This window comes from Citrobacter cronae (genome assembly GCF_016893685.1).
In the GTDB taxonomy this organism is placed as follows: Bacteria; Pseudomonadota; Gammaproteobacteria; order Enterobacterales; family Enterobacteriaceae; genus Citrobacter; species Citrobacter werkmanii.
Window position 1 is genome coordinate 4,675,056 of sequence record NZ_CP069763.1, and the last position, 57,671, is coordinate 4,732,726.

At 53.1% G+C, this 57,671-nt stretch carries 56 protein-coding genes (1 of these 56 only partly in view); 21 read left to right on the plus strand and 35 right to left on the minus strand.

Annotation, left to right across the window (positions count from 1 at the left end):
- Positions 1-502: Rpn family recombination-promoting nuclease/putative transposase (locus JSN25_RS20220; RefSeq protein ID WP_204525294.1), on the plus strand; the 502-nt coding region annotated here is incomplete at its 5' end.
- A gap of 38 nt (positions 503-540) precedes the next feature.
- On the opposite strand, the gene JSN25_RS20225 is transcribed toward JSN25_RS20220, so the two are convergent.
- Together JSN25_RS20225 and JSN25_RS20230 are read right to left on the minus strand one after the other, a co-directional pair.
- Complete coding sequence (locus JSN25_RS20225) at positions 541-1,737, minus strand: nicotinamide mononucleotide deamidase-related protein YfaY (protein WP_204525295.1); 1,197 nt, start codon at positions 1,735-1,737, stop codon at positions 541-543.
- A gap of 79 nt (positions 1,738-1,816) precedes the next feature.
- A complete protein-coding gene (locus JSN25_RS20230; protein ID WP_038642254.1) occupies positions 1,817-2,359 on the minus strand; it encodes a YfaZ family outer membrane protein in 543 nt (180 codons plus the stop codon).
- Positions 2,360-2,674: 315 nt separating this feature from the next.
- On the opposite strand from JSN25_RS20230, the gene nudI reads away from it, so the two are divergent.
- The 8 genes from nudI (at position 2,675) to arnF (ending at position 10,766) form a co-directional block, all read left to right on the plus strand.
- A complete protein-coding gene (gene nudI / locus JSN25_RS20235; protein WP_204525296.1) occupies positions 2,675-3,100 on the plus strand; it encodes a nucleoside triphosphatase NudI in 426 nt (141 codons plus the stop codon).
- A 292-nt stretch (positions 3,101-3,392) separates the two neighbouring features.
- Positions 3,393-4,532, plus strand: a complete 1,140-nt coding sequence (gene arnB, locus JSN25_RS20240) for a UDP-4-amino-4-deoxy-L-arabinose aminotransferase (protein WP_204525297.1) — start codon at positions 3,393-3,395, stop codon at positions 4,530-4,532.
- A 2-nt stretch (positions 4,533-4,534) separates the two neighbouring features.
- On the plus strand, positions 4,535-5,518 hold the full coding sequence (gene arnC / locus JSN25_RS20245; RefSeq protein ID WP_204525298.1) for an undecaprenyl-phosphate 4-deoxy-4-formamido-L-arabinose transferase: 984 nt from the start codon (positions 4,535-4,537) through the stop codon (positions 5,516-5,518).
- A complete protein-coding gene (gene arnA, locus JSN25_RS20250) occupies positions 5,515-7,497 on the plus strand; it encodes a bifunctional UDP-4-amino-4-deoxy-L-arabinose formyltransferase/UDP-glucuronic acid oxidase ArnA (protein WP_204525299.1) in 1,983 nt (660 codons plus the stop codon). Before arnC ends, arnA begins: the two co-directional genes overlap by 4 nt.
- Positions 7,494-8,396 (plus strand): 4-deoxy-4-formamido-L-arabinose-phosphoundecaprenol deformylase, encoded by a 903-nt coding sequence (arnD, locus tag JSN25_RS20255; protein WP_204525300.1) that lies wholly within the window; start codon positions 7,494-7,496, stop codon positions 8,394-8,396. Before arnA ends, arnD begins: the two co-directional genes overlap by 4 nt.
- Complete coding sequence (gene arnT, locus JSN25_RS20260; RefSeq protein ID WP_204525301.1) at positions 8,393-10,048, plus strand: lipid IV(A) 4-amino-4-deoxy-L-arabinosyltransferase; 1,656 nt, start codon at positions 8,393-8,395, stop codon at positions 10,046-10,048. Before arnD ends, arnT begins: the two co-directional genes overlap by 4 nt.
- Complete coding sequence (gene arnE, locus JSN25_RS20265; protein ID WP_087857367.1) at positions 10,045-10,380, plus strand: 4-amino-4-deoxy-L-arabinose-phosphoundecaprenol flippase subunit ArnE; 336 nt, start codon at positions 10,045-10,047, stop codon at positions 10,378-10,380. Before arnT ends, arnE begins: the two co-directional genes overlap by 4 nt.
- Positions 10,380-10,766: a 4-amino-4-deoxy-L-arabinose-phosphoundecaprenol flippase subunit ArnF gene (gene arnF, locus JSN25_RS20270; RefSeq protein WP_038642270.1), complete on the plus strand. Its 387-nt coding sequence runs from the start codon at positions 10,380-10,382 to the stop codon at positions 10,764-10,766. The genes arnE and arnF overlap by 1 nt, the downstream gene beginning before the upstream one ends.
- Before the next feature lie 2 nt (positions 10,767-10,768).
- Here the strand turns inward: arnF and pmrD are convergent, their stop codons facing one another.
- From pmrD to JSN25_RS20315, 9 genes are all read right to left on the minus strand, one after another.
- Positions 10,769-11,032: a signal transduction protein PmrD gene (pmrD, locus tag JSN25_RS20275; protein WP_087857366.1), complete on the minus strand. Its 264-nt coding sequence runs from the start codon at positions 11,030-11,032 to the stop codon at positions 10,769-10,771.
- A gap of 95 nt (positions 11,033-11,127) precedes the next feature.
- Entirely contained in the window at positions 11,128-12,540 is a 1,413-nt protein-coding gene (gene menE / locus JSN25_RS20280; protein WP_199978705.1) for an o-succinylbenzoate--CoA ligase, read from the minus strand.
- Positions 12,537-13,499, minus strand: a complete 963-nt coding sequence (menC, locus tag JSN25_RS20285; RefSeq protein ID WP_038642276.1) for an o-succinylbenzoate synthase — start codon at positions 13,497-13,499, stop codon at positions 12,537-12,539. The genes menE and menC overlap by 4 nt, the downstream gene beginning before the upstream one ends.
- Positions 13,499-14,356 (minus strand): 1,4-dihydroxy-2-naphthoyl-CoA synthase, encoded by an 858-nt coding sequence (gene menB, locus JSN25_RS20290; protein ID WP_038642278.1) that lies wholly within the window; start codon positions 14,354-14,356, stop codon positions 13,499-13,501. The genes menC and menB overlap by 1 nt, the downstream gene beginning before the upstream one ends.
- A 14-nt stretch (positions 14,357-14,370) precedes the next feature.
- Positions 14,371-15,129 (minus strand): 2-succinyl-6-hydroxy-2,4-cyclohexadiene-1-carboxylate synthase, encoded by a 759-nt coding sequence (gene menH, locus JSN25_RS20295; RefSeq protein ID WP_160955509.1) that lies wholly within the window; start codon positions 15,127-15,129, stop codon positions 14,371-14,373.
- Positions 15,126-16,796: a 2-succinyl-5-enolpyruvyl-6-hydroxy-3-cyclohexene-1-carboxylic-acid synthase gene (menD, locus tag JSN25_RS20300; RefSeq protein ID WP_204525302.1), complete on the minus strand. Its 1,671-nt coding sequence runs from the start codon at positions 16,794-16,796 to the stop codon at positions 15,126-15,128. Before menD ends, menH begins: the two co-directional genes overlap by 4 nt.
- Positions 16,797-16,883: 87 nt before the next feature.
- Positions 16,884-18,182 carry an isochorismate synthase MenF gene (gene menF / locus JSN25_RS20305; protein WP_087857364.1) on the minus strand — a complete coding sequence of 433 codons (1,299 nt, stop codon included), beginning with the start codon at positions 18,180-18,182 and terminating at the stop codon, positions 16,884-16,886.
- Positions 18,183-18,286: 104 nt separating this feature from the next.
- Positions 18,287-18,592 (minus strand): stress response protein ElaB, encoded by a 306-nt coding sequence (elaB, locus tag JSN25_RS20310; protein WP_006683669.1) that lies wholly within the window; start codon positions 18,590-18,592, stop codon positions 18,287-18,289.
- A 63-nt stretch (positions 18,593-18,655) separates the two neighbouring features.
- On the minus strand, positions 18,656-19,117 hold the full coding sequence (locus JSN25_RS20315) for a GNAT family N-acetyltransferase (protein WP_038642287.1): 462 nt from the start codon (positions 19,115-19,117) through the stop codon (positions 18,656-18,658).
- Positions 19,118-19,184: 67 nt separating this feature from the next.
- Here JSN25_RS20315 and rbn point away from each other — a divergent pair, with 67 nt between their 5' ends.
- The 3 genes from rbn (at position 19,185) to JSN25_RS20330 (ending at position 22,631) form a co-directional block, all read left to right on the plus strand.
- On the plus strand, positions 19,185-20,102 hold the full coding sequence (rbn, locus tag JSN25_RS20320) for a ribonuclease BN (protein WP_204525303.1): 918 nt from the start codon (positions 19,185-19,187) through the stop codon (positions 20,100-20,102).
- Positions 20,103-20,166: 64 nt separating this feature from the next.
- The gene (locus JSN25_RS20325; RefSeq protein ID WP_038642291.1) at positions 20,167-21,171 is read left to right on the plus strand and encodes a chemotaxis protein; all 1,005 of its coding nucleotides are present in this window, start codon (positions 20,167-20,169) and stop codon (positions 21,169-21,171) included.
- A 425-nt stretch (positions 21,172-21,596) separates the two neighbouring features.
- Positions 21,597-22,631 (plus strand): hypothetical protein, encoded by a 1,035-nt coding sequence (locus tag JSN25_RS20330; RefSeq protein WP_204525304.1) that lies wholly within the window; start codon positions 21,597-21,599, stop codon positions 22,629-22,631.
- A 228-nt stretch (positions 22,632-22,859) separates the two neighbouring features.
- Here the strand turns inward: JSN25_RS20330 and nuoN are convergent, their stop codons facing one another.
- From nuoN to lrhA, 14 genes are all read right to left on the minus strand, one after another.
- Complete coding sequence (gene nuoN / locus JSN25_RS20335; protein ID WP_038642295.1) at positions 22,860-24,317, minus strand: NADH-quinone oxidoreductase subunit NuoN; 1,458 nt, start codon at positions 24,315-24,317, stop codon at positions 22,860-22,862.
- A 6-nt stretch (positions 24,318-24,323) separates the two neighbouring features.
- Positions 24,324-25,853 carry an NADH-quinone oxidoreductase subunit M gene (gene nuoM / locus JSN25_RS20340; RefSeq protein ID WP_003027692.1) on the minus strand — a complete coding sequence of 510 codons (1,530 nt, stop codon included), beginning with the start codon at positions 25,851-25,853 and terminating at the stop codon, positions 24,324-24,326.
- 228 nt (positions 25,854-26,081) lie between these two features.
- Positions 26,082-27,923 (minus strand): NADH-quinone oxidoreductase subunit L, encoded by a 1,842-nt coding sequence (gene nuoL / locus JSN25_RS20345; RefSeq protein ID WP_150345245.1) that lies wholly within the window; start codon positions 27,921-27,923, stop codon positions 26,082-26,084.
- A complete protein-coding gene (gene nuoK / locus JSN25_RS20350) occupies positions 27,920-28,222 on the minus strand; it encodes an NADH-quinone oxidoreductase subunit NuoK (protein WP_006683663.1) in 303 nt (100 codons plus the stop codon). Before nuoK ends, nuoL begins: the two co-directional genes overlap by 4 nt.
- Entirely contained in the window at positions 28,219-28,773 is a 555-nt protein-coding gene (gene nuoJ / locus JSN25_RS20355) for an NADH-quinone oxidoreductase subunit J (RefSeq protein ID WP_003028059.1), read from the minus strand. Before nuoJ ends, nuoK begins: the two co-directional genes overlap by 4 nt.
- An 11-nt stretch (positions 28,774-28,784) precedes the next feature.
- Entirely contained in the window at positions 28,785-29,327 is a 543-nt protein-coding gene (gene nuoI, locus JSN25_RS20360; protein ID WP_003028062.1) for an NADH-quinone oxidoreductase subunit NuoI, read from the minus strand.
- A gap of 14 nt (positions 29,328-29,341) precedes the next feature.
- Positions 29,342-30,319 (minus strand): NADH-quinone oxidoreductase subunit NuoH, encoded by a 978-nt coding sequence (gene nuoH, locus JSN25_RS20365; RefSeq protein ID WP_003028063.1) that lies wholly within the window; start codon positions 30,317-30,319, stop codon positions 29,342-29,344.
- On the minus strand, positions 30,316-33,042 hold the full coding sequence (nuoG, locus tag JSN25_RS20370) for an NADH-quinone oxidoreductase subunit NuoG (RefSeq protein ID WP_110498804.1): 2,727 nt from the start codon (positions 33,040-33,042) through the stop codon (positions 30,316-30,318). Before nuoG ends, nuoH begins: the two co-directional genes overlap by 4 nt.
- 81 nt (positions 33,043-33,123) lie before the next feature.
- Positions 33,124-34,461 (minus strand): NADH-quinone oxidoreductase subunit NuoF, encoded by a 1,338-nt coding sequence (gene nuoF, locus JSN25_RS20375; protein WP_003839356.1) that lies wholly within the window; start codon positions 34,459-34,461, stop codon positions 33,124-33,126.
- On the minus strand, positions 34,458-34,958 hold the full coding sequence (nuoE, locus tag JSN25_RS20380) for an NADH-quinone oxidoreductase subunit NuoE (protein ID WP_006683660.1): 501 nt from the start codon (positions 34,956-34,958) through the stop codon (positions 34,458-34,460). Before nuoE ends, nuoF begins: the two co-directional genes overlap by 4 nt.
- Positions 34,959-34,960: 2 nt before the next feature.
- On the minus strand, positions 34,961-36,763 hold the full coding sequence (nuoC, locus tag JSN25_RS20385) for an NADH-quinone oxidoreductase subunit C/D (RefSeq protein ID WP_006683659.1): 1,803 nt from the start codon (positions 36,761-36,763) through the stop codon (positions 34,961-34,963).
- An 85-nt stretch (positions 36,764-36,848) separates the two neighbouring features.
- Positions 36,849-37,511 carry an NADH-quinone oxidoreductase subunit NuoB gene (gene nuoB / locus JSN25_RS20390; protein WP_003028075.1) on the minus strand — a complete coding sequence of 221 codons (663 nt, stop codon included), beginning with the start codon at positions 37,509-37,511 and terminating at the stop codon, positions 36,849-36,851.
- Positions 37,512-37,526: 15 nt separating this feature from the next.
- Entirely contained in the window at positions 37,527-37,970 is a 444-nt protein-coding gene (gene nuoA, locus JSN25_RS20395) for an NADH-quinone oxidoreductase subunit NuoA (RefSeq protein ID WP_003028077.1), read from the minus strand.
- A 627-nt stretch (positions 37,971-38,597) separates the two neighbouring features.
- Positions 38,598-39,536, minus strand: coding sequence for a transcriptional regulator LrhA (lrhA, locus tag JSN25_RS20400; RefSeq protein ID WP_038642304.1), 939 nt, complete (start codon positions 39,534-39,536; stop codon positions 38,598-38,600).
- A 927-nt stretch (positions 39,537-40,463) separates the two neighbouring features.
- Here lrhA and alaA point away from each other — a divergent pair.
- Together alaA and yfbR are read left to right on the plus strand one after the other, a co-directional pair.
- Positions 40,464-41,681: an alanine transaminase AlaA gene (alaA, locus tag JSN25_RS20405; protein ID WP_005129483.1), complete on the plus strand. Its 1,218-nt coding sequence runs from the start codon at positions 40,464-40,466 to the stop codon at positions 41,679-41,681.
- 97 nt (positions 41,682-41,778) lie between these two features.
- Entirely contained in the window at positions 41,779-42,378 is a 600-nt protein-coding gene (gene yfbR, locus JSN25_RS20410; protein WP_042307093.1) for a 5'-deoxynucleotidase, read from the plus strand.
- Positions 42,379-42,426: 48 nt separating this feature from the next.
- On the opposite strand, the gene JSN25_RS20415 is transcribed toward yfbR, so the two are convergent.
- From JSN25_RS20415 to yfbV, 4 genes are all read right to left on the minus strand, one after another.
- Complete coding sequence (locus tag JSN25_RS20415; protein ID WP_038642308.1) at positions 42,427-44,259, minus strand: SLC13 family permease; 1,833 nt, start codon at positions 44,257-44,259, stop codon at positions 42,427-42,429.
- 77 nt (positions 44,260-44,336) lie between these two features.
- Positions 44,337-45,014, minus strand: a complete 678-nt coding sequence (locus JSN25_RS20420) for a sugar phosphatase (RefSeq protein WP_087051296.1) — start codon at positions 45,012-45,014, stop codon at positions 44,337-44,339.
- The gene (locus JSN25_RS20425; protein WP_038642310.1) at positions 45,007-45,501 is read right to left on the minus strand and encodes a YfbU family protein; all 495 of its coding nucleotides are present in this window, start codon (positions 45,499-45,501) and stop codon (positions 45,007-45,009) included. The genes JSN25_RS20420 and JSN25_RS20425 overlap by 8 nt, the downstream gene beginning before the upstream one ends.
- A gap of 84 nt (positions 45,502-45,585) precedes the next feature.
- A complete protein-coding gene (gene yfbV, locus JSN25_RS20430; RefSeq protein WP_038642312.1) occupies positions 45,586-46,041 on the minus strand; it encodes a terminus macrodomain insulation protein YfbV in 456 nt (151 codons plus the stop codon).
- A gap of 339 nt (positions 46,042-46,380) precedes the next feature.
- On the opposite strand from yfbV, the gene ackA reads away from it, so the two are divergent.
- The 3 genes from ackA (at position 46,381) to yfcC (ending at position 51,525) form a co-directional block, all read left to right on the plus strand.
- The gene (gene ackA / locus JSN25_RS20435) at positions 46,381-47,583 is read left to right on the plus strand and encodes an acetate kinase (RefSeq protein WP_006683648.1); all 1,203 of its coding nucleotides are present in this window, start codon (positions 46,381-46,383) and stop codon (positions 47,581-47,583) included.
- Between the two features lie 76 nt (positions 47,584-47,659).
- The gene (pta, locus tag JSN25_RS20440; RefSeq protein ID WP_038642314.1) at positions 47,660-49,804 is read left to right on the plus strand and encodes a phosphate acetyltransferase; all 2,145 of its coding nucleotides are present in this window, start codon (positions 47,660-47,662) and stop codon (positions 49,802-49,804) included.
- Between the two features lie 200 nt (positions 49,805-50,004).
- Positions 50,005-51,525 carry a putative basic amino acid antiporter YfcC gene (gene yfcC, locus JSN25_RS20445; RefSeq protein WP_087857358.1) on the plus strand — a complete coding sequence of 507 codons (1,521 nt, stop codon included), beginning with the start codon at positions 50,005-50,007 and terminating at the stop codon, positions 51,523-51,525.
- 56 nt (positions 51,526-51,581) lie between these two features.
- Here the strand turns inward: yfcC and yfcD are convergent, their stop codons facing one another.
- The 3 genes from yfcD to yfcF are packed head-to-tail and all read right to left on the minus strand — an operon-like array spanning position 51,582 to position 53,444.
- Positions 51,582-52,136, minus strand: coding sequence for an NUDIX hydrolase YfcD (gene yfcD, locus JSN25_RS20450; protein ID WP_006683645.1), 555 nt, complete (start codon positions 52,134-52,136; stop codon positions 51,582-51,584).
- Positions 52,137-52,192: 56 nt separating this feature from the next.
- Positions 52,193-52,744, minus strand: coding sequence for a phosphodiesterase (yfcE, locus tag JSN25_RS20455; protein ID WP_085047812.1), 552 nt, complete (start codon positions 52,742-52,744; stop codon positions 52,193-52,195).
- A 55-nt stretch (positions 52,745-52,799) separates the two neighbouring features.
- Positions 52,800-53,444, minus strand: coding sequence for a glutathione transferase (gene yfcF, locus JSN25_RS20460; RefSeq protein WP_085047811.1), 645 nt, complete (start codon positions 53,442-53,444; stop codon positions 52,800-52,802).
- A gap of 134 nt (positions 53,445-53,578) precedes the next feature.
- On the opposite strand from yfcF, the gene yfcG reads away from it, so the two are divergent.
- From yfcG to JSN25_RS20480, 4 genes are all read left to right on the plus strand, one after another.
- On the plus strand, positions 53,579-54,214 hold the full coding sequence (gene yfcG / locus JSN25_RS20465; protein WP_069323632.1) for a GSH-dependent disulfide bond oxidoreductase: 636 nt from the start codon (positions 53,579-53,581) through the stop codon (positions 54,212-54,214).
- Between the two features lie 54 nt (positions 54,215-54,268).
- Positions 54,269-54,631, plus strand: coding sequence for a dihydroneopterin triphosphate 2'-epimerase (gene folX, locus JSN25_RS20470; protein WP_038642324.1), 363 nt, complete (start codon positions 54,269-54,271; stop codon positions 54,629-54,631).
- A 19-nt stretch (positions 54,632-54,650) separates the two neighbouring features.
- Positions 54,651-55,544, plus strand: coding sequence for a TIGR01777 family oxidoreductase (locus JSN25_RS20475; protein ID WP_199950621.1), 894 nt, complete (start codon positions 54,651-54,653; stop codon positions 55,542-55,544).
- A gap of 71 nt (positions 55,545-55,615) precedes the next feature.
- The gene (locus JSN25_RS20480; protein WP_074458484.1) at positions 55,616-56,131 is read left to right on the plus strand and encodes a GNAT family N-acetyltransferase; all 516 of its coding nucleotides are present in this window, start codon (positions 55,616-55,618) and stop codon (positions 56,129-56,131) included.
- Between the two features lie 33 nt (positions 56,132-56,164).
- On the opposite strand, the gene hisP is transcribed toward JSN25_RS20480, so the two are convergent.
- The 3 genes in view from hisP to JSN25_RS20495 are tightly spaced (at most 13 nt apart) and all read right to left on the minus strand, a layout consistent with a single transcriptional unit that may run on beyond the window.
- Positions 56,165-56,938 carry a histidine ABC transporter ATP-binding protein HisP gene (gene hisP, locus JSN25_RS20485; RefSeq protein ID WP_204525305.1) on the minus strand — a complete coding sequence of 258 codons (774 nt, stop codon included), beginning with the start codon at positions 56,936-56,938 and terminating at the stop codon, positions 56,165-56,167.
- Between the two features lie 13 nt (positions 56,939-56,951).
- Positions 56,952-57,659, minus strand: coding sequence for a histidine ABC transporter permease HisM (hisM, locus tag JSN25_RS20490; RefSeq protein ID WP_038642332.1), 708 nt, complete (start codon positions 57,657-57,659; stop codon positions 56,952-56,954).
- Positions 57,656-57,671 carry the end of a histidine ABC transporter permease HisQ gene (locus tag JSN25_RS20495; RefSeq protein ID WP_038642334.1) on the minus strand. It continues 671 nt past the right edge of the window, so only the last 16 of its 687 coding nucleotides appear in the window; its start codon lies beyond the right edge, outside the window; its stop codon occupies positions 57,656-57,658. The genes hisM and JSN25_RS20495 overlap by 4 nt, the downstream gene beginning before the upstream one ends.

Below are 57,671 nucleotides of genomic sequence, written 5' to 3' on the forward strand. Positions count from 1 at the left end.
GCAGCTGGCACGACAACTGTATTCAGAGGCTTTCCCGCTGGTGGACATCACCGTAATACCGGACGATGAGATTGCGCAGCATCGGCGCGTCGCGTTGCTTGAATTAATGCAAAAACATATTCGCGATCGTGATTTGATGGGGCTGGTGGACCGTCTGGTCTCGCTTTTAGTTACAAGCACCGCTAATGACAGCCAGCTGCAAACGCTATTAAATTACCTGCTACGATACGGCAATGTTTCTCACGTCAGCGCATTTATCCATGAGGTTGCCGAACGTTCCCCCCATCACAAGGAGAGGTTGATGACGATCGCAGAGAGGCTAAGACAAGAAGGCCACCACCATGGCCTACAAGAAGGGATACAGCAAGGATTAGAACAGGGAGTGCAAAAAGGTACGCAAGAAGAAGCCTTACGTATCGCTCGCATGATGCTGGAAAATGGAATTGATCATAATTTGGTTCAGTTAATTACCGGGCTATTGCCTGGCGAAGTTACAGAGTGAGTCAGGTTGGGAAGGTTTGTAGCCTTCCCAATCAATGTTTAAATCGTCAGCGATTCAACCACTTCTATCCAGCCGTGTTCGCTGGCGATATCCTGGCCGTTTAGCCAACGACGCAGCATATTCAGCGCCATCATCGCGCAAACTTCCTGACGAATCGGCAAACTGTAGCGATTAGCGCTAAGCCTTACGCGCAAGGCATGTGTCCCATCCGGGGTTGCCAGCGCAAAGTTAATATGTTCGCTTTCGAATGCCGATACTGCCAGCGCCAGCCCGGCATAATGTTTGGCGCGTCGCTCGGTAATCCAGTGCGCCGTTTGCGCCAGCGTTTCTTCCTGAGGTGGAACCACTTCACTCGCTAGCAGAGGAGCATTAGCGCGAGAGAGCTGGAGTGCAACTAAGCCACCGGTGAACTGTTCGCTCAGCGTCAGACTGTATTGTCGCTCCTGCAATGTGCGGGCGATTTGCGCAGGCAAACCTTCCGTACCTTCGAATATCATATTCTGCCCGGCAACCCGCTTCACTTCAGGCCACAGCGCCAGCATGGCGTCTCGTTGGGAATCAGGCCCGGTCAGCTTCAGCTCAATAATCGGCATCGACGAGCGGTAACCCATTGTCACTCCCGGCGGCAAAGGCAGCGGATCCAGACTCTGCGCCAGATCGCTTTCGGAACGGCCAAAGGTGGTTAATCGCAGGCAGAGAGGTGGTTGAGGCAGAGAAAAACGCTCACGCAAACGCGGCAGAATCTCATGCTCAACCATGACTTTAAATTCCGATGGCACGCCAGGCGTAAAGAACATCAGGCAGCGGTTTAGCTTCACGGCGAATCCACACGCGGTGCCGACAGGATTATTGATAAATTCAGCGCTGGCAGGAAGCTCAGCCTGTTTGCGGTTGCTCGACGCCATCACGCGGCCACGGTCGCGGAAATAACGCTCCATCTCGGCCAGCCAGGCTTCATGCAATACCAGCCCCTCGCCTTTTGCCGTTGCCGCCGCCTGCGCGCTTAAATCATCGCTGGTTGGCCCCAGACCGCCATTAACGATCAACACATCGGCGTGTTCGCTACGCTCACGTAGAATAGCGACCAAATCGTCAAGATTGTCCCCTACCGTATTGCGGCGGGTTAACGGTAATCCCTGATTAAAGAAAAAATCAGCCAGCCAGGCGGCATTGGTGTCGACGATTTGTCCGTGCAACACTTCATCCCCGGTGGATAGCATCTCCACGTTTAACATCGTGTTCTCCTGCTTTTATGATGAAAACACTATAGCGCATGGAGGGGGGAAGGCGCGACTGAACGCCGCGCCAGAAATGTCAGAAGCTGGCGTTAACCCCAACGTACGGACCATCAGCAATCGCGTTATCGCGGTTGCCATCTTTACCCGCCAGGTTCAGGTAGCGATAACCGGCTTCAATGCTCAGCGGGCGCATAATTGTCAGACGCGCACCGGCATTGGCTTCTTCATAGCTGTCGATACCGCTGGAAAGCGAATCAGGAGAGTAATAGTACTCGCCAAACAGGCGGAAACTATCGCCAATCGGCCACTGCAAACCGCCACCAACTGCCGCCGCGTAGCCTTCATCACCATCATTAGGGTTAGTATAAATACCTTTCCCTCCGACGGTTGCCAGCAACGGACCAAGTGGAATATTCAGACCCAGTCCCAGACCGGCTGCATCGCCGTCGTCATCGTTATGCATCCAGTTACCGCTGACCGCCAGTCCGGTAGATTCAGTCCCCATACCAAACCCAAGGTTGGTGTAATCTTCGCCCGCCTGGCCACTAATGCTAATTGCGCTCGCCGACGCGGAAACAAACAGCATTCCGGCAAAACCCAACATTAAACTTTTTTTCATTTTCTATCCTTTCCAGCAAGAATCAAAACATAGCCCCAAAACCGAGGAATTGTACTGCCAGATGACAAGGAATCAATGAGCTAAAAAAGCGATGCAATGGCATATTGTAACCAAATACTACTTACAAGTTTGAGTTAAGGTTAAATTCCAGGGCTATTTGCAGAATCGACATAGCAGGCCCCCGTTTTCAACAAACATCCCCTTCTCCCCTGATAAAGCAGGGTTAAACGTCACGGAAGCGTTTTTTCTGCCGCCAGCAAAAGGTAAGATGGGTACACAATGGAATTCTCAGCATCCCCTACAAGGACCCAACCTATGCGCCAAAGAACGATTGTTTGTCCATTAATTCAAAATAATGGCTGTTATTTACTGTGCAAAATGGCTGATGACCGTGGCGTTTTCCCCGGCCAGTGGGCGCTTTCTGGCGGCGGTGTTGAAGCGGGCGAACGCATTGAAGAGGCTTTGCGTCGGGAAGTAAGGGAAGAACTGGGCGAACAGCTCGTGTTGTCAGAAATTACCCCCTGGACCTTCAGTGATGATATTCGCACCAAAACCTATGCCAATGGCAGCCAGGAAGAGATTTACATGATTTACCTCATCTTTGATTGTGTCGCGGCGAATCGTGAAGTGAACATTAACGAAGAGTTTCAGGCATTCGCCTGGGTTAAACCGGAAGATCTCGGCACGTACGACTTAAATGTCGCTACGCGTAAAACGTTAACCCTGAAAGGATTACTGTAAATTATCATTCTAATAGCGGCATAAAATACCTTCCTGAATTGCGGCATTGCATTGACCTGGCTACAGCAACCAGCAATGCCGTTTACGCCACACCATTTCTGTAAAATTCATTTAATTTCAAAATAATAAATTAAAAACACCGTTATTTTCCTTTATATCTCGAACCTTAAACTCTTAAGGATAAATTAACCTTCAGTCATTAACCTTTGAAGCCTGATAAATAATTAACGACGCGCCTGTTTATCGCGAAAAATAAAACGTCGGTGGCGTTAAATGGCTCGAAGGAATAATGATGTCTGACTTTTTGCCTTTCTCTCGCCCGGCGATGGGAGCTGAAGAGCTTGCCGCAGTGAAGGCGGTTCTGGACTCGGGATGGATAACCACCGGCCCGCAAAATCAGCAGTTGGAACAAGCCTTCTGCCAGCTCACGGGAAATCAGCATGCCGTCGCCGTCTGCTCCGCCACCGCTGGAATGCACATCACGCTAATGGCGCTGGGCATCGGTGCGGGCGATGAGGTCATCACGCCATCGATGACGTGGGTTTCTACCCTCAATATGATTGTCCTGCTGGGTGCGACGCCGGTCATGGTCGACGTTGATCGTGATACGCTCATGGTCACGCCAGAGCAGATTGAAGCGGCCATCACACCACGAACCAAAGCGATTGTTCCGGTACATTACGCAGGCGCCCCGGCCGATCTTGACGCGATTTATGCCATTGGCGAGCGCTATGGCATTCCGATCATCGAAGATGCGGCGCACGCCGTAGGGACGTTATATAAGAATCGTCATGTCGGCGCGCACGGCACCGCTATTTTCTCGTTTCACGCCATCAAAAATATTACCTGTGCGGAAGGTGGGCTGATTGTTACCGACGACGGCCAGCTTGCCCAGCGGCTTCGCAGTCTGAAGTTTCACGGCCTGGGCGTTGATGCTTTTGATCGACAAACCTACGGCCGCGCGCCGCAGGCTGAAGTGTTGGCGCCAGGATACAAATACAACCTCACGGATATCAATGCCGCCATCGCGCTGGTCCAGTTGAATAAACTGGAGCAACTGAACTCACGCCGTGCACAAATTGCCCGGGAGTATCAACAGGCGCTGGCCGATACGCCATTTCAACCGTTGAGCCTGCCCCAGTGGTCTCACGTTCATGCCTGGCATCTGTTTATCATTCGTGTTGACGAAGCGCGCTGTGGCCTGAACAGAGATGCCTTAATGGAAGCGCTGAAGGCCAGAAATATCGGCACCGGTCTGCATTTTCGTGCGGCCCATACGCAAAAATATTATCGCGAACGCTTCACCACGCTTTCGCTGCCCAATACAGAGTGGAATAGCGCACGCATCTGCTCGCTGCCGTTGTTCCCCGATATGACCGCCACTGACACCCAGCGAGTTATTACGGCACTTCGCGAGATTGCAGGACAATAACCATGTTTGAAGCAACACCGATCAAAAAAGTCTCGGTGGTCATTCCCGTTTTTAATGAACAGGAAAGCCTGCCAGAGCTAATCAGACGTACCAGCGCCGCCTGCAAAAAATTGGGCAAAGAGTATGAAATCTTGCTGATCGATGACGGCAGCAGCGACCATTCCGCGCAACTGATGATGGACGCGTCTCAGGCGCCGAACAGCCATATTGTTTCTATTCTGCTGAACCGCAATTACGGCCAGCACTCGGCGATCATGGCCGGTTTCAGCCATGTCAGCGGTGACTTGATCATCACGCTGGATGCCGATTTACAAAACCCGCCGGAGGAGATCCCACGGTTGGTCGCCACCGCAGATGAAGGCTTCGATGTGGTCGGAACGGTACGCCAGAACCGACAGGACAGTGTATTTCGTAAGACCGCTTCGCGCATGATCAACCACCTGATTCAGCGTACTACCGGTAAAGCAATGGGCGACTACGGCTGCATGCTACGCGCCTATCGTCGCCATATTGTCGATGCCATGCTGCATTGTCAGGAGCGCAGCACCTTTATTCCGATTCTGGCCAATATTTTTGCCCGTCGCGCCACGGAGATCCCGGTACACCATGCAGAGCGTGAATTTGGTGATTCTAAATACAGCTTCATGCGTCTGATCAACCTGATGTATGACCTGGTGACCTGTCTGACCACCACGCCGTTACGTATGTTGAGCCTGCTCGGCAGCGTGATTGCCGCCACGGGCTTTACGTTGTCCGTTCTGCTTGTTGTGTTGCGCCTGACGCTCGGCCCGCAGTGGGCCGCGGAAGGGGTATTCATGCTGTTTGCCGTCCTGTTTACCTTTATCGGCGCACAGTTCATTGGCATGGGTTTACTCGGCGAATATATCGGTCGCATCTATAACGATGTCCGCGCCCGCCCCCGCTATTTTGTTCAACACGTTATCCGCCCACAAACCACGCAGTCAACCGAGGAAAACCGCGCATGAAAGCCGTCGTATTTGCCTATCACGATATGGGATGTCAGGGTGTCCAGGCCTTGTTGGATGCAGGTTATGAAATCGCCGCAATTTTTACGCACACCGACAACCCGGGTGAAAAAGCGTTTTTTGGCTCTGTTTCCCGCCTCGCCGCCAGCGCCGGTATTCCGGTTTACGCCCCGGACGAGGTTAATCATCCTTTGTGGATCGAGCGCATTAGCCAACTGGCACCCGATGTTATCTTCTCGTTCTACTATCGCCATTTACTGAGTGAGGAGATCCTCAGACTAGCGCCCAAGGGAGCATTTAATCTGCACGGCTCGCTGCTGCCGAAATATCGCGGCCGCGCGCCGCTGAACTGGGTATTGGTCAATGGCGAAACCGAAACCGGCGTCACGCTTCATCGCATGATCAAACGCGCGGATGCGGGCGCTATTATCGCCCAGCAGTCTGTCGCTATCTCTCCGGATGATGTGGCGTTAACGCTGCACCATAAATTGTGCCAGGCTGCGCGTCACCTGCTGGAACAGGCGCTGCCCGCGATTAAAACGGGGGATTACGCAGAACGCCCTCAACAGGAAGCAGAGGCTACCTGTTTTGGCCGCCGCACACCGGAAGATAGCTTCCTTGACTGGAACAAACCCGCCGCGGAGCTGCATAACCAGGTCCGCGCTGTCAGCGATCCGTGGCCGGGCGCATTTAGCTATGTCGGCACGCAAAAGTTCACCGTCTGGTCATCGCGTGTTTGCACAAATAGCCTTGCAGCCCAACCTGGCACCGTCATCTCCGTGTCGCCTTTGCTGATCGCCTGTGTCGATGGCGCACTGGAGATTATTACCGGGCAAGCTGGCGATGGTATTGCAATGCAGGGCTCACAGCTGGCGCAGGTTCTGGGCCTCGTACCCGGTTCTCGTCTGAACAGCCAGTCAGTTACCACCAGCAAACGTCGTACTCGCGTGCTGATCCTCGGCGTTAACGGCTTCATTGGTAACCATCTGACCGAGCGCCTGCTGCAAGAAGACAATTACGAAGTATATGGACTCGATATTGGTAGCGACGCCATTGGGCGTTTCCTGCAACATCCGCGTTTCCATTTCGTTGAAGGCGACATCAATATTCACTCCGAATGGATTGAATATCATGTGAAAAAATGCGACGTCGTATTGCCGCTGGTCGCGATCGCCACGCCAATCGAATATACCCGTAACCCACTGCGCGTGTTTGAGCTTGATTTTGAAGAGAACCTGAAAATCATTCGCTACTGCGTGAAGTACCGTAAGCGCATCATTTTCCCGTCAACGTCCGAAGTTTACGGCATGTGTACCGATAAAGTCTTCGATGAGGACAGCTCGAATCTGATCGTCGGTCCGGTGAATAAACCGCGTTGGATCTACTCCGTTTCCAAACAGTTGCTGGACCGCGTGATCTGGGCATACGGCGAAAAAGAGGGATTGCGCTTCACCCTGTTCCGTCCGTTTAACTGGATGGGACCGCGTCTGGACAGTCTGAATGCCGCGCGAATCGGCAGCTCACGCGCCATTACCCAATTGATTCTCAATCTGGTGGAAGGCTCACCGATTAAGCTGATTGAAGGCGGCAAGCAAAAACGCTGCTTTACCGACATTCGCGATGGTATCGAAGCCCTGTACCGCATTATTGAAAATGAAGGCGGACGTTGTGACGGCGAGATTATCAACATTGGTAACCCGGAGAACGAAGCGAGTATTCAGGAACTGGCAGAAATGCTGCTTTCCTGCTTTGAAAAACATCCATTACGTCAGCATTTTCCGCCGTTTGCCGGTTTCCGCGACGTCGAAAGCAGCAGCTACTATGGTAAAGGTTATCAGGACGTTGAGCATCGTAAGCCCAATATTCGCAACGCAAAACGTTGCCTGAACTGGGAACCCACCATTGAGATGCAGGAAACGGTAGAAGAGACGCTGGACTTCTTCTTACGCAGTGTGGATATCACGGAACACACATCATGACCAAAGTTGGCTTGCGCATTGATGTCGACACGTTCAGGGGGACGCGCGAAGGCGTGCCCCGCCTGCTGGAGACATTGAACCGACATAACGTTCGGGCAAGTTTTTTCTTTAGCGTGGGACCTGACAACATGGGACGCCATCTCTGGCGTCTTGTGAAGCCACAATTTCTGTGGAAGATGCTGCGCTCAAACGCAGCATCGCTCTACGGATGGGATATTTTGCTGGCGGGTACAGCATGGCCGGGAAAAGAGATCGGCCAGGCCAATGCGGCAATTATTGCGCAAACCGCCCTGCTTCATGAAACCGGTTTGCATGCCTGGGATCACCATGCCTGGCAGGCGCGAAGCGGAAACTGGAATGACAAAGAGCTGATTGACGATATTTCACGTGGCATTACCGCCCTTGAAGCTATCATCAATCAGCCCGTTACCTGCTCCGCCGTTGCGGGATGGCGTGCCGACGACCGCGTCGTCCATGCCAAAGAAACATTCCATCTGCGCTATAACAGCGACTGTCGGGGAACGTCGTTATTCCGTCCTGTGCTGGCGTCCGGGAAAGCAGGTACGCCGCAAATTCCTGTCACATTACCCACATGGGATGAAGTGGTGGGTCAGGAGGTTCAGGCGGTGGACTTTAACGCTTATATTCTCTCCCACATCCGGATGTGCAGAGAGACGCCGGTATACACCATTCATGCAGAAGTGGAAGGTATTGCCTTTCAGCAGAATTTTGACGAGCTGCTCACTCGCGCTGCCGACATGGGAATTACGTTTTGCCCGCTCGGGGATCTGCTACCGGACGATATCAGTACGCTGCCAACAGGGCGGATCGTGCGTGGGAAAATTCCCGGCAGAGAGGGATGGCTCGGCTGTCAGCAACCCGTGGATATGACACAATGAAATCGGTACGTAACGCCCTGGCATTTATCGCTTTTATCGCGCTGTATTTTATTTTACCTATTAATAGTCGTCTGCTGTGGCAGCCTGATGAAACGCGCTATGCCGAAATCAGCCGGGAGATGCTGACCTCTGGCGACTGGATCGTTCCGCACTTTTTAGGGCTGCGTTATTTTGAAAAACCGATTGCCGGATACTGGTTGAACAGCATCGGGCAATGGCTGTTTGGCGCCAATAATTTTGGCGTCAGAGCGGGCGCTATTTTTGCCACCTTGCTGACTGCGCTACTGGTAGCCTGGCTTACTATGCGAATATGGCAGGATAAGCGTACCGCAGTACTCTCTTCAGTCATCTTTTTAACCTTTTTTTCGGTCTATAGCATCGGTACCTACGCGGTACTTGATCCTATGATCGCACTCTGGCTGATGGCGGGCATGTGCTGCTTTTGGGAGGGGATGCAGGCCACGACCAGAACACGCAAAATCATCGCCTTTCTGCTGTTAGGGCTAACCTGCGGCATGGGCGTGATGACCAAGGGTTTCCTGGCGCTTGCCGTTCCTGTGCTCAGCGTACTGCCGTGGGTTTTCGTGCAAAAACGCTGGAAAGACCTGATCATCTACGGCCTGTTGGCAGTCGTCGGCTGCGTCGTGATTGTGCTGCCGTGGGGTGTAGCGATTGCTCAGCGTGAGCCGGACTTCTGGCATTATTTCTTTTGGGTCGAACACATTCAACGCTTCGCCCAGGATGATGCCCAACATAAGGCCCCTGTCTGGTACTACATTCCCGTCCTGGTGGCAGGCGCATTGCCGTGGCTCGGACTGCTTCCCGGCGCGCTACGTACGGGGTGGCGGGAGCGGGATGTTCCGCGCAGCGCGCTATACCTGCTAAGCTGGATTATCATGCCGATCCTGTTTTTCAGCATCGCAAAAGGAAAACTGCCGACCTATATTCTTTCCTGCTTCGCGCCGTTAGCGATATTAACGGCGCGGTTCGGCCTGCAGGCCGCACAAAAAGGTTCAGCCGCGCTGCGTGTGAATGGCTGGATCAACGTTCTGTTTGGTGTGGCGGGCATTATCGCCACGTTTATTGTTTCCACGCTGGGACCGTTGAAAACGCCTGTCTGGTCGCATATCGAAACCTATAAGGTTTTTTGTGCATGGGGTATTTTTCTCACCTGGACGCTCTTTGGCTGGTATACGTTAAATAACCGCGAGAAGAACTGGCAATTTGCCGCGTTTTGCCCATTAGGACTGGCGCTGTTGTTTGGCTTCTCCATTCCCGATCGGGTCATGGAATCTAAACAACCGCAGTTTTTTGTCGAGATGACCAAAGAGTCGCTGGAATCCAGCCGCTATATTCTCACCGACAGCGTTGGCGTCGCTGCGGGGCTGGCCTGGAGCCTGAAGCGTGACGACATCATGCTATACGGACAAACAGGCGAGTTGAAATACGGCCTCAACTATCCGGATGCCCAAGGGCGCTTTGTCAGTCGGACGGACTTTGTCGACTGGTTAGCCCAACACCGTCAGCAAGGAAATATTACCCTCGTGCTCTCGATTGATAAGAATGAAGATATTAATCAACTAGCCATTCCTCCCGCTGATTATATCGATAATCAGGGGCGCCTGGTCCTGATTCAGTATCGACCGAAATGATCTGGATAGTCTTAATTTTCGCCAGCCTGCTCAGCGTATGCGGACAGTTATGCCAGAAGCAGGCAACCCGTCCGGTACCATCAGGCAGGCGAAAACGCCATATTACGCAATGGATTGGGCTGGCCCTGGCAAGCCTCGGCCTGGCTATGCTGCTGTGGCTGGTGGTGTTGCAGAATATCCCTGTTGGCATCGCCTATCCCATGCTGAGCCTGAATTTTGTCTGGGTGACGCTGGCCGCCTGGAAAATCTGGCGCGAACCGGTCGCAACGCGCCACTGGCTGGGTGTGGGGCTGATAATCACTGGCATATTCATACTTGGGAGCGCGGTGTAATGGGTATTTTTTGGGGATTATGTAGCGTGATTATCACCTCGGCCGCCCAACTGAGTCTCGGCTTTGCGATGGATAACCTGCCGCCGATGCTGCAACCGTTGAAATTTCTATCCGCCGTATTCGCCCTCAACGCTGGCGCATTTGCTCTTTTTAGTGGGCTGGCGGGATATTTACTGTCGGTAATTTGCTGGCATAAGGCCCTGCATCAGCTCGCCCTGAGCAAGGCTTATGCCCTGCTCAGCCTCAGCTATGTTCTGGTTTGGATCGCATCCATGATCCTGCCCGGCTGGCAGGGCACATTTTCAGTGAAAGCGCTGGTTGGGGTACTGTGCATAATGGCGGGTTTAATGGCGATTTTTCTGCCTGCTGACCAGCATCGGCGCTGAGCTCATTTATCTGCCGACAGTCGTACCAGGCGCTCCCATTCGTCACAAATGTACTGTCTGGCATCGATTATTTTAATCACACGGGATGCATCACGATTAACACAATACTGGGCGTCTTTCAGCGGCGAAAGGAGATCGCCAGGTTTAACCTGCTCGGAAGATTGCGCCTCAGCAAGCATCTTAAGTGATCCACCGCTATCGCAAAGTACGATATAGAGCCTCCCTGCTTTCTTATGACAGCAAGACTTCTTCACATGCCATTCCATAGCGCACCTTTTGTTAATCAATTTCACATCAGGTTACACTTTAGCTGATAAACAAAACGACAATAGCGACGGAATGGCAAAAATGAGAAATGTAATTAATGTTTTCTTAATGTTAATGATGAAGCACTTACCCAATCCGCCAACGCGCGACGAGAGATTTTAATCCCTCCGGCTTTGAGCTCGGGCGGCAACGTCAGCCAACAAACCGGTTGCTGAAAACGGGCCAGCTTATCCTGAACCCACTCTGCAAGATTGGCGTCACCAGCATCGGTGTCATACTCAACGACCGCCACCGGACGATGACCAAACTCTTTATCTTCTAATGGGACAATAAAGGCCTGCAGAACCTGCGGATGCGCTGCAATCACGCGTTCCACTTCTTCTGGCTGTATGCCTTCCCCGCCGCTAAAAAACAGATTGTCCATGCGACCGATAATGGTTAATTTGCCGTCCTTTAACACCCCACGATCGCGGGTGGCAAACCAGCCTTCCGCGTTAACCAGAGGGGTAAGCTGCCCGTTGCGCCAGTAGCCTTGCGCCATGCTGGCCGCACGCAGCCAGACTTCGTCATCCACGATTCTGACTTCTCTGCCCGCTAAGGCTGAACCGACATCTGCCAGACCATCCGCCTCTTTCGCACAGACGGTGGAAGCGAATTCCGTCAGTCCATAACCGCACCAGCAGCGAATCCCCTGATCGCGCGCCTGCTCCGTCAACTCAACAGGAATAGCCGCGCCGCCCAGCAGCACCGCTTTGAGCGTGATCGGCGTTTTATTGACCAACAAGCGCCACAACTGAGTAGGGACCAACGAGGCATGGGTGCAGCCGACCAGCATTTGTTCCAGCGGCTGCTTGTCGCGCACGGTCATTCGCGCTCCGGCAAACAACCAGCGCCATAAAATACCCTGGCCGGAGACATGAAACAGCGGCAGTGAAAGAAGCCAGTCATCTTCAGCGCCAAACGGCATTAATGACAGCACCCCCTGCGCACTTGCCAGATGCGCCTGACAGGTGTGAACCGCCGCTTTCGGCAATCCGGTGGAACCTGAGGTTAACGTCATTGTGCTCAAGCGCTGAGGCAACCACGCGGCGGCATGTGCGCCAGGTAGCGCCTGCATCTGCAACGGATTCAGCCCCGGGAACGCGGTAGCCGCCTCCAGATCCAACGCAAAACGTAGCGTTAAGTCCGGAACCAGCGCGTCAAGCAACGACTGTGGCAACTGCGGGTTCACAGGTAAAACCCGCGCCCCACATTGCAGCAGCGCGAGCCAGGCCAGTAAGGCTCGCGGATGATTCCATGCGCGGAGCAGGACGCCATCGCCCTCTTCCACGCCCTGAGCGGCAAACCCGCAGGCCAGATGATCGACGCGCGTGCAAAGCTCACTCCAGCTTAATACTTCATCGTTGAGGCGCAGGGCTGACGCCTGCGCACGAACCTGTCGCCAGTCGCGCCAGGGCCAGTCAGTGCCCGCTAAGCTCGCGCTAGCAGGCGTTTCCCATGAGGTCATAGCAGGCGTTCCAGCGCATCAACGGCAATACACGGCAACGCGCTACCCGGCCAGGCGCGTACCTGCTGGCACTGCATCAGACTCAGCGTGTCCAGACCCGGAATGGTCTGCGGCGTCAGCCAGGCGGCAATTCTCGCCAGTTGGGTTAAGCCAAGACTCGACTCAATAGATGAACTGATAACGGCGGTGAGACCAAGCGCATGCGCTGCCGCAACCTGTTCACGCACTTTGTCGAGACTACCGGTCAGCGTCGGTTTGATAACCACAGCCTTGACGCCCTCTTCGGCTTCAAAGGTGAAATCCGCTTCGCGCAGACTTTCGTCCCAGGCGATGGCGATGCCGGTTTCACGCGCGAATGCGCGTGAGTCATCGCGGGTTTTACAAGGCTCTTCAAGGAAGGCGATGCGTCCACGATATTCTGGATTGACGTATTTCGCGAACTGTTGGGCTTTCAACGGCGTCCAGGCACGGTTGGCGTCAAGTCGCAGATGCAGCTCCGGAATCGCCTCCAGCAGCAGATTGGCTACCATCCCGTCGCGAACCGCTTCATACAGCCCAACCTTGATCTTGGCAACTTTTTCGCCCGGCATATCCGCCAGTTGCAGCACCAGATCGTCAGGATCGCCCGTACACAGAGGCGCAGCACGATAGTCTGCAGCCTCCGGCAGAGCGTCTGCCAGTTCGGCCAGCGCACAGCTTGCGCCAAAAGCGACAGAAGGCAGTTGTGGTAAAGAAGCATCCCCTTGCAGCCAGCCTTTCACCCAGGCCAGCAGCTCGGTTTGCGCCTCTTCCCAGCTTTCCTGACTGAAGCCTGGCAGCGGGGAGATCTCTCCCCACCCTTCACGCTCGCCGTCACGCAGACAAACATACAACCCATCACGCGTTTTTAACCGCCTGTCGCGCAGAATCACCCCCGCGTCCATGGGGATCTGCCAGCGGTATACCTGCGCGCTACGCATTACGGATTCCGTTTGAATTTGCTGAAGTCAGGCTGACGTTTCTGGTTAAAGGCGTTACGGCCTTCCTGACCTTCTTCCGTCATGTAGAACAGCATGGTGGCGTTACCGGCCAGCTCTTGCAGGCCTGCCTGCCCATCGCAGTCGGCGTTCAGCGCCGCTTTCAGGCAACGCAGCGCCATCGGGCTGTTTTGCAGCATCTCACGGCACCAGCGTACGGTCTCTTTCTCCAGATCTGCCAGCGGAACCACGGTGTTGACCAGGCCCATATCCAGCGCCTGTTGCGCATCGTACTGACGGCACAGGAACCAGATCTCACGCGCTTTTTTCTGACCAACGATACGGGCCATATAAGAGGCACCCCAACCGCCGTCGAAGGAACCCACTTTCGGGCCGGTCTGACCAAAGATGGCGTTTTCTGCCGCAATGGTCAGGTCACACATCATATGCAGCACATGACCGCCGCCAATGGAGTACCCTGCCACCATCGCCACGACCGGTTTCGGGCAGGTACGAATCTGACGCTGGAAGTCCAGCACGTTCAGGTGATGCACACCGGAGTCATCCTGATATCCGCCGTAGTCGCCACGCACTTTCTGATCGCCACCTGAGCAGAACGCTTTGTCACCCGCACCGGTCAAAATGATCACGCCGATGTTGTCGTCATAGCGGGCATCCGCCAGCGCCTGGATCATCTCTTTTACGGTAACAGGACGGAAAGCATTGCGTACTTGCGGACGATTAATGGTGATTTTGGCGATACCGTCGGTGGATTTCTCGTAGAGAATGTCGGTATAGCCTGCAGAGCAATCGTGCCATTCTACCGGTGCGTAAAGCATTGTTTCATCAGGATAGATCATAAAATGTCCTATAGTCAGCGACGCAGAATCTGAGCCAGACAGTCCACCACGCCAGCGGGGTTGTCCCGATGCGCGTTGTGTCCGGCATTACGAATCACATGGTTTGGTACTGACATTTCCGTCGCCAGCGCGCGGAATTTATCGTCACGTTCACCACATAAATAATAAAACGGAAATGTGCGCGCAGTGAGTCGCGCACGTAAATCAGGTTGTACGGCAAGCGAGGTGGCCTCCAGCATCGCCGCCAGCGTATGCCCATTATTCTGGCTACGCAGATCGACCAGCGTCTCTCTTTGCGCCGCATTCAGCGAGGAAAATACCGGCTGTTGATACCAGTCATTAAATACCTCACGCAGCGGTTCAGCGCGAAAACGCGCGGCCCAGCGGCCATCTGAAAGGCGACGTTGAACGCGCGCCTCCTCGCTTTGCAAACCAGGATGTCCACCTTCAACGACCAGACCGCAAAGTCCGGGCATCTCCTGACAGGCCGCCATCATCGCGACTCTGCCGCCAAGAGAGTAGCCCACCAGCCAGTAGCTAAGTATGTTGTAACTAAGCAAGGTGCTACGCAATAACGCACAAACATCATTGAACCCGCTCACCTTGATGTCGGCGGAACCGCCGTGTCCCGGCAGGTCGATATACAGCCGCGAATAATCCTGAAACGCTTCGCCGACCGTCTGCCATTCCCGACAGTCGCCGGAGAACCCGTGCAGGAAAACCAGCCAGGGTGATCCACTCTGGCTAACGCTCGCCTGGGCGTGCAGGATCATAGATGGCTTACCTGCGCCAGCAGTTGCTGCAGGCTTTGCGCCCCGTCAGTTTCGTTCACCACCAGCTCAATAACCGTTGCCGCAGGAGTACGCCAGGCATTTGTCAACGCGCTCTCCAGTTGCTCCCAGTTTTCTGGGCGCTGATATTTGAGGTTAAACATGGCCGCGGCATGCTCAAAGTGCACGTTCTGCGGCATCAGATAGAACCGTTCACGTTCACTTGCCGGCGTCGGCAGCAGGGAAAATATCTGCCCACCGTTATTATTGACCACTATCAGGACAAACGGCGCGGAAACCTGACGCAATAACGCCAGCGCATTGAGGTCATACAGTGCAGATAAATCACCGACGATAGCCAACGTTGATTTTGCGCTGGCGCGCTGTACGCCCGCCGCCGTTGACAGCAGACCGTCAATGCCGCTCGCGCCGCGGTTGCTATAAACTGGAAAACCAGCCGGAAGCTGCGACAGCGCATCAATCAGGCGCACGACCAGACTGTTACCCACGAACAGTTGCCCTTGTTCGGGCAGATACTCGTGAATACGATGGGCTAATTGCGCTTCACCAAACACGTCGCGACGGGCTTCCACCGCCTGCCATGCCAGTTGCGCCAGGCGCGGGATTTCCACGCACCAGGGTTGGCGTTTTTCCGCCGGGTGTAGATCCAGCCAGTCACCCACCTTCGCCACCAGCCTGCGCCCACGATGATGCGCCGGATCGAGGCGACCTTCGATATTATCGACAATCCAGTATTCCTGCGGATCGCAGCTGGCCTGCCATTGCAGGAGTCGTTTTCCGGTCAGGCTACTGCCAAGCTGCACCACTATCTGCGCCTGCTGTAACTCAGTCACCGCCTTCGCATTCCCCAACCACAGGTCAGCACACGGCAGGGGTTGTCCGGTTTGCGACAAGACATCGCCAATCAGCGGCCAACCGAGCATCTGCGCCCATTGCGCAACTTTCTTGCCCTCTTCCGCGCTCATACGACCCGCGATGACTACGCCGCGCTTTTGTCGCCAGAAAAACCAGTCACGTTGTTTGTCGCTTTCCAGCCGACGCGCTTCACGTAGCCAGGGCTTGTCGTCCTGCCACCAGTCGCCGAGGCGTTGCTGCCAGGCAATACCCGTTTCGTCCATGTCGCCATACAGCGGTTCCGCAAAGGGGCAATTAATATGAACCGCCCCGCTATGCAGCGCGGCCAGGGCATTATCAATGGTGGACACCAGCCAGCTCGCCGGAATGTCCTGCGTCGGGCGTGGTAAAGAGAGCGTTTGCGACGGATGAGAAGCAAACATGCCGGCCTGACGAATCGCCTGATTAGCGCCACAGTCGATAAGTTCCGGCGGTCGGTCAGCCGTGAGTAAAATCAGTTTTTCACCGGTCAGGCCCGCTTCAATCAATGCGGGATACAGGTTCGCCACTGCCGTACCGGACGTGACAATCACGGCGACTGGCTGGCGACTCACTTTTGCCAGACCTAAAGCCAGATGCCCAAGACCACGCTCATCAAAATGGGTATGGTGGATAAAAGCAGGATTTTCCGCTGCTGCCAGCGTCAACGGTGTAGAACGAGAGCCAGGGGCAATGCAGATATGCCTGACGCCGTGGCGAGTGAGTGCTTCCAGTATGACCGCCGCCCAGCGTCGGTTAAATGCGCTTACTGACATGAGATTGTCCGGTATCAATATTGCGACACAGTATAGAGAATCGAATAAATGGATTTTTGATATGAATCGGAAATATACACGAAATCACTATCCTTCCATCTGTAATAAGGTACGTAACCCTGCCGCTTTATTGTCTATTTCTTGCCATTCTTGCTCAGGATCTGAACCACGCACGATCCCCGCGCCGGCATACAGGCGGACCACGTTGGCGTTAATTTTCGCCGAACGTAATGACACGCAGAATTCACTTTGGCGCAGAGAAAGATACCCCGCAGAACCGGCATACCACTCGCGCTCAAAGGGTTCATTTTGCCGGATGAATTCGCGCGCCAGCTCACGCGGAATGCCTGCAACTGCCGCCGTAGGCTGGAGTTGCATCAGGCAGAGCGTATCGTCGGCCTGATTCAGTTCCGTCCAGATACAACGGCGTAGATGCTGCACCTTGCGCAGTCTGAGCACCTGCGGGGGGAGCACATCAAGGGTTTGCGTACAGCCTTGCAGCCGCTGGCAAATATCCTCGACCACCAGCATATTCTCGCGCTGGTTTTTATCATCTTTCATCAACCAGTCGCCTAACTGCCAGGCGCGATGATCCTCGGCGTGATTGGCAACGGTTCCGGCCAGCGCTTCGGTGCGCAGCGCCGTGTCGCGCCGCCGATACAAACGTTCAGGGGAAGAGCCAAGAAAAGCGGAGTCGGCAGAGAATGCCATAAAGAAATGGTAGCAGTTAAGGTTCAGGCGACGGCTGGAAGCCATCACCGCAGCGGCATTCACCGACTGTGAAAACTGTAAATCTGTCGCTCGCGCCAGCACAACTTTGTCGAGTTCGTCCCCATTAATGGTGTGCGTGGCAAGCTTTATCAGATCTATCCAACCGGCTTTATCAGGCCAGTGCTGTTCTCCCGTCAAACTCAAACGCAGCGCGGGCAATGGTTTAACATTGGCCAGCGTGGAAATAAATTCAACCGCGCGTGCGGCGTCTTCACGCAGCGAAACATCACTGTAAAGGTGTAACCGTAAGCTCGCCACTCCGGCGCAGCGTCGCCATTCCAGTCGCGGTAACAACAAATTGCCGTGCCGGGGCTCGAACGCATTGAGACCCCAGATACGCAGGTCAGGTTGATTGTCGTGCTGACGTAAAAACTGCTGAGCGGATGCCAGCGAGGAAAACGTGGCGACAGCCCCCAGCACAGCGGCTTCTTCGTCGCCGTTACGCTGCTGCCAGTAAAACTGGGGCCAGACGGGTTGACTGGCCAGCCATCCTAAAGCGTCAAACGCATCGTTCAGAGGGAAAGGTATGTCGTAAATACGAATTCCAGGTGCTGCCGGTATCTCTTGCGACAAATGACGCATCAGACCTTCCAGCGCAGTAGTGATTGATTGCACGCGGACCTCTCCCTGTTAAAAACCTCTCATTATACGGGGTACTGAACAGAAAAAGCAGTACCCCGAGTTAGGGAGTACGAACAAATGCGATGACGGAGCGGAATTTATCGCCGCGCTAACAATAATCCCATCACTAAACCGACCGTGGCGCCAACGCCAATTCCGCGCCAGGGTTTTTCATGCACATAGTCATCCGCCCGGCAAACGGCCTTTTTCGCGCGGAAATAATAATTGTCAGAAGCATGGCTGACGCGATTTCTCACCTCTTCTAACGCCCGCTCCGCCCGCGCTTTTAACTCAAGATATTTTTGATCGGCCGGATCGCCGGAAGAACGCAACACCTCTTCCAGCGTTTCGCTCAAGAGTTCCAGATCATCATCGATACGTGATTCATAAGATTGAAAAGACATTGTATTCTCCCTTTCTATTGACGTATCCGCTAACTATAGACAACCTGGACCGTTTGCGCCTGTTTAAGCCTGATGTGCTTCTCGCGCCATTCCGATGTGCGGAATCCCGTCTTCGTCATAAATATCCGTCACCGGCATAAAACCAAAGCGCGCATAAAACGGTTGCAGATGCGCCTGCGCGCCCAGATACAGCGCCTTGTGCGGCCAGTGTTGCGCACAGGATGCCAGCGTCTGGGTCATCAACTGTTGTCCCAGTTTTGCGCCGCGTAGCGCTTCGCTGACTATCACCCGGCCAATGACCACCGGCTCCAGATCGTCATCGCTTTTCAGAATCCTCGCATACGCCACCAGCTCATCATTGTGCCAGCCCAGAATGTGCCGATTTTCGCCAACCAGATCGTCGCCATCTACATCCTGATATGGACACTGTTGTTCAACAACAAATACCGCGCAGCGAAGCTGAAGAATGGCATACAGTTCTTGTGTACTCAGCTTTGCATGGTGGAGATCTTGCCAGTGAATCATTGTCTGCCCCTTTGTTGTGATAACCTGAACACCCTGCCTTATTGATGGCGAAAAGTGTAACGCAAAGATGGAATTACTATTTTTAGGCACGTCAGCGGGAGTTCCTACCCGCTCACGCAATGTAACGGCAATTTTACTCAATCTGCAACACCCGACTCAGCCGGGGCTGTGGCTTTTCGATTGTGGCGAAGGAACACAGCATCAAATGCTCGCCACACCGTTCAATCCGGGAAAACTCGACCGTATCTTTATCAGCCACCTGCATGGCGACCACCTGTTTGGTTTACCTGGATTGCTGTGTAGTCGTTCGATGGCCGGGAACGTCAAGCCACTGACGCTTTACGGCCCAAAAGGATTACGGGAATTTACCGAAACCGCTTTGCGTCTGAGCGGTTCATGGACTGACTATCCTCTGGATATTGTGGAAATCACCGCGGGTGAAATCGTCGATGACGGCCTGCGTAAGGTAACGGCATATCCACTGGAACATCCGCTGGAATGCTATGGTTTTCGCATTGAAGAACACGACAAACCAGGTGCGCTAAACGCCAGTGCGCTGAAGGCGGCTGGTGTTAAATCCGGTCCGTGGTTCCAGGAGCTGAAAGCCGGGAAAACCATCGTCCTGGAAGATGGTCGCGTAATTAACGGTGCCGACTTTCTTGCCCCGGCCACCAGGGGAAAATCCGTGGCGATTTTCGGCGATACAGGCCCTTGCGCAAGTGCCTTCGAACTGGCAAATGGCGTGGATGTGATGGTGCATGAAACTACACTGGACTCGTCAATGGAGGAGAAGGCCAATAGCCGTGGACACAGTTCAACCCGACAAGCCGCGCAACTGGCGCTTAAAGCGGGTGCCGGACGCTTGATCATGACCCACGTTAGCTCACGCTACGATGAAAAAGGCTGTCAGCGATTACTCGAAGAGTGCAGAACGCTATTCCCGGCAACAGAACTGGCTCACGATTTCGCCATTTTCACCGTTTAACGCTCTATTTTTTCGCCTCAGTGCCGATAACAGAGAAAAGGCTGGCTTTCACACTGAGGACAGGATGAACAATTTCCAGAAAGATATTGATGACAGGACCAATCTAACCCTGTCTAACCGTTTTGAACTGCTGCTGTTTCGCCTCGGCAAATCCATCGAGGAGCAGAAATCAGAGCTGTTTGGCATCAACGTATTCAAACTGCGTGAAATCGTGCCGATGCCGACGTTTACGCGTCCGGCGGGAATGAAAGCTCCACTGTTAGGTATGGTGAACATTCGCGATCAAGTGATCCCGGTGATTGACCTGCCGGCGGTGGCGGGCTGTAAACCAGAGACCGGGCTCAACATCCTGCTCATTACGGAATACGCCCGCAGCGTACAGGCGTTTGCGGTGGAGTCAGTGGAAAACATTATGCGTCTGGACTGGCAACAGGTACATACCGCCGAGAAAGCCGTCAACGGTCGCTACATCACCAGTATCGCCTGCCTGGATGACGACAAAGAGACCAACAACCTGGCGCTGGTACTCGATGTTGAACAAATTCTTTACGACATCGTACCGTCCAATCACGATTTACGCGCGACAGACCTGAAAACCAGTAAATTCAACATCACGCCGGGGGCGGTGGCGATTGTGGCAGAAGATTCGAAAGTCGCGCGCGCGATGCTGGAGAAAGGGCTTAACGCCATGGAAATCCCGCATCAGATGCATGTGACAGGTAAGGATGCGTGGGAAAAAATCCAGCAACTTTCCGCAGAAGCGCAGGCGGAAGGCAAGCCAATCACTGAGAAGATAGCCCTGGTGCTCACCGACCTGGAAATGCCGGAGATGGACGGTTTTACGCTTACCCGTAAAATCAAGACCGATGAACGCCTGAAGAAAATCCCGGTCGTTATCCACTCCTCGCTTTCCGGTAGCGCCAATGAAGATCACGTTCGCCGGGTTAAAGCTGATGGTTATGTGGCAAAATTTGAGGTCAATGAGCTCTCTTCTGTGATTCAGGAAGTCATGGAGCGCGCAGCGAAAGACATTAGCGGTCCACTGGTGAGCCGTCAGCTTTCGGCCTGACGCCCAACCAGCCCCCTTACTCTGCGGTTCTCCAACGAGTAAGGGAGTCGTTCCCCCACAAAAATAATCTCTTTACCATACCCTCCCTTTAATTATCATTAAAAATTGCCGCTTTTAGATATCAGCCGTTGAGTCAAAAAAATAGCCTCAACAATTATCCTACATGATTTTCACATTTCTAAGCAGGCAGTGACGTGGATAAACACCGTTTCATAAAAAATCTCCAAAAAAATGCAAAATCCCTGGCCAAATACAAACTTAATTTAGACATCGACAATATCAAGAATACTTTAATCGCAGGCCAGCAACATATAGAGGAGAATGAATAATCTGTCACCTTAATCAATAACCTCATACCGCTCACGACAAGAGATATCACTGAAAAAGACGTAGACATTATTCTTCCTATAATTTCAGAATACTGGATGACGCTCCTGCGCTCCGCGCAATATAAGATTTTCTTTTATGGCACCCATAGTCATTATCTCAGTTTTAGTACCATTATCGCGGATTGTTTTCAGTCACAACTTGTACATCTGGACATCACCGCAGACGTTGAACACTGTATCCAGGCCATTAATCATCCGTCACCCGATAATGCAACTAAAATTCTCATCTATGATGATGAAGGAAGCCATATTTTAAGAAGAAAATTCGACTGCGCGAATGTCTTCTCTTACATCTACTATAGTCCTCTACGTGTGACTTGTGGGACTAACAAAAAATATGCCATGTATCTGGAACATGAATACAAAAAATATAATACACAGATTATTGATAATGTCGTTACCGGGTCGTCATATGCCTGGTGGGGTGTACCAACGCAATTGGCTACCTGTACAGCCAATATGTCCGTTAAAAGTGGTGATACTGCCTTTGCCCTGGCTATCACTGAACATCTGTCTCAGAGTGGCAAGTTAAAAAACCATATTCATATCACGAGTTTTTTTGATTTACACCATGAATTGGCCAGAAGTAAAGGCACCTTTAACAGTGGCGTATTTAAGGAGCTTAAATTTTTCGCCAAAAAAAATAATATCCCATACATTCAATATGATGAAGAAATTTTCACCAGCAATCATGATGAGATATATCAACCAGCGTCAATTAGCAGTAGCATTGAAAAAAACCTGTTAAGTTTATTTATATCCGAAGCAAAGTTGATAGCTGCAATAACAGACATTGTTAACAATAAATATCTCAGCTTTGACTTTCATATGTTAATTGATGAGCAAAGAAATGAAAGTTCAATGTGCGAAGAAGAAATGGACAAACTCAGCATACAGCGCGGCAGCAATCACTCCAAACTTTTTCGTCATAAGGAATCATTGAGTTCGAATTCTCGTAATGTTGAGAAAATGGTCCACAATGCTGAGAAGAATAAATACGCTATGTATATAGTATTCCCCCCTCAGCCACAGAAATATATAGAAAACATTGATAAAGAAATGTTCAATTAGGCTTTTTCATTTTACCAAAAAATCACATTAAATAAGGAAAATATTGTACTTATCGATATGAGTGGTGACCCGGACTTTACTCGTCACGACTTTCAGGATGGCGACCACTTAAACTTTAAGGGTGCGATTAAATTTATACAGAAACTTCAGACCTATGGCATCACAATATAGATAAAAAAAAAGAGTCTGGACATTGCCCAGACTCTTTTTTGTTTACAGCATGATGTATTACATCAGCGGTGCCGCTAACTGCACAATGCTGATCAGCGGTTGCGGCCAGATACCCAGCACCAGCACCAACAGAGCCGAAATCAGCACCACAATCCCGCCCGCGCTATACTGCCAGTTAGACGGCGCATCGCGGTTCAGCTGTTGCGGCGCGCTCAGGTACAGGCTCACGGCAACACGCAGGTAGTAGTACAGACCAATCGCGGAACCGACCACCACGGCAGCAACCAGCCACCACAGGTTAGCCTGCACACCGACCGCCAACACGTAGAACTTACCGATAAAGCCCAGCGTCATCGGGATACCCGCCAGAGACAGCATCATTACCGTCATCACTGCTGCGAGGATCGGGCGATGCCAGAACAGACCACGGTAGGAGAACAGAGAATCGGCATCCGGGCCACGGTACGGGCTGGACATCAGGCTGACCACACCGAACGCGCCGAGGCTGCTGAACAGGTAACCGGCCAGGTAAACGCCAACCGCTTCCATCGACATCTCGCCGCTCTGCAGGGCAATCAACGCCACCAGCAGATAGCCGAGGTGAGAGATGGAGGAGTAACCGAGCAGACGCTTGATGTTGGTCTGGCTCAGCGCCATCAGGTTACCGAAGATGATGGAAGCAAAGGCGATCACGCCCAGCACGGTACGTACCGCTTCGCTGTCGCCAACCGGCGCATACAGGAAAAGACGCATCACTACGCCGAAGATAGCGATTTTGCTCGCCGTCGCCAGGAAGGTGGAAACCGGAGCCGGAGCGCCCTGATATACGTCTGGCGTCCACAGGTGGAACGGAACCAGCGAGAGTTTAAAGCCGAGGCCAACAATCATCAGACCGAAGCCCGCCAGCAGCAGCGGTTCGTGCAGCATGCCGTCGCCAAGGCTCTTACCGAGCGCAACAAACGACAGGTTGCCAGACTGCGCGTACACCAGCGCCATACCGAACAGCAGGAAGGAAGACGCTGCGGCAGACAGAATGGTGTATTTGATACTGGCTTCCAGCGAACGTTTCTGACGGAACGCATAGCCAACCAGACCAAACAGCGGCAGAGAAATCAGTTCGATACCGAGGAACAGCGCCGCCAGATGGTTAGCATTTGCCAGCAGAATACCGCCGAGGGCAGCAATCAGCACCAGCAGGTAGAACTCTTCCCGGTTGTCGTCGTAACCTTCCAGCCACGGGTAAGCAAAGGTACAGGTGGCAAGACTCGCCAGCAGCACCAGCCCGGTATAGAGCATGGCGAAACCGTCAACCCGCATCAGCGGGGTGACGTCCATGGCGCCCGCCTGGCCAACAAACCAGAGCGAAACCAACGCGGCGTTAAGCCCAATGACCGACAGCGTGGCATTGAGGAAGTGATTGCGTCGCCACGCAATGGAGAGCATCACAACCACCACCGTCAAGCCGACGATCAGCAGCGGTAGCAGCGCAATCAGGTGTTGTGGAGTTATTGTCATGGCGATTTACGGCCTTGTAGTAGTAACGGAATTAACAAACCACTGCTGGATGTTGCTCATCGCAGAATGCGAGGTATCCAGAATCGGCTGCGGATAGAAGCCAAGCAGTACCAGAAGCACGACCAGCAACAGGATGATAAACAGCTCACGCAGCGACATCCCTGGCAGTTCTACACTGGCAATCTGGCTCTTCGCCTTACCAAAGTAAGCGCGATGCAGCATCGCCAGCGAGTATACAGAGGCAAACACCAGACCAAAGGTCGAGATCACGGTAATAACCGGAACCACCTGGTAGCTGCCGAACAGAATCATAAATTCGCCAACGAAGTTACCTGTACCCGGCATACCCAGCGTACAGACTGCGAAGAACATGGACAGCGCAGGCAACCATTTCATTTTGCCCCACAGACCACCCATCATGCGCATGTCACGCGTGTGCAGACGTTCGTACAGCTGACCACACAGGATGAACAGACCGGCTGCGGACAGACCGTGCGCAATCATCTGAATTACCGCGCCCTGGTAGGCCAGTTGGCTGCCGGTGTAGATAGCAATCAGCACGAAGCCCATGTGGGATACGGAGGTATAGGCAATCAGGCGTTTGATGTCGTACTGATTAAAGGCCATCCACGCGCCGTAGAAGATACCAATTACGCCAAGCCACATGGCGATAGGCGCAAACTCCGCCGACGCGTTCGGGAACAGCGGCAGAGAGAAACGCAGCAGACCGTAGGCTGCGGTTTTCAGCAAGATCCCCGCCAGGTCAACGGAACCTGCGGTCGGAGCCTGGGAGTGCGCGTCCGGCAACCAGCCATGCAGCGGAACCACTGGCATTTTCACCGCAAAGGCGATGAAGAAGCCCAGCATCAGCAGGTATTCCACGCCATGAGACATCGGGGTATTCAGCAGCTCTTCATAGTTGAAGGTCCACACGCCGGTCGCTTTGTAGTGCACAAACACCAGCGCCAGGATGGCAATCAACATCACCAGACCACTCGCCTGGGTATAAATGAAGAACTTGGTCGCCGCCGTGATACGCGTTTTCCCGTCAGAGGCTTTATGCCCCCACAGCGCGATCAGGAAGTACATCGGCACCAGCATCATTTCCCAGAAGAAGAAGAACAGGAACATGTCGATGGCCAGGAACACGCCGATCACGCCGCCTAAGATCCACATCAGGTTCAGGTGGAAGAAGCCCTGGTATTTTTCGATTTCATTCCAGGAGCAAAGGACCGCCAGAACGCCGAGCAGACCGGTCAGCACTACCATCAGCAGCGACAAGCCGTCGATTGCTAAATGGATAGAGATGCCAAAACGTGGGATCCACGGCAGGACAAACTCAGACTGCCACTGCGGAATACCCGCAGATTGCGTCAGTGAATAGCCGCCCTGCAACCACAGTTGCAGGCCAAGCGCCAGCGTCAGTCCCATGGTAATCAGCGCGATCCAGCGCGGCACCTTCACGCCAAAGCGTTCGGTCTGCCAGCACAGGAAGCCACCGATGAAAGGGATTAATATCAACCAAGGTAATAACATGGTGATCTTTGTTCCTTGTTTAAGTCCCGTTCAGGCTATCTCACTCGTCATAGCGAACCCCGGCTGTGCTCGCAACCCTCACGTACTTCAGTACGCTCCGGTTGCTGTGCGCAGGCGGTGTCCACTCTGACTTCGCCGATAACGCCTGTCCTTTTGGACCTGATTTTCAACGAATTTTAAAAATTCTCTTTGGGTTTGTTGTGTCGGGCACAATACCAACCCTCAAACTCAACGCAGTACCATCAACAGTGCCAGCACAACGACGGCGCCAATGCTCATCGATGCCACATACCAGCGCAGATAACCGTTCTCGCTTAACAGCAGGCCTTTGCCTGCAAAGCGGGAAAGGACAGCCGGAATGTTCATCATTGAGTTCAGCGGGTCGCGTTTCAGCAGCCAGGCAATGCCCAGGAACGGCTTCACGAATACTTTGTCGTACAACCAGTCAAAGCCCCAGGCGTTATACCACCAGGTACCCAGCAGACGGCCCGGCGCACTATTGGCAATCGACGTCACAAGCGTACGTTTACCCAGCCACAACCATGCTGCGATCAGGATGCCCGCAATCGCGACGATACCAGAGGTAATTTCCAGCGTCATGACGCGACCATGCTCAAGTTCGGTCGTTGCAGGCAGCACTCCCTGCAGCGGCGGTACGATCAGCGCGCCAACAAAGGTGGACAGGATCATCAGCACAATCAGCGGCAGATGATGGGTAATCCCCTTCCCGGCGTGAGCGTGAATTTGTTCTTTACCGTGGAATACGATGAAAATCATTCGGAAGGTGTACAGCGAGGTCATAAACGCACCGACCAGTCCTGCAACCATCAGATTGATATGACCGTTCGCCATCGCACCGGCCAGAATCTCATCCTTACTGAAGAAGCCTGCGGTAATCAGCGGCAGAGCCGACAGCGCCGCGCCACCAATCAGGAAGCAGAGATACACCAGCGGAATAGATTTACGCAGGCCGCCCATCTTGAAGATGTTCTGTTCGTGATGGCAGGCCAGAATAACCGAGCCGGACGCCAGGAACAGCAGCGCTTTAAAGAAGGCGTGAGTCATCAAGTGGAAAATCGCCGCATCCCATGCCTGAACGCCGAGCGCCAGGAACATGTAGCCAATCTGGCTCATGGTGGAGTAAGCGAGAACGCGTTTGATGTCGGTCTGTACCAGCGCGGCAAAACCTGCCAGCACCAGCGTGATCGCACCGATAATCCCCACCAGATGCAGGATTTCCGGGGTCATCAGGAACAGACCATGGGTACGTGCAATCAGGTAGACACCAGCGGTAACCATCGTCGCGGCGTGGATCAGCGCGGAGACAGGCGTCGGGCCGGCCATCGCGTCAGCAAGCCAGGTCTGCAACGGCAGCTGTGCGGATTTACCTACCGCACCACCCAGCAGCATCAGGGTCGCCCACATCAGCATGTTGTTGCCGTCGGCAAAGTGCGCAGGCGCCAGTTCAACCATTTCGCGGAAGTTCAGCGTGCCCAGCTCGTTGTAGAGGATGAACAGCGCGAAGGCGAGGAACACGTCACCGACACGGGTCACCACGAAGGCTTTCATTGCCGCAGCGCCATTCTTCGGATCGCTGTAGTAGAAACCGATCAGCAGATAGGAACACAGGCCCACGCCTTCCCAACCGAGATACATCAGCAGCAGGTTATCCGCCAGTACCAGAACCACCATGCTGGCGATAAACAGGTTGGTGTAAGCGAAGAAACGAGAGTAGCCCTCTTCTCCACGCATATACCAGGAGGCGAACATGTGGATCAGGAAACCGACGCCGGTCACCACGCTGAGCATAGTCAGCGACAGACCATCCAGCACCAGGTTAAAGCCGATGTTGAAGTCACCGACAGACATCCACGTCCACAGCGGCTGACTGTAGGCTTGTTGACCATTAGCAAAGAAGTCAACGCCAACAAACGCCGTCACCAGCGCAGCCAGGCCAATAGAGCCAACGCCCACGGTAGCGGACAGATTTTCTGACCAACGACCGCGAGAGAATGCCAGTAATACGAAGCCAATAAATGGCAGAATAATGGTTAAGGCAAGCATGTTCATCCACGCATCTCACTTACTGAATCGATGTTCAGGTTCTGGCGACGGCGATGAAGTTGCAGCAACAGCGCAAGTCCAATGCTCGCTTCCGCAGCCGCGAGGCTGATGGCGAGAATGTACATCACCTGACCATCGGTCTGGCCCCAGTAGCTTCCGGCGACCACAAAGGCCAGCGCGGAGGCGTTAATCATGATCTCCAGCCCAATCAGCATAAACAGCAGATTGCGGCGGATAACCAGACCGGTTAAGCCCAGCACGAATAAGACAGCCGCGAGGATCAGTCCATGTTGTAAGGGGATCATGCGTGCTCCTCCGTTTTTCTTTTCGCACGGTCATCGGTGCGATTGCTCAGTACTTCACCTGAACGCTCTTCGCGACCCACGTGGAAGGCCACAACCAGGCCCGCCAGCAGCAGCATCGAAGCCAGTTCGACCGCCAGTACATACGGTCCGAACAGGGAAATACCGACCGCTTTCGCACTAATTGGCGTACCGTCGATGCCCTGATCGTTAACGCCCAGAATGGCGTACACAATCACCACCAGCATGATGGCCGACAGAATCGCCGGACCAATCCACACCTGCGGTTTCAGCCATTGGCGTTCCTGTTCAATTTCAGAACCACCGAGGTTGAGCATCATTACCACGAACACGAACAGCACCATGATGGCGCCCGCGTAGACGATAATTTCCAGCGCACCGGCGAAGTAAGCGCCTAACGAGAAGAACACCCCGGAAATCGCCAGCAGCGAAATAATCAGATACAGCAGTGCGTGTACCGGATTGGTATGGGTGATCACCCGCAAGGTTGCGAGAATGGCTATCAGGCCACAGATATAAAAAGCGAACTCCATTGCCCCTCTCCTTACGGTAACAGGCTCTTGACGTCGATAGGCTTGGCTTCGTTCTCTGCTTCGCCCTTATCTTTGCCGTCGATTGCCATACCTGCCATCCGGTAGAAGTTATATTCCGGGTATTTGCCCGGACCGGAGATCAGCAGATCCTCTTTCTCGTAAACCAGGTCCTGGCGCTTGTACTCACCCAGCTCGAAATCTGGAGTCAGCTGAATAGCCGTTGTCGGACAGGCTTCTTCACACAGGCCGCAGAAAATGCAGCGTGAGAAGTTAATGCGGAAAAACTCCGGATACCAGCGGCCGTCTTTGGTCTCTGCTTTTTGCAGAGAGATACAGCCTACCGGACATGCTACCGCGCACAGGTTACAGGCAACGCAGCGCTCTTCACCGTCCGGGTCGCGGGTCAAAACGATACGACCACGAAAACGGGGCGGGAGATAGACCGGCTCTTCCGGGTACATCTGCGTTTCGCGTTTCGCGAACGCATGCAGGCCGATCATCCAGATACTGCGTACCTGGGTGCCGAAACCTACGAACAATTCTTTTAAGGTCATGGTCTTTGTGTCCCTTATTGCGCCTGCCACAGAATGACAGCCGCCGTTACCAACAAGTTGACGAGCGTCAGCGGCAGACAGACTTTCCAGCCGAAGGACATTACCTGGTCATAACGAGGACGCGGTAACGACGCACGAATCAAAATGAACATCATCATGAAGAACGCGGTTTTCAGCGCGAACCAGACGAATGGCGGTAAGAACGGGCCATGCCAGCCACCGAAGAACAGGGTAACCATCAGTGCAGAAATGGTGACGATACCGATGTACTCGCCCACGAAGAACAGACCGAATTTCATACCGGAATATTCAATGTGGTAACCGTCGGCCAGTTCCTGTTCGGCTTCTGGCTGGTCAAACGGGTGACGGTGACATACCGCCACGCCCGCGATGGCAAAGGTGACAAAACCAAAGAACTGCGGAATAACGTTCCAGATATCAGCCTGGTTATTGACGATGTCGGTCATGTTGAATGAACCGGCTTGCGCCACCACGCCCATCAGGGACAGTCCGAGGAACACTTCGTAGCTCAGCGTCTGCGCAGAAGCACGCATCGCCCCCAGCAGCGAGTATTTGTTGTTGCTCGACCAACCAGCGAACAGTACCGCGTATACCGCGAGACCTGCCATCATCAGGAAGAACAGGATGCCGATGTTCAGGTCAGCAACGACCCAGTTTGGGCTCACCGGCACGATGGCGAAAGCCAGCAGCAGCGAGGTAAAGGCGATCATCGGCGCCAGGGTAAAGATGACGCGATCCGAAAATTTCGGGATCCAGTCTTCTTTAAAGAACATCTTGATCATGTCCGCAACCAGCTGGAGCGAACCGCCCCAGCCAACACGGTTCGGCCCGTAACGGTTCTGGAACAGACCCAGCAGACGACGTTCGCCAAAGCTCATGAATGCCCCGCAGGTGACCACCACCAGCAGAATCACCACCGCTTTGAGAATGCTCAGCAGGATCTCAATCAGATCGGGTGTAATCCAACTCATTGCTGTGCCTCCTGCAGATCCTCAAGACGCGCGCCTGCCAGAACCGGCGCGATGCCAGGCATACCCATCGGTAAACCAACCTGCCCTGCCGTTAATCCTTCAGCGATTTCAACCGGCAGCGTGACCGTATTGCCATCGTAGCTGAAAGAAACACGGGTACCAGCATTAACACCCAACTTCGCGGCGTCTGCCGGGTTAAGTTTGATGTACGGCTGCGGCATACGGGTCTGGAAGACCGGCGCACGCTGGGACAATTCGTCGCTACCAAACAGATGGTAGTACGGCGCGATACGCCACTGACCATCCTGAGCTTCGAAGCTCGCCGGAACGGTAGTGAAGTAATCCATACCGCCCGCAGAGGCTTCAATCAGACGCACGCCCGGATCGCCATGACGCAGTTTACCGCCCACTTCATCCTGGAACTTGTTCCACGCCTGTGGGGAGTTCCAGCCCGGAGCCCAGGCAAACGGAATTTGTGAACGCGGCGCAGACGGCTGGTTGTTCCCTTCCATCGAGAAGGCGAACATGGTGTCTTTATCCTGCGGCTGACGAGGTTCATGGACGCTGATGTTAGCCCGCATCGCGGTACGACCGCTGTAGCGGTGCGGCTCACGCGCCAGTTTCTGTCCACGGATACGGAAGCTTGCATCCGGCGCGGCATCTTTGATCCCAGCCAATTGCGGCAGCTTCTCAACAACCGCGTCGATAACATGGTCGAGCTGCGTCCAGTCCACTTCACGGCTCTGCACGGTGCTGTGCAGCGAGTGCAGCCAGCGCCAGCTTTCCAGCATCACGGTGTTGCTGTCGTAGTATGACGGATCATAGACCTGGAAGAAGCGCTGCGCGCGGCCTTCGTTGTTAATCACCGTCCCATCGCTTTCGGCAAAGCTCGCGGCGGAAAGCACCAGATGGGCGTTTTCCATAATTGCTGTACGCTGATGGTCAACAACCAGTACCAGCGGCGCTTTCGCCAGCGCGGCATTAACACGCGTTGCTGAAGCATGGCGATGCAGGTCATTTTCCAGCACCACAACGGCGTCAGCACGACCTGTTTCCAGCTCGGTCAGCGCATCGTCAAGAGAACCACCGCCAATCATACCCAGACCCATGCTGTTAACAGAGCGCGCAATCATGGTAATGCCGACGTCAGCGCCACGACCTTTCAGCGCCTTCGCCACGTTGGCAGCAGCCTGAATTACTTCGGCGCTACCGGCGTTGGTGCCGGAAATAATCAGTGGTTTCTTCGCTCCGGCTAATGCCTGAACGATCACGTCAATTTTGTTCTGCAGGTCACGATCGATACCGTCAACCGCCGGGGCGTTGTTATCCAGCGCGTGGGCGATAGCGAAACCTAAACGCGCCTGATCTTCAACCGGCGCACGGTAGGTCCATGCAGCGATATCATCCAGACGGGTATTATCGACGTTAGTCACAAACAGCGGGTGCTTAGCGCGCTGACCGATGTTAAGGATTGCCGCAATCTGCCAGTCGGCCACTTTCTGCGCCGCCGCCATTTCGCGTGCTTTACCTTTCACCGCCTGACGCACCGCCAGAGCAACGCGCGCGCCGGTCTGGGTGACGTCTTCGCCCAGCACCAGAACCGCATCGTAAGACTCGATTTCACGCAGTGCCGGGGTATGAATACCGCCGTCACGCAGCACGCTCAGCGCCAGTTGCAGACGTTCCTGCTCACCCTGGGCGATACCGGTATAGAAGTTATCCGCGCCGACCAGTTCACGCAGCGCGAAGTTGCTTTCAACGCTGGCACGCGGGGAGCCGATACCAATCACTTTCTTCGACTGGCGCAGAATATCTGCCGCGCCCTGCATCGCCTGTTCGGCGTTGAGCGTGATCAGATCATCGCCACGACGCTGTACCGGCTGACGCGGACGGTCTTTCAGGTTCACGTAACCATAGCCAAAACGACCACGGTCGCAGAGGAAGTAGTGGTTAACGGTACCGTTGTAACGGTTTTCGATACGACGCAGTTCACCATAGCGCTCGCCCGGGCTGGTGTTACAGCCAATGGAACACTGCTGGCAGATGCTCGGCGCAAACTGCATGTCCCACTTACGGTTGTAGCGCTCGGAGTGCGTTTTATCGGTGAACACGCCGGTCGGGCAAATCTCGACCAGGTTACCGGAGAATTCGCTTTCCAGCGTACCGTCTTCCGGGCGACCGAAGTAGACGTTGTCATGCGCGCCATACACGCCCAGATCCGCGCCATCGGCGTAATCTTTGTAGTAACGTACGCAGCGATAGCAGGCGATACAGCGGTTCATTTCGTGAGAGATGAACGGCCCCAGGTCCTGGTTGCGGTGCGTACGCTTCGTGAAGCGATAGCGACGGAAGCTATGACCGGTCATGACGGTCATATCCTGCAGGTGGCAGTTACCGCCCTCTTCGCAGACCGGACAGTCGTGCGGGTGGTTGGTCATCAACCACTCCACAACGCTTTCACGGAACTGTTTCGCTTCTTCGTCATCAATAGAAATAAAGGTGCCTTCGGTGGCTGGTGTCATACAAGACATCACCAGGCGACCACGCGTATCTTCCGCGTTTTGATATTGCTTCACCGCACACTGGCGGCAAGCACCGACGCTGCCCAGCGCCGGGTGCCAGCAAAAGTACGGAATATCAAGGCCGAGAGACAGACAAGCTTCCAGCAGGTTGTCCGCTCCGTTGACCTCATATTCTTTGCCGTCTACATGAATCGTAGCCATAGTCAGCATGCTTCCAGTTGGCTTAGTCAGGGACTAAGCGTTAATCGAATTACTTATCGCGATGCAGGGGGTAACCTGCAATTACCAGCGCTCTTTCAGCAGGTTCGGCTGAATACCACCAATAGCGTGGGTATTGCTGAAGGTCTGCTTGATGCCAGCTTCGAATTCTTCGCGGAAATATTTAATGGCGCTCTGCAGCGGCTCCACCGCACCCGGTGCGTGTGCACAGAAGGTTTTACCCGGGCCGAGGAAACGACACAGTTGCTCAAGTGTCTCGATATCCCCAGGCTGGCCTTCGCCACGCTCCAGCGCACGCAGAATTTTCACGCTCCACGGCAGACCGTCACGGCACGGCGTACACCAGCCGCAGGACTCGCGGGCGAAGAACTCTTCGAGGTTACGCACCAGCGGTACCATGCCAATCTCGTGGTCAACGGCCATTGCCAGCGCAGTACCCAGACGGCTGCCTGCTTTACCGATGCTTTCGAACTCCATCGGCAGGTCAAGATGCGCCTCGGTCAGGAAGTCGGTTCCCGCGCCGCCCGGCTGCCAGGCCTTGAATTTCAGGCCATCACGCATACCGCCCGCGTAGTCTTCGAGGATCTCACGCGCAGTGGTGCCAAACGGCAGTTCCCACAGGCCAGGGTTCTTCACACGACCGGAGAAGCCCATCAGCTTGGTGCCCGCATCTTTGCTCTTCGAGATGTTCTGATACCACTCCACGCCGTTGGCGAGGATGGCCGGTACGTTACACAGGGTTTCGACGTTGTTAACGCAGGTCGGCTTACCCCATGCGCCAGAGCTTGCCGGGAACGGCGGCTTGGAACGCGGGTTAGCGCGACGACCTTCGAGGGAGTTGATCAGCGCGGTTTCTTCACCGCAGATGTAACGCCCTGCCCCGGTATGGACAAACAGTTCGAAGTCGAAACCGGTGCCCATGATGTTTTTGCCAAGCAGACCGGCTTCGGTTGCTTCGGCAATCGCGCGGCGCAGATGCACAGCCGCCTCGATATATTCACCGCGCAGGAAGATGTAACCACGGTACGCTTTCAGCGCAAACGCGGAAATCAGCATGCCTTCCACCAGCAGGTGCGGCAGTTGTTCCATCAGCAGGCGGTCTTTATAGGTGCCCGGTTCCATTTCATCGGCGTTACACAGCAGGTAACGGATGTTCATGGATTCGTCTTTCGGCATCAGGCTCCACTTCAGACCGGTGGAAAAGCCCGCGCCGCCGCGCCCTTTCAGGCCAGCGTCTTTTACCTGATTGACGATTTCGTCCGGTGACAGGCCGGTCAGGGCCTTACGCGCACCTTCGTAACCGTTTTTGCTACGGTATTCGTCCAGCCAGACTGGCTGTTTGTCATCACGCAGACGCCAGGTCAGCGGATGTGTTTCGGGAGTACGGATAATATCTTTCATTTATACCGCTCCAGCAGTTCAGGAATGCCTTCCGGGGTCAGGTGAGCATGAGTGTCGTCATCGATCATCATGTTCGGCCCTTTATCACAGTTCCCCAGGCAGCAGGTCGGCAGCAGCGTAAAGCGACCATCAAAGGTCGTCTGCCCCGGCTTGATGTTGAGTTTTTTCTCAAGCGCAGCCTGGATCCCCTGATAACCATTGATATGGCACACCACGCTATCGCAATAGCGGATCACGTGGCGACCTACCGGCTGGCGGAAGATCTGGCTATAGAACGTGGCAACACCTTCTACGTCGCTTGCCGGGATACCCAGCACATCCGCGATCGCATAGATCGCCCCGTCCGGCACCCAGCCACGCTGCTTCTGAACGATTTTCAGCGCTTCAATGGACGCCGCACGCGGGTCTTCGTAGTGGTGCTTCTCGTGCTCAATCGCTTCACGCTCAGCCGCACTCAGCTCAAAAGCCTCGGTTTGTGGTTGTTGATTCTCGTGCATAATTAGCGGTCCACATCTGACATAACAAAATCAATACTACCCAGATGGACGATAAGGTCAGACACCAGGCTGCCGCGTACCGCTACCGGGATCTGCTGCAGGTGCGCATAGCTCGGGGTACGGATACGAGTACGGTAACTCATGGTGCTGCCATCGCTGGTCAGGTAGTAACTGTTGATACCCTTGGTCGCTTCCACCATCTGGAAGGACTCGTTTGCCGGCATAACCGGTCCCCACGAAACCTGCAGGAAGTGGGTGATCAGGGTTTCGATATGTTGCAGCGTGCGCTCTTTCGGCGGCGGCGTAGTCAGCGGGTGATCCGCTTTGAACGGGCCTTCCGGCATGTTGTTGAGGCACTGCTCAAGGATGCGCAGACTCTGGCGCAGCTCTTCAACTTTCAGCATTACGCGGGTATAGCAGTCAGACACGCCGCCGCCAACCGGAACTTCAAAGTCAAAGTTTTCGTAGCCAGAGTATGGACGGGCTTTACGCACGTCGAAATCAATACCGGTCGCACGCAGCGCAGCACCGGTACAACCCCAGTCCAGCGCTTCTTTCTTGCCATAGGCGGCAACGCCCTGGGAACGACCTTTCAGGATGGTGTTACGTAGTGCAGCTTTCTCGTAGGAATCCAGACGTTTTGGCATCCAGTCGAGGAAGTCACGCAGCAGCTTGTCCCAACCGCGCGGCAGATCGTGTGCGACACCGCCGATACGGAACCAGGCCGGGTGCATACGGTAACCGGTGATCGCTTCCACCACGTCATAAATTTTCTGACGATCGGTAAAGGCGAAGAAAACCGGCGTCATCGCGCCGACGTCCTGAATGAACGTGGAGATGTACAGCAGGTGGCTGTTGATACGGAACAGTTCAGACAACATAACGCGAATCACGTTGACGCGATCCGGCGTGGTGATGCCCGCCAGTTTCTCAACCGCCAGTACGTAAGGCATTTCGTTGACGCAGCCGCCGAGGTATTCGATACGGTCGGTGTACGGAATGTAGCTGTGCCAGGACTGACGTTCACCCATCTTTTCAGCGCCACGGTGGTGGTAGCCGATGTCAGGCACGCAGTCGACGATTTCTTCGCCATCAAGCTGCAGCACAATACGGAACGCGCCGTGAGAAGACGGGTGGTTAGGGCCGAGGTTGAGGAACATGAAGTCCTCGTTTTCGGTACCACGCTTCATGCCCCAGTCTTCGGGTTTGAAGGTTAGCGCTTCCATTTCCAGATCCTGTTTGGCTTTGGTCAGCTCAAACGGATCGAATTCGGTCGCACGCGCCGGGTAATCTTTACGCAGCGGGTGGCCTTGCCAGGTATGCGGCATCAGCAGACGCGTCAGATGCGGGTGGCCTTCGATATCGATACCAAACATTTCCCAGGTTTCACGCTCATACCAGTTGGCGTTGGGGAACAGTTTGGTAAAAGTCGGTACACGCAGATCGTTTTCAGACAACGCCACCTTGAGCATGATATCGCGATTGCGTTCAATAGAAATCAGGTGATAGAAAACGGAAAAATCCGCGGCAGGTAACCCTTCGCGGTGCGTACGCAGACGTTCGTCCATGCCATGTAAGTCAAACAGCATGACGTAAGGTTTCGGCAGTCTCTTTAAGAAATCGCCAACTTCCAGTAATTGTTCACGCTTGACCCAAACAACGGGTACCCCGGTGCGAGTCGCCTGAACGGTAAAGGCATCCGGCCCAAAACGGTTGCGCAGTTCGCCAATGACCGGGTCATCAAGGTGATCCCGTGTTTGCCATACAGCATCTTGCGCGGTTAAGTCGGTCATATTGTTCACCATTGTAAATGGTCCGTGGTAGTCGGCAGTGCTTCGCGCTATTTATGTAGTGATAAGCGAAGGAAGTGCGGCTGCCGACAGGCGCAAATTAAATCTCGTCTGGTGTACGAAGATTCGTTACAGCAATACGTTCACCGCGTTTACGCTCGCGTTCTGACTGCATATTGGCGCGATAAACGCCCTGATCGCCAACCACCCAGGAGAGCGGACGGCGTTCTTTGCCAATGGAATCCTGCAGCAGCATCAGAGCCTGCATATACGCTTCTGGACGCGGCGGGCATCCCGGGATGTACACATCGACCGGAATAAATTTATCAACGCCCTGCACCACAGAATAGATGTCGTACATACCGCCGGAGTTGGCGCATGCGCCCATGGAAATAACCCATTTTGGTTCCAGCATCTGATCGTAGAGGCGCTGAATAACCGGTGCCATTTTGGTAAAGCAGGTTCCAGCCACGACCATCAGGTCAGCCTGACGCGGCGATGCACGCAGTACTTCCGCACCAAAACGGGCCACATCATGCACAGCGGTAAACGAGGTCACCATCTCAACGTAGCAGCAGGAAAGGCCAAAGTTATATGGCCAAATTGAGTTTTTACGGCCCCAGTTAACCATGTCATGGAGCTTGCCCATGAACACGTTTTTATTAACTTCTTGCTCCAGGGGGTCGGTTACGATCTCCTGTTTTTGCAGGGGGTAACGGTCGTTCTCACCGTTAGGATCTATGCGGGTGAGCGTATAATCCATCTTAATGCCTCGCGGTTAGCGTTGACGATTAGCGATACTGTTCGTTTCCGGGTTCATACGCTCGCGGCGTGAACGCGCGGGCGTCCAGTCCAGCGCGCCAATACGCACCAGATAAACCAGACCAGCCAGTAACACAAAAATAAAAATTGCAGCTTCCACAAAGCCAATCCAACCGCTTTCACGGATAGATGTTGACCATGCGAACAGATACAGCGCTTCAACGTCGAAGATAACGAAGAACATGGCTACCAGATAAAACTTGGCAGACAGGCGCAAGCGGGCGGTGCCGACCGAGTCGATACCTGATTCAAACGGCACGTTTTTAGATCTCGCGCGCGCGCGACCACCTAAAAACCAGCCGCCGACGAGCATCAGGCAGCACAGGCCAATGGCGACAATAAGAAAGATAGCGAATGCCCAGTGATGAGCGATGATTTCAGTGGATGTTGACATACTCATTGCTTACTCATCAAAAGTAGCGCCAAATTCTCTGCTCTTTTCGGCAGATGAACGCCACATCGATTCATGGGGAGGAATAAAAAAAACCTTACAATCACTGTAGAAAACCATTTTATACAGCCAATTGATGGGGTTTTTTACTCCTTTCTATAACCTTTTGTCAACTTTAACAAAAGTTTCCTCACATTATTTTACACTACTCCAACCTCATTAACATAAAGTGCTGTTTACACCCATTTCGGTTGCATCATCGGTCTTTTTTAATGTTGTTGAATCGTGTCCGTAGTGAAGTAAAAAAGATAATACTCGTCTATTTTGACAGGAATTCACACTAATGCCTCCCCCTAAATGGGAGTATTTTCTTGATCTGTGACACGCTTTTGTTAATTCACCATAAAAAACAGCAACAATTTCTCTAGTTTTTTAACATGGAAACAATTAACACTTCTGCTGATTATTTTTCACCCTATTTGCTGGCTGTTTTTTTACCCGCTGATTTTGTTAAGTTTTAGTATAGCAAATGACATAAACCAATGTTGTTTGCATAAAAAAAGAGCCGCTGGATGTTTTTTCATCATTAGCGGCTCTTTTTTTACACTTACATTTTAAAACGTTTTTTGTGACGCGTTACTCGAAGTCGCCTTCAATAAGGAGCGAATCATCTCCCCCTTCGGGGGTAAACTGATTGTATTGCCAAGGGTTTTGATATGTCTGCATCGAGTTAAAGATCACCTGAGCTAAATCATTTTGCGTAGCCGGATCGCAGCACAACAGATACTCGGTATCAGGCAATGGCGGTAATCCGTCCGCCGCGCCCAGTACGCGTAAATCAGGGCTCATCATTTCAACGGGACGCGCAGTAACGCCCAGACCGGCTTTGACCGCAGCACGAACCGCAGGCAATGTTGAAGCAACATACGCTAAGCGCCACGGGATCTGCGCAGCATTCAGCGTTGCCAACACCATATCGCGGAACGGGCTCGGATCGTCCAACAGCACCAACGGGACCGGCTCACCTTTTTGCAGGATATATTCGGCCGCACAATACCAGTGCGTCGGCGAAGTGCGCAGATTCAGGCATTCAAAATCGCCCGGACGGTTAGTCGTTACCACCAAATCCACTTCTTGCGACTTCAGCATATCCACCATATAGGCGTTGCGCTTGACCCTTACATCCAATGCAAGCTTCGGATAAACCGAGCTTATACGGTTGAGCAGGAAAGGCAGTATCGTATCGGCGGATTCATCAGAAGCGCCAATAGTTAACACTCCCTGAAGATTGTTAAACATTAATGATGAGCATGCCTCATCATTAAAACGCAATATTTTTCTGGCGTAACCCAACAGCTGTATACCATGTTCGGTCAGCAGTTTGTTGCGTCCATGACGCGCGAACAACTCTTTCCCCACGAGTTGCTCAAGACGCTGCATTTGCTGACTCACCGCAGACTGAGTGCGACATACCGCAGCTGCCGCAGCCGCGAAGGTATTCAGGTCGGCAACAGCAACGAAGGTTCTCAGCAGATCGAGGTCGAGGTTAATTATCGGACGATTTGCATTTATCATAGTTTTTCACTTACTCGCGGGTCATACCGGGTTAATGCTGTGCATTCAGAATCAAACCACTCCATTTGTTATCTGCCTTCCTTGCAGTTTCGCTTAGTGTAACCAAGTGAAAATAAGGATGTATTTGGTTTAACAAACGAAACAATTCTCTTTCTACGCTATATAATAACCGTGACACTCATCGGAATATAGCAACGAGAAAGGGCCATATTTTTAGCTGCTGGATGATTCTGACTAATGGAAAACATGTAAATTTTGTAAATTTAAAAAAAACTTAACGAACAATAATTTACACATTAAAAACTAACTTTTCAGTACGTTAGGAACAACCAACAAACATTTGAATTATCGTAAAATTCGTACTACGCACCATTTCATGAGACTTATCTTAACCTAAAACCACTATATTTATAAGTGTTATCGCGAATAATTCGAGTCTACCTGAGGTTATGTCTGACCTGCGGTTTTCGTATTATTAGGCCATTCAATTTAATGCGATTTAAATATTAAATAATAATTAATTAAGAATCCTTCAATTCATTAATTATACTTAACAATGAATTCACACCGTACCACGCACGGATCAGGCCGATAACAGCCCTCGCAGATAAAACCTCAGTATTTTCGAATGACGTCATACCGCTTATGTGTCGGCGATCTTTTGCTTTACAGAGTTAAGTTTTTTTGACCAGACAAACCACCACACCTAAACCAACACCGCAAAACATATCACCAATACAATACAATTTCCCAGATTATTATTTCATGATAATTGCGTTATTTAGTTATTAACAGTTAATTATAACTTCATGGATTTTCAAAATCTTCTACTAAAGACCCTTCAAAACTTACCGTCGTGGGAGTACATTGTGCTGGGCTGACTTCCACGGCAGGGAGTGGCATTCACAGCTAAAAAGGTCAACGTTCATGTCCCCCATTGAAAAATCCAGCAAATTAGAAAACGTCTGTTATGACATTCGCGGCCCGGTTCTGAAGGAAGCAAAGCGCCTGGAAGAAGAAGGCAATAAAGTTCTGAAACTTAACATCGGCAACCCGGCGCCATTCGGGTTTGAAGCGCCAGACGAAATTCTGGTTGATGTGATCCGCAATTTGCCAACAGCGCAAGGATATTGCGACTCCAAAGGTCTTTATTCAGCCCGTAAAGCGATCATGCAGCATTACCAGGCCCGCGGGATGCGCGATGTGACCGTGGAAGATATCTATATCGGTAACGGCGTTTCCGAATTGATTGTGCAGGCCATGCAGGCATTGCTGAACAGTGGGGACGAAATGCTCGTTCCGGCACCTGATTATCCACTGTGGACGGCAGCGGTATCGCTCTCCGGCGGTAACGCCGTGCATTATCTGTGTGACGAATCATCTGACTGGTTCCCGGACCTTGACGACATTCGCGCCAAAATTACCCCGCGTACGCGTGGGATCGTCATCATTAACCCCAACAACCCAACCGGCGCTGTGTATTCCAAAGAGCTGCTGATGGAGATTGTTGAAATTGCTCGCCAGAACAACCTCATCATTTTTGCGGATGAGATTTACGACAAAATTCTCTACGATGATGCTGAACACCACTCGATCGCCGCGATGGCGCCGGACCTGCTGACTATTACCTTCAACGGCCTGTCAAAAACCTATCGCGTTGCCGGTTTCCGTCAGGGCTGGATGGTGCTGAACGGGCCGAAGAAACATGCCAAGGGGTACATCGAAGGTCTTGAGATGCTGGCCTCTATGCGCTTATGTGCTAACGTTCCGGCGCAACATGCGATTCAGACCGCGCTGGGCGGATACCAGAGCATCAGTGAATTTATCATGCCTGGCGGGCGCCTGTATGAACAACGCAACCGCGCCTGGGAGTTACTCAATGATATTCCCGGCGTCTCCTGCGTGAAACCGCGCGGCGCGCTGTATATGTTCCCGAAAATCGACGCTAAACGCTTCAACATTCATGACGACCAGAAAATGGTGCTCGACTTCCTGTTGCAGGAAAAAGTGCTGCTGGTTCAGGGAACGGCGTTCAACTGGCCGTGGCCGGATCATTTCCGCATCGTCACGCTCCCGCGCATTGACGATATCGAAATGTCGCTGAGTAAATTTGAGCGCTTCCTGTCAGGGTATCACCAGCTGTAATAAAACACGGGCTGTTGGATCAGTATGACGAGTATTTGCATCTGACAGCCTTCTCTGCGCACAATGACTCTTAGGTTGCCATCATATAAGGGTCGTTATGAAGCAGAGCCATTTTTTTGCCCACCTCTCCCGTCTGAAGCTCATTAACCGCTGGCCGCTGATGCGCAACGTGCGCACCGAAAATGTGTCCGAGCATAGTTTGCAAGTCGCCATGGTCGCTCATGCGTTGGCGGCGATCAAAAACCGTAAATTTGGTGGTCAGCTTAATGCAGAGCGCATTGCCCTGTTGGCAATGTACCATGACGCTTCAGAGGTGCTGACCGGTGACCTCCCTACCCCGGTAAAATACTTCAACTCACAAATCGCCCAGGAATATAAAGCGATAGAGAAAATTGCCCAGCAAAAGCTGGTCGATATGGTGCCCGACGAGCTACGCGATATTTTTGCTCCGCTGATTGATGAACATGCTTACAGCGAAGAAGAGAAATCTATTGTCAAACAGGCCGATGCGCTGTGCGCTTATCTGAAGTGTCTGGAAGAGCTTTCGGCGGGCAATAATGAGTTCTTGTTGGCGAAAACGCGGCTGGAAAAAACGCTGGAGTCGCGGCGCAGCGAAGAGATGGACTATTTTATGGAGGTGTTTGTCCCGAGCTTTCACCTCTCATTAGATGAGATCAGCCAGGATTCACCGCTTTAAACGATGTTGCCGGATGGCGACGTCAACGTCTTATCCGGCACATAAAAATCAAAACGGGAACAGCATCGGGATCATCACCACGCACACCGCCATCACGATCACCGTAAACGGCACGCCAATTTTCACGAAATCGCTAAAGCTGTAGTTACCCGGCCCCAGCACCAGCGTGTTCACCGGCGAAGAGACCGGTGTCATAAAGGCTGCGGATGCTGCCATTGCAATCACCATTGCAAAAGGATACGGCGAAACCCCCATCGACTTTGCCGCTGCCAGAGCAATTGGCGCCATGAGTACCGCCGTCGCAGTATTTGAGATAAATAACCCGATGCTCGCGCACAGGACGAACAGGCAACCCAACATCATGTACGGGCCATACCCGCCGCCGACGTCCATCAGTCCTTTTACCACCAGATCGACACCGCCAGTTTTTTGTAGCGCCAGTGCAAAGGGCATCATCCCGACGATCAAAATAATGCTCGGCCAGTGAATCGCTTTATAGGCGCTTTCGGCATCGATACAGCGGAATTTTCCCATCAGCAGGCAGGCGATAATTGCGGCAACCGTATTAGGAATTTCATCGGTAAGCATCAGGGCCACCATCAGCACCAGGCAGAATATGGCATGCGGCGCCTGACTGTGCGCCGGGGAGGCTTCACTGACCTCAGCCGGCATGTTCAACACCACGAAGTCGCGCCCTTTTTGTCCCAGCAGTGTGATGAGCTTCCAGTTACCCACCACCAGAATGATATCCCCCATCAGCAACGGTTCATCCACCACCGCGCCTGCCAGCGCCGTACCATCGCGTTTCAGGCCGACCACATTCAGACCGTAACGCGTACGAAAGGCTATCTCCCGTACCGTTTTGCCAATCAGTTCCGATTCAGGGATCAGTGAGATCTCGGCCATGCCCACATCAAGCGCCTGCTCGGAGAAGTATTCCCCGCGCAGCACCATTGGCTCCAGCAGTTGCTCACTGCAAAATTCTCGCAGATCGACATCCGCTGCAGACATATCAATCAGCAGCACGTCACGGGCGCGAAACTCAGAAACACCGTTAACATCAACAATCACGCGACGAAAGCGCCGCCAGCGCTCCACGCCAATCACGTTTGCTCCGTAACGCTCACGCAGTTTCAGGTCGTCCAGACGCTGGCCAATCATCGGTGAACCAGGGCGAATCGCCAGACGGCGGGCACGCCCCGTGAGGCGATACTCTTTGATTAAATCGCGAAAAGTCCGGCGTTTCCAACCGTCTCCCGGCTGCCCGGAGTCTTCACCCTTCAGCATAAAGCGCATCAGCAGCATATAAATTATGCCAAGCACCAGAACCACCAGCCCCAGCGGAGTGACGCTAAAAAAGCTGAAGCCGTTAAGTCCTTCGCGTAACAATTCACTGTTGACGACCAGGTTTGGCGGTGTCGCCACCAGCGTCATCATACCGCTTATCAATCCGGCAAAGCTCAGCGGCATCATCAGGCGCGAGGGAGAAATTTGCATGCGCATGGAAACGCTTAAGACAACCGGTATAAAGATAGCAACCACGCCGGTCGAACTCATAAACGCACCGAGCCCGGCCACGGTTATCATCAGCAACACCAGCATTTTGACTTCACTGCTGCCGGCGACCTTCACCAGCCAGGCCCCCATCACCGTCGCCACCCCGGTACGCACCAGACCGTCGCCGATAATAAATAAAGCCGCGATCAAAATAACGTTAGGATCGCTGAACCCGGAAAAAGCTTCTGTGATGCTCAATGTTCCACTCAGAACAAAGGCAATAATGACCAGCAAAGCGATCGCGTCCATACGCACTCTGCCAGTTGCAAACAAGACGACGGCAATCGCCAGCAATGAGAGAACCCATATCAATTCACCGTTCACAACATATCCTTGTTAAATGAGAGGGATGGAGCGATTCTGCCATAAAAAAGCCCCAACAATCTGGGGCTAAATCATGATCAGGTATTTCTTACAACGACCACATTTCCGTTGGGCTGCTTGGTCACAGAAATATGTTCCAGACTGGTCAGCGAAAAATCGACCTCATCCAGACGCGGCGTGTCCGCTGGCGCATTTACCGCTATTACATGGCACCCTGCAGCCAGTCCCGAGAGCACCCCTGCGGGCGCATCCTCGACTACCGCGCATTCCTGTGGCGCCAGGCCCAGTAGCTGAGCGCCTAACAGATAGGCGTCTGGCTCTGGCTTACCTCTTTTTACCCGTTCGGCAGTGACAAACACTTCAGGAGCAGGAAGTCCTGCGACACGATGACGCGCCCGTGCGACCGGCATTGAACCGGAAGTCACAATCGCCCATGGAATGCCCGCTTTGTTGAGATGGTTGAGCAAGTCAACCGCCCCTGGCAGCGCGGTGATCCCCGCGGTTTCCGTCGCTTCGATCTGCTCCAGGCGGGTGAACTCCGCAGCGATCTCCGCCTCGGACTTGCCCACCATAAAGTGTCGCAGGGAGGTAATGGCCTGCTTACCATGAATAAAGCCGAGCACCTCGGCGTGATCGAGGCCAAAACGATCGGCCCAGTTGCACCACGCGCGCTCTACTGCGGGTAAGGAATCGACCAGCGTTCCATCCAGATCAAACAGAAAACCTTTGCACTGCACGCTCGCCCCCTCAGGCATTAATGATTTGGTTAATTTCATTCGCGCTCAGGTGATACTGGCGCGGGCAAGAGTGCCAGACATTCAGCATACGTTGATATTTTTCCCACATCGGGGTCTGGGCGTTGAAGCCATGCGTACCCGCATCAAAGTGGGTATAACGCCCTTCCACATTGACCATAAACCGTACATACCCGAGGAAACGGGCTTCCGTTGCAGCATCAAAGCCGAGGAAGGTCACGCGGCGCTCATCAATAGACTGCGCGTCTTTTAGATTAGTCCAGGACACATGTAATGCGTGATACATCTCCATAATATCGATAACCGTACGACAGGTTTCTTCCGTCAGCTCACCAAACTCACGATCCAGCTCGCGCATCTGCAAGCCGTAACCGCGTTCAATAATCGTCTGCAAACGACGATAACGCTCGGCGTTAGTGGGATCGAGCATAGTCATCATTTTGTACTGGTTAGACAAAATCAGACGTTGAGCGTTGGTCATTTCCATTTGGGACTCCTGTATCACTACTACTACGATGAAAAAAAAGAAGGCATCTTGATGCCTTCTTTTATATGCGTAATCAGGGGTCAATTACAAATCATCAAGGAAAGTTTTATCCAGTTGTTTGAAGGCGCGCTTAAGCGTGTCAGCCAGCGCCTGATAATCAGGCTTTCCTTCTACCGGAGCGAGCGCCTGCCCGGCCTCTTGCAATTTACCCCGAACTTCGTAGAACCAGTTGAGTATTGAAGGCGGCAGCGGCGTGACAGAACGCTTACCCAGCCACCACATGCCCTGCATCGGCAGACTGAGCGCAAACAGCGCCGTCGCCACGGCGGGTCCCAACTGCCCGCCTAAAGCAATTTGCCAGCATAAGGTGAAAACAGCGATGGGCGGCATAAAACGGATTGCGTAACGCGTCATACGGATGACGCGGTTCTCAACAAATACGGGCGCGAGGCGCTTTTCCATTGGCCACGTCTTCGCATAGTGCTGCCCCCGGCGAAACAAACTAAAAAAATTGACGGAACGATTATCCGGTGTCGACATGGCGGTTACCTCAACTTCACATATAAAAATTAAAAAATTTGTGCAAAACAACAACTATAAAGGACATCGTTCAAAACATTTTGTCTTTGATACCCACATTCAGGTATCCTGTGCCGGCCTGTAAGGCCTTTAGTCCAAAATCATTGAGTCGTCAAATTGGCATACAGTATGCCACTGGCTGAAAAATACGCAAAATGACATAGACTCAAAGGTATTTATTCCATCGTGCCCAAAAAGACTCTGGCGCATGATGTTAATCATAAACGTCGGTGTCATCATGCGCTACGCTCTATGACTCCCTGACGTTTTTTTAGCCACGTATCATAAATAGGTACTTCCATGTCGAGTAAGTTAGTACTGGTTCTGAACTGCGGTAGCTCCTCACTGAAATTTGCCATCATCGATGCAGTAAACGGTGAAGAATACCTCTCTGGTTTAGCCGAATGTTTCCATCTCCCAGAAGCACGCATCAAGTGGAAAATGGACGGCGGTAAACAAGAAGCGGCTTTAGGTGCAGGCGCCGCTCACAGTGAAGCGCTGAACTTTATCGTTAACACTATTCTGGCACAAAAACCAGAATTGTCTGCGCAATTGACCGCTATCGGTCACCGTATCGTACACGGCGGCGAGAAGTATACCAGCTCTGTGGTTATCGATGATTCCGTTATCCAGGGCATCAAAGATTCTGCCTCTTTCGCACCGCTGCATAACCCGGCTCACCTGATCGGTATCGCAGAAGCGCTGAAATCCTTCCCAAGCCTGAAAGACAAAAACGTGGCTGTATTCGACACCGCGTTCCATCAGACTATGCCGGAAGAGTCTTACCTCTATGCTCTGCCGTACAGCCTGTACAAAGAACACGGCGTTCGTCGTTACGGCGCGCACGGCACCAGCCACTTCTTTGTTACTCAGGAAGCGGCAAAAATGCTGAACAAACCGGTTGATGAACTGAACATCATCACTTGCCACCTGGGCAACGGCGGTTCTGTATCTGCTATCCGTAACGGTAAATGTGTTGATACCTCCATGGGTCTGACCCCGCTGGAAGGTCTGGTGATGGGTACACGTTCCGGTGACATCGACCCGGCGATCATCTTCCATCTGCACGACACCCTGGGCATGAGCGTTGACCAGATCAACAAAATGCTGACCAAAGAATCCGGTCTGCTGGGTCTGACCGAAGTCACCAGCGACTGCCGTTATGTTGAAGATAACTACACAACCAAAGAAGACGCTAAACGTGCAATGGACGTTTACTGCCACCGTCTGGCGAAGTACATCGGTTCTTACACTGCGCTGATGGATGGTCGTCTGGATGCGGTTGTCTTCACTGGTGGTATTGGTGAAAACGCAGCGATGGTTCGTGAACTGTCTCTGGGCAAACTGGGCGTTCTGGGCTTTGAAGTTGACCACGAGCGTAACCTGGCCGCACGTTTCGGCAAATCTGGTTTCATCAACAAAGAAGGTACCCGTCCTGCGGTGGTTATCCCAACCAACGAAGAACTGGTTATCGCGCAAGACGCGAGCCGTCTGACTGCCTGATTTCACACCGCCAGCCTAGCTGGCGGTGCTGTTTTGTAACCCGCCTGAAATGGGCGGTAACGAAAGAGGATAAACCGTGTCCCGTATTATTATGCTGATCCCTACCGGAACCAGCGTCGGCCTGACCAGCGTCAGCCTCGGCGTGATCCGTGCTATGGAACGCAAAGGCGTTCGTCTGAGCGTCTTTAAACCCATCGCTCAGCCTCGTGCCGGTGGCGATGCGCCAGACCAGACTACCACTATCGTTCGTGCGAACTCTAACCTGCCAGCTGCTGAGCCGCTGAAGATGAGCCACGTTGAATCTCTGCTGTCCAGCAATCAGAAAGATGTGCTGATGGAAGAGATCATCGCGAATTACCACGCGAACACCAAAGATGCTGAAGTTGTACTGGTTGAAGGCCTGGTCCCAACACGTAAGCATCAGTTCGCGCAGTCTCTGAACTACGAAATCGCGAAAACGCTGAATGCGGAAATCGTCTTCGTGATGTCTCAGGGTACCGATACCCCGGAACAGCTGAACGAGCGTATTGAACTGACTCGCAGCAGCTTCGGCGGCGCGAAAAACACCAACATCACTGGCGTTATCGTTAACAAACTGAACGCGCCGGTTGATGACCAGGGCCGTACTCGCCCGGATCTGTCCGAGATTTTCGACGACTCTTCCAAAGCGCAGGTGATCAAAGTTGATCCGGCTAAACTGCAAGAATCCAGCCCGCTGCCGGTTCTGGGCGCGGTGCCATGGAGCTTCGATCTGATCGCTACCCGTGCAATCGATATGGCGCGTCACCTGAACGCTACCATCGTTAACGAAGGCGATATCAACACCCGTCGCGTGAAGTCTGTGACTTTCTGCGCACGCAGCATTCCGCACATGCTGGAGCACTTCCGCGCAGGTTCTCTGCTGGTGACGTCTGCCGACCGTCCTGACGTGCTGGTTGCAGCATGTCTGGCTGCTATGAACGGCGTAGAAATCGGTGCTCTGCTGCTGACTGGCGGCTACGAAATGGACGCGCGCATCAACAAACTGTGCGAACGTGCATTCGCTACCGGTCTGCCGGTATTCATGGTGAACACCAATACCTGGCAGACCTCTCTGAGCCTGCAGAGCTTCAACCTGGAAGTTCCGGTTGACGATCACGAGCGCATCGAAAAAGTTCAGGAATACGTTGCTAACTACATCAATGCTGACTGGATTGAATCTCTGACCGCGACTTCTGAGCGCAGCCGTCGTCTGTCTCCACCGGCGTTCCGTTATCAGCTGACCGAGCTGGCGCGTAAAGCGGGCAAACGTGTTGTTCTGCCGGAAGGCGACGAACCGCGTACCGTTAAAGCGGCTGCTATCTGTGCTGAACGCGGTATTGCTACCTGCGTTCTGTTGGGTAACCCGGATGAGATCACCCGCGTTGCGGCCTCTCAGGGCGTTGAGCTGGGCGCTGGCGTAGAAATCGTTGATCCCGATGTGGTTCGCGAAAGCTACGTTGCTCGCCTGGTTGAGCTGCGTAAGAACAAAGGCATGACCGAAACCGTTGCCCGCGAACAGCTGGAAGACAACGTGGTTCTCGGTACCCTGATGCTGGAGCAGGACGACGTTGACGGTCTGGTTTCTGGTGCCGTTCACACGACCGCAAACACCATTCGTCCACCGCTGCAGTTGATCAAAACTGCGCCGGGTAGCTCGCTGGTGTCTTCCGTGTTCTTCATGCTGCTGCCGGAACAGGTTTACGTTTACGGTGACTGCGCGATCAACCCGGATCCGACTGCTGAACAACTGGCAGAAATCGCCATTCAGTCCGCTGAATCCGCCATCGCCTTCGGTATCGAACCGCGCGTTGCGATGCTTTCCTACTCCACCGGTACCTCTGGTGCAGGTAGCGATGTAGAGAAAGTTCGCGAAGCGACTCGTCTGGCGCAGGAAAAACGTCCTGACCTGATGATCGACGGTCCGCTGCAGTACGACGCCGCGGTTATGGCTGACGTAGCGAAATCCAAAGCGCCGAACTCGCCGGTTGCCGGTCGCGCTACCGTGTTCATCTTCCCGGATCTGAACACCGGTAACACCACCTACAAAGCGGTACAGCGTTCTGCCGACCTGATCTCCATCGGGCCAATGCTGCAGGGTATGCGCAAGCCGGTGAACGACCTGTCCCGTGGTGCGCTGGTAGACGATATCGTCTATACCATCGCCCTGACCGCGATCCAGTCTTCCCAGCAGCAGAAGTAATTTGCTGCGGTGTGCCGGATCTCTTATCCGGCAACACCTCTGCTTATCAAACCGGAAATAGCTGATATTTCCGGTTTTTTTATATCTGTTTTTTCTTTGGTACATTCTGAAATATTTGCCAGGATGCGCTGCATCAATGAATAACTATTCTTCTGTTTGCATACTTACTCTCTTTTGCATTGCAACAGGGATAGTCTTTCATGTCAGCAGTCACAGAATCACAGCCAGCCAAAAAATGGGCGATGCCCGATACGCTGGTGATTATTTTTTTCGTCGCCATTTTAACCAGCCTGGCGACATGGGTTGTTCCGGTCGGGATGTTCGACAGCCAGGAAGTGCAGTATCAGGTTGATGGGCAAACCAAAACCCGTAAAGTTGTCGACCCCCACTCTTTTCGTATTCTGACCAACGATGCGGGTGAAGAGCAGTATCACCGGGTGCAGTTTTTCACCACCGGAGATGAACGCCCTGGCCTGATGAATTTTCCGTTTGAAGGATTAACCTCCGGCTCTAAATTCGGCACCGCCGTCGGCATTATTATGTTTATGCTGGTGATTGGCGGCGCATTCGGCATCGTTATGCGTACCGGAACCATTGATAACGGTATCCTGGCGCTCATTCGCCATACGCGAGGTAACGAGGTCCTGTTTATCCCGGTGCTGTTTGTTCTCTTCTCATTAGGCGGCGCGGTGTTTGGCATGGGCGAAGAGGCAGTCGCCTTTGCCATTATTATCGCGCCTTTGATGGTACGCTTAGGTTACGACAGTATCACCACCGTTCTGGTCACTTATATCGCTACCCAGATTGGTTTTGCCAGTTCGTGGATGAACCCGTTCTGCGTGGTGGTTGCACAGGGTATTGCAGGTGTCCCGGTGCTCTCTGGTTCCGGTCTGCGTATCGTCGTGTGGGTCGTTGCGACCCTGATAGGGCTGACCTTCACCCTGGCCTACGCAGCGCGCATCAAAAAAAATCCGCTTCTCTCCCGGGTACATGAGTCAGACCGTTTTTTTCGCGAGCAGCAGGACGAGGTTGTAGAACGCCGCTTCACGCTGGGCGACTGGTTGGTGCTGCTGGTACTGACGGCGGTGATGATTTGGGTCGTCTGGGGCGTTATCGTCAACGCGTGGTTTATTCCTGAGATCGCCAGCCAGTTCTTCACGATGGGACTGGTGATTGGCATCATCGGCGTCGTGTTCCGTCTCAACGGTATGACGGTCAACGTTATGGCATCTTCATTCACTGAAGGCGCGCGAATGATGATTGCTCCCGCTCTGCTGGTCGGTTTCGCCAAGGGCATATTATTGCTGGTCGGTAACGGAGAGGCGGGCGAAGCCAGCGTATTAAATACCCTGCTGCACAGCATTGCCAACGGTATCAGCGGGCTGGATAACGCTATCGCTGCATGGTTTATGCTGCTGTTCCAGGCGGTATTTAATTTCTTCGTCACGTCCGGTTCTGGCCAGGCTGCATTGACCATGCCGCTATTAGCGCCGCTGGGCGATCTGGTTGGCGTAAACCGTCAGGTCACCGTACTGGCCTTCCAGTTTGGCGACGGATTCAGTCACATTATCTATCCGACGTCGGCATCATTGATGGCAACGTTAGGCGTTTGTCGGGTGGATTTTCGTAACTGGCTGAAAGTAGGCGCCACGCTGTTGGGCCTGCTGTTTATTATGTCCAGCGTGGTGGTGATTGGGGCGCAGATAATGGGTTACCATTAAAAAATGATTGCCCGGCCTACATGATTTCTCGACGCTGTAGGCCGGATGAGCAGACGTTACTCGGCTTCTTCCTGCTTTTCGGCTTTCGCCCCTTCATTCTTGGCGTTGCGGGTCATCCACAGCGCCAGCGCTTTCAGTGAGTCCGGCGTAAATTCGTCGCAGCGTGCGGTGATTTCTTCCGGCGTCAGCCAGCAAACTTCACTGACCTCTTCTTCCTGAAGCGCAAACGGCCCGTGGGAAACGCAGCTAAACAGCCCGCCCCAGACGCGACAGTTCTGGTCTTCAAAATAAAACTGACCGTGCTCGGCAAACGGCACGCCCGCAATCCCCAACTCCTCTTCCGCTTCACGGCGCGCTGAGTCCAGTAGCTGCTCGTCAGCCTGAACAACACCGCCAGCGGTGGCATCCAGCATGCCGGGCAAAAAATCTTTTGTCTCAGTCCTACGCTGAACCAGAATTTTGCCCATACCATCGTGCACCACGATATACGTCGCACGATGGCGTAAGCGCTGCGCCCGCATTTGTTCCCGGCTGGACTGTGCGATGACTTCGTTGTCTTCATTCACAATATCCACCCATTCCGTACTTGCCAAACGACGCTGTTCCACCATCAGGAAACCTTCTTTTTTCTGGCGCTCTTACGGCGCGTTTATGTTTGTGGGGTAAATTACGGATTAATCTCGATCTGCGCAATAACACTTTGATCATTGAGTGCCATTACGCTGAGAACATTATCATCCAGAATCCCGTAGCTTGCCGCAAAGCCTCCTTTCGGGATGCTTACCGAGCCAGGGTTAAAGTGATAGACATCCCCTTGCAACTCGGCAACCGGCAGATGAGTATGGCCATAAACCAGTACATCTCCCGCGCTGAGCGCTGGCATATTTTGCGGGCCAAAAAGATGCCCGTGCGTCAAAAAGAGTCGCTGGTTTTCTGTCAGAATTTGCTGCCACGGCGCGGTTATCGGAAAATGCAGGAGCATCTGATCCACTTCGCTGTCGCAATTGCCACGCACCGCAATAATCCGCGCTGCCAGTTCATTCAACCGCTCTGCAACCTGCGCGGGCGCATAGCCTTCCGGCAACGCATTACGCGGTCCGTGATTTAAAACATCACCCAATATCACCAGCCATTGCGCACCGCTTGTGCTAAACAGTTCGAGTACGCGTTCCGTGGCTGGCAACGAACCATGAATGTCCGATGCGAACATCAGTTTCATCACTCACTCCTCGTTGAAAATTACCTTGTAATGATACTGGATTACGCTCCGATGGTCAGCAGGAACGCTTCGCTGAAAGCGCGATAAAACGCTGAACTGAAGCGCGCTGCCACTGGAAGGTGGCGTATTCCGCAAGCGCTTCTGGCACCTCATCGCCGTTAAGGACCAGACGATTAAGCATTAGCGCTAAATCGCAATCAGCGATACACCATTCGCCAAATAAATTCTGTTTACCATGGCTCAATAAACTGCTCGCAGTGGCGAACAGTTTTTCCGCACTGGCTTTTCCGGCGTCGCTCAGCGGCGCTTTTTTCACGCCAGCAAAAACCACATCCGTTGAGCGCTCTTCACGAATAGGCATCAGATCGCTGCGGATCCACGCCTGCACCTGGCGAGCCCGCGCGCGCTTTTGCACATCATGTGGGTAGATGCGCTCCCACTGCGGCGGGGCAAAGCTCTCTTCCAGAAACTCAGTAATTGCTGATGATTCGCTCAGCTCGAAATCGTCAATCTCCAGGACCGGCACGCGGCGCGTCAACGCATAACCTTGCCATGAAGGTTGCAAGTGTTCACCGCTGTTGAGATCAACAGTTTTCAGCGTAAAAGGTAGCCCTTTCTCTTGCAGAGCGACATAAACAGACAGCACGTAAGGGGAGAAAAAATTGGCATCTGACCACAGCGTAATTGCAGGTTTGCTCATAACGTCCTCTGAAGTGTATTGGCTTGCCTTCAAAATATAGAGTCTTTCTCTCGCTGTCACTTGATGAAAACTCACGCACGCCAACAGGCTCTATACTTGTAATGACCCGGTTCATGACAAAACGGACGCTGAAAATGATCGATCTCTATTACACGCCATCGCCAAACGGTCACAAAATCACGCTGTTTCTTGAAGAAGCGCAGCTGCAATACCGTCTGATTCATGTCGATATCAGCAAAGGTAGCCAGTTTCGTCCTGATTTTCTGCAGATCTCGCCGAACAATAAAATCCCGGCCATTATCGACAATGCGCCGCAGGATGGTGGAAGCCCGATCAGCCTGTTTGAGTCCGGAGAAATTTTACTCTATCTGGCGGAAAAGAGCGGCAAGCTGCTGAGCGGTGAGTTGCGTGAGCGCCACACCACGCTGCAATGGCTGTTCTGGCAGGTCAGCGGCCTGGGCCCCATGCTCGGTCAGAATCACCATTTCAGTCATTACGCCCCGCAGACTATTCCCTACGCCATTGAAAGATACCAGGTTGAAACCCAGCGCCTGTACAACGTGATGAATAAACGTCTGGAAACCTCCCCCTGGCTGGGGGGCGATCACTACAGCATTGCGGACATAGCCTGCTGGCCATGGATTCATGCCCACCAGCGTCAGCGTATCGACCTCGACAATTACCCGGCGGTTAATAACTGGCATGAGCGCATCCGTACGCGGCCCGCTACAGAACGCGCCATGCAGCAAGCGCAGAGTGAGAAGCGGTAACACGGTTCGATTCTCGTGTATCATGAATAGGTTCATACATGGAGGAAACCTGCAATGTCACAACCTGACGCGATTATTCGTATAAAAAACCTTCGTCTGCGCACCTTTATCGGCATCAAAGAAGAGGAGATCCTTAACCGCCAGGATATCGTCATCAACATTGCCATTCATTATCCGGCAGACAAAGCCCGTATCAGCGAAGATATCAACGACGCGCTGAATTATCGCACTATCACCAAAAGCATCATTGCGCACGTGGAGAGTAACCGCTTCTCACTATTAGAAAAATTAACTCAAGATGTGCTCGATATCGCACGCGAACATCACTGGGTCACTTATGCTGAAGTGGAGATCGATAAACTTCACGCATTGCGTTACGCCGACTCAGTATCCATGACGCTGAGCTGGCAGCGCTAAACGTAACCCGGGAGGCGACATGCAGATTCTGATTACCGGCGGTACTGGCCTGATTGGACGTCATCTGATCCCCCGCCTGCTCGAACTGGGGCATCAGATAACCGTAGTGACACGTACCCCTGATAAGGCGCGTCAGATTCTCGACTCTCGGGTCACGTTATGGAAGGGGCTGGCAGAGCAGCAAAATCTCGATGACATTGATGCCGTGATTAACCTTGCCGGAGAGCCTATTGCAGATAAGCGCTGGAGCGCTGAGCAAAAAGAGCGCCTGTGCCAGAGTCGTTGGGGCATCACGCAGAAACTGGTCGATTTAATCAACGCCAGCGAGACGCCGCCCGCGGTGTTAATATCCGGTTCCGCTACCGGTTACTACGGCGATCTGGGCGAAGTTGTCGTCACGGAAGAAGAGCCGCCGCATAACGAATTTACCCATAAGCTGTGCGCCCGCTGGGAGCAAATTGCCAGCACCGCGCAAAGTGACAAAACCCGCGTGTGTATGTTGCGTACCGGCGTGGTATTGGCCTCTGCTGGCGGGATTCTGGGGAAAATGGTCCCGCCATTCCGTCTTGGTTTAGGCGGCCCGATTGGTAACGGACGCCAGTATCTGGCCTGGATCCATATTGATGATATGGTCAACGGCATTATCTGGCTGCTGGATAACGATCTGCGTGGCCCCTTCAATATGGTTTCACCGTACCCGGTACACAATGAGCAGTTTGCCCACGCACTGGGTCATGCATTAAACCGCCCAGCCATACTGCGCGTTCCCGCCAGCGTAATACGTCTACTGATGGGCGAGTCTTCCGTGCTGGTTCTCGGCGGACAGCGGGCGTTACCCAAACGCCTGGAAGCGTCCGGTTTTGCGTTTCGTTGGTACGATTTAGAAGAGGCGCTAGCGGATGTTATCCGATAGTTGCTAAGCGCTATTCACATTCGCCGTTGCGATGGTAAGGTTATAGATCTGACTTCCGCAATGGCGACGTTATGGCAAAAATATCGACTCCCCGTCTTACCCTCTCTTTGTTTCAATTTTCTGACTGGTCATTTTTCCAGAGACTGCGTGAAAGCCCTGAAGTCATGCGCTATATGGGCGACATCGCCCCAGCAAAGGATACGCGTCTGTTATTCGCCAGACGCCTTGCCGCACAGCACACATTTGTTATTCGCGAGCATAACAACCCGACGCCGCTCGGCGATATTGGTCTGCAAATCAGTCATCTTTATCCGCATGAGGCCGACCTCGGTTACGCCCTCATGCCGCATGCGCAGGGGAAAGGTATTGCCAGCGAAGCCGTGCGCGCGGTGTGTCAGTATGCCCTGGAGCAGGCTGGCGTCACGGCGATAAATGCTTACGTGCTGGCAGAGAATAAGGGGTCGATACGTGTTCTGGAAAAGACGGGCTTTGTACGAACGCAGGTGCTGGAAAAAGCGTATGAAATTAATGGGGTAGCGCACGACGACTGGGTTTATCGCCTGGAGTGCGATGCGTTAAAGCGGTAGGCCCGGAAAGCATAGCGCCTCCGGGCAACTGAATTACTTCAGCGATCCTTTGAGGAACTGCTGCAAGCGTGGGCTTTGCGGGTTGCCGAATACCTGCTCCGGGTCGCCCTCTTCTTCAATTTTCCCCTGATGCAGAAAGATCACATGCGTGGAGACATTTCGGGCAAACCCCATTTCATGGGTCACGACCACCATGGTTTTCCCCTCTTCGGCCAGTTGCTGCATAATGCGCAGCACTTCGCCGACCAGCTCTGGGTCAAGCGCCGAGGTGGGTTCATCAAACAGCAAAACCTCCGGTTCCATCGCCAGCGCTCGCGCAATAGAAACGCGCTGCTGCTGACCACCAGACAAATGCACCGGATATTTACCCTGCGCTCGCTCATCAATGCCCACTTTAGCCAGATACTTCACCGCACGAGCGCGGGCTTCCTGCTTGCTCAATCCTAATACCTGAATCGGCGCTTCCATGACGTTTTCCAGCACCGTCATGTGGCTCCACAGATTAAAGTGCTGAAAGACCATGGTTAGTCTTGTGCGCAGCAAACGCAGTTGATTTTTGTCCGCAACCTTGAGCTGGCCGTCTTTGTCACGCACCAGTCCAATGTTCTGCCCACTGACGACAATAGAACCAGCGCTCGGTTTTTCAAGAAAGTTAATGCAGCGCAGAAAGGTACTTTTACCGGAACCAGACGAACCAATAATACTGATAACATCACCCGCATTAGCTTGCAGCGATACCCCTTTCAGCACTTCATGTTCGCCGTAGTGCTTATGTAAATCGATAACGTTTAATTTATTCTCAGGCATCGTGTTACTCGAATTATTTAGAGGATACATGCTGCAACCAGCGTTTTTCCGCTTTACGGAACAGACTGATCAGGACATACGAAATAATCAAATACAGCACCGCGGCAATACCAAAAGCGGTAAACGGTTGATACGTTGCCGAGTTGATATCGCGGGCGATTTTCAACAAATCAGGCACCGTGGCGGTAAACGCCAGCGCCGTGGAGTGCAGCATTAAAATCACTTCATTGCTGTATGCCGGCAGCGCAATACGCAGCGCGGAAGGCAAAATTATGCAGCGATACAGTTTGAATGACGAGAAACCGTAAGCGCGCGCGGCTTCAATCTCACCATGTGGCACAGAACGAATCGCCCCGGCGAAAATCTCCGTCGTATAGGCACAGGTATTCAGCGTCAACGCCAGTACGGTGCAATTCAATCCGCTGCGGAAAAACGCGTTGAGGAAGTCCGTTCCTTTGACTATCTCCAGCGTATACATCCCGGAATAAAACACCAGCAGCTGTACATACAGCGGCGTGCCACGAAAAACATAGGTAAATAACCAGATCGGGAACTGGATAAATTTATTGCTGGAAACGCGACCAATCGCCAAAAACAGCGCCAGTATGCCGCCCATCACCACCGACGAGATCAACAACCACAAAGTAATTGCCACACCGGTAAAGCGGTAACCGTCCGTCCACAGCAAGGATTTCCAGTACTCCTGAATTATCTCAATCACAGGTCAGCCCTC

What these genes read in the sequence shown, in the direction of transcription:
- folX (WP_038642324.1), top strand. Translation starts at nt 54,269, where the DNA reads ATGTCACAACCTGACGCGATTATTCGTATAAAAAACCTTCGTCTGCGC.
- nuoM (WP_003027692.1), bottom strand. Translation starts at nt 25,853, where the DNA reads ATGTTATTACCTTGGTTGATATTAATCCCTTTCATCGGTGGCTTCCTG.
- JSN25_RS20225 (WP_204525295.1), bottom strand. Translation starts at nt 1,737, where the DNA reads ATGTTAAACGTGGAGATGCTATCCACCGGGGATGAAGTGTTGCACGGA.
- nuoC (WP_006683659.1), bottom strand. Translation starts at nt 36,763, where the DNA reads ATGGTGAACAATATGACCGACTTAACCGCGCAAGATGCTGTATGGCAA.
- nuoJ (WP_003028059.1), bottom strand. Translation starts at nt 28,773, where the DNA reads ATGGAGTTCGCTTTTTATATCTGTGGCCTGATAGCCATTCTCGCAACC.
- JSN25_RS20330 (WP_204525304.1), top strand. Translation starts at nt 21,597, where the DNA reads ATGACGCTCCTGCGCTCCGCGCAATATAAGATTTTCTTTTATGGCACC.
- nuoB (WP_003028075.1), bottom strand. Translation starts at nt 37,511, where the DNA reads ATGGATTATACGCTCACCCGCATAGATCCTAACGGTGAGAACGACCGT.
- yfbV (WP_038642312.1), bottom strand. Translation starts at nt 46,041, where the DNA reads ATGTCGACACCGGATAATCGTTCCGTCAATTTTTTTAGTTTGTTTCGC.
- nuoK (WP_006683663.1), bottom strand. Translation starts at nt 28,222, where the DNA reads ATGATCCCCTTACAACATGGACTGATCCTCGCGGCTGTCTTATTCGTG.
- nuoI (WP_003028062.1), bottom strand. Translation starts at nt 29,327, where the DNA reads ATGACCTTAAAAGAATTGTTCGTAGGTTTCGGCACCCAGGTACGCAGT.
- arnC (WP_204525298.1), top strand. Translation starts at nt 4,535, where the DNA reads ATGTTTGAAGCAACACCGATCAAAAAAGTCTCGGTGGTCATTCCCGTT.
- arnT (WP_204525301.1), top strand. Translation starts at nt 8,393, where the DNA reads ATGAAATCGGTACGTAACGCCCTGGCATTTATCGCTTTTATCGCGCTG.
- yfcF (WP_085047811.1), bottom strand. Translation starts at nt 53,444, where the DNA reads ATGAGCAAACCTGCAATTACGCTGTGGTCAGATGCCAATTTTTTCTCC.
- arnD (WP_204525300.1), top strand. Translation starts at nt 7,494, where the DNA reads ATGACCAAAGTTGGCTTGCGCATTGATGTCGACACGTTCAGGGGGACG.
- elaB (WP_006683669.1), bottom strand. Translation starts at nt 18,592, where the DNA reads ATGTCTTTTCAATCTTATGAATCACGTATCGATGATGATCTGGAACTC.
- arnE (WP_087857367.1), top strand. Translation starts at nt 10,045, where the DNA reads ATGATCTGGATAGTCTTAATTTTCGCCAGCCTGCTCAGCGTATGCGGA.
- nuoG (WP_110498804.1), bottom strand. Translation starts at nt 33,042, where the DNA reads ATGGCTACGATTCATGTAGACGGCAAAGAATATGAGGTCAACGGAGCG.
- menE (WP_199978705.1), bottom strand. Translation starts at nt 12,540, where the DNA reads ATGACCTCATGGGAAACGCCTGCTAGCGCGAGCTTAGCGGGCACTGAC.
- JSN25_RS20480 (WP_074458484.1), top strand. Translation starts at nt 55,616, where the DNA reads ATGGCAAAAATATCGACTCCCCGTCTTACCCTCTCTTTGTTTCAATTT.
- ackA (WP_006683648.1), top strand. Translation starts at nt 46,381, where the DNA reads ATGTCGAGTAAGTTAGTACTGGTTCTGAACTGCGGTAGCTCCTCACTG.
- JSN25_RS20325 (WP_038642291.1), top strand. Translation starts at nt 20,167, where the DNA reads ATGAACAATTTCCAGAAAGATATTGATGACAGGACCAATCTAACCCTG.
- lrhA (WP_038642304.1), bottom strand. Translation starts at nt 39,536, where the DNA reads ATGATAAATGCAAATCGTCCGATAATTAACCTCGACCTCGATCTGCTG.
- pmrD (WP_087857366.1), bottom strand. Translation starts at nt 11,032, where the DNA reads ATGGAATGGCATGTGAAGAAGTCTTGCTGTCATAAGAAAGCAGGGAGG.
- nuoA (WP_003028077.1), bottom strand. Translation starts at nt 37,970, where the DNA reads ATGAGTATGTCAACATCCACTGAAATCATCGCTCATCACTGGGCATTC.
- alaA (WP_005129483.1), top strand. Translation starts at nt 40,464, where the DNA reads ATGTCCCCCATTGAAAAATCCAGCAAATTAGAAAACGTCTGTTATGAC.
- yfbR (WP_042307093.1), top strand. Translation starts at nt 41,779, where the DNA reads ATGAAGCAGAGCCATTTTTTTGCCCACCTCTCCCGTCTGAAGCTCATT.
- menB (WP_038642278.1), bottom strand. Translation starts at nt 14,356, where the DNA reads ATGATCTATCCTGATGAAACAATGCTTTACGCACCGGTAGAATGGCAC.
- JSN25_RS20475 (WP_199950621.1), top strand. Translation starts at nt 54,651, where the DNA reads ATGCAGATTCTGATTACCGGCGGTACTGGCCTGATTGGACGTCATCTG.
- arnA (WP_204525299.1), top strand. Translation starts at nt 5,515, where the DNA reads ATGAAAGCCGTCGTATTTGCCTATCACGATATGGGATGTCAGGGTGTC.
- nuoH (WP_003028063.1), bottom strand. Translation starts at nt 30,319, where the DNA reads ATGAGTTGGATTACACCCGATCTGATTGAGATCCTGCTGAGCATTCTC.
- menH (WP_160955509.1), bottom strand. Translation starts at nt 15,129, where the DNA reads ATGATCCTGCACGCCCAGGCGAGCGTTAGCCAGAGTGGATCACCCTGG.
- yfcC (WP_087857358.1), top strand. Translation starts at nt 50,005, where the DNA reads ATGTCAGCAGTCACAGAATCACAGCCAGCCAAAAAATGGGCGATGCCC.
- yfcE (WP_085047812.1), bottom strand. Translation starts at nt 52,744, where the DNA reads ATGAAACTGATGTTCGCATCGGACATTCATGGTTCGTTGCCAGCCACG.
- rbn (WP_204525303.1), top strand. Translation starts at nt 19,185, where the DNA reads ATGGAATTACTATTTTTAGGCACGTCAGCGGGAGTTCCTACCCGCTCA.
- nudI (WP_204525296.1), top strand. Translation starts at nt 2,675, where the DNA reads ATGCGCCAAAGAACGATTGTTTGTCCATTAATTCAAAATAATGGCTGT.
- arnF (WP_038642270.1), top strand. Translation starts at nt 10,380, where the DNA reads ATGGGTATTTTTTGGGGATTATGTAGCGTGATTATCACCTCGGCCGCC.
- hisP (WP_204525305.1), bottom strand. Translation starts at nt 56,938, where the DNA reads ATGCCTGAGAATAAATTAAACGTTATCGATTTACATAAGCACTACGGC.
- nuoN (WP_038642295.1), bottom strand. Translation starts at nt 24,317, where the DNA reads ATGACAATAACTCCACAACACCTGATTGCGCTGCTACCGCTGCTGATC.
- JSN25_RS20230 (WP_038642254.1), bottom strand. Translation starts at nt 2,359, where the DNA reads ATGAAAAAAAGTTTAATGTTGGGTTTTGCCGGAATGCTGTTTGTTTCC.
- JSN25_RS20425 (WP_038642310.1), bottom strand. Translation starts at nt 45,501, where the DNA reads ATGGAAATGACCAACGCTCAACGTCTGATTTTGTCTAACCAGTACAAA.
- menC (WP_038642276.1), bottom strand. Translation starts at nt 13,499, where the DNA reads ATGCGTAGCGCGCAGGTATACCGCTGGCAGATCCCCATGGACGCGGGG.
- nuoE (WP_006683660.1), bottom strand. Translation starts at nt 34,958, where the DNA reads ATGCACGAGAATCAACAACCACAAACCGAGGCTTTTGAGCTGAGTGCG.
- JSN25_RS20315 (WP_038642287.1), bottom strand. Translation starts at nt 19,117, where the DNA reads ATGATTCACTGGCAAGATCTCCACCATGCAAAGCTGAGTACACAAGAA.
- menD (WP_204525302.1), bottom strand. Translation starts at nt 16,796, where the DNA reads ATGTCAGTAAGCGCATTTAACCGACGCTGGGCGGCGGTCATACTGGAA.
- yfcD (WP_006683645.1), bottom strand. Translation starts at nt 52,136, where the DNA reads ATGGTGGAACAGCGTCGTTTGGCAAGTACGGAATGGGTGGATATTGTG.
- arnB (WP_204525297.1), top strand. Translation starts at nt 3,393, where the DNA reads ATGTCTGACTTTTTGCCTTTCTCTCGCCCGGCGATGGGAGCTGAAGAG.
- nuoF (WP_003839356.1), bottom strand. Translation starts at nt 34,461, where the DNA reads ATGAAAGATATTATCCGTACTCCCGAAACACATCCGCTGACCTGGCGT.
- nuoL (WP_150345245.1), bottom strand. Translation starts at nt 27,923, where the DNA reads ATGAACATGCTTGCCTTAACCATTATTCTGCCATTTATTGGCTTCGTA.
- yfcG (WP_069323632.1), top strand. Translation starts at nt 53,579, where the DNA reads ATGATCGATCTCTATTACACGCCATCGCCAAACGGTCACAAAATCACG.
- JSN25_RS20420 (WP_087051296.1), bottom strand. Translation starts at nt 45,014, where the DNA reads ATGCCTGAGGGGGCGAGCGTGCAGTGCAAAGGTTTTCTGTTTGATCTG.